The sequence below is a fragment of the Myxococcus sp. CA023 genome (assembly GCF_010998615.1).
GTDB lineage: Bacteria > Myxococcota > Myxococcia > Myxococcales > Myxococcaceae > Myxococcus.
On the sequence record NZ_JAAEAH010000022.1, the window covers coordinates 1 to 56,599 of the forward strand.

Consider the following 56,599-nt stretch of genomic DNA (forward strand, 5'->3'; position numbering starts at 1 on the left):
GGGCGGCGGCCCAGACAGGGGGTGGATCAGCCGGCCGCGAGCGCGACTCCGAGTCGTCCTACACTTAGTGTGAAGGTAACCACGGGTAGTTGCTTACCGGGCACCAAAGGTGGGGTTCACCAGCATCCAGGCGAAGGTCCCGGCTGTCATCGGGATGGGCACCGTGAGGTGGCGCAGGGCCCTCGCTGGCTGCCAGTCGAGGCGGAGTCAAGGCCATCCTTTCTGCAATGCCCTCGAGCGGAGCGCACGCTGGTGAGGGTCGGTCGTCCGGCCGGCACACGCCCGTTTCAATCAGGTATAGAAGAGGAGGTCATGCCCGAATCCCCCCCTTCCGGCATTCTCCGTTCCTGGTGGCCGCGCCTGCTCGTGGGGGCCGTACTGGGCGTGTTGCTGTTCGCCGCCGAGTCGTGGCTGCTGCTGCGCTCGGGTGTCGTGGGCATGGACATCCCGGTGGATGGCCCCTACGCCGCGTTGATGGCGGCCGTGCGGCCTGTCCTCCCTGGCCTGCTGTTGCGAGTAGCCGCCGTGTACGCCGTGGCCGGCATGGTGCTGGCCGTGGCGGGGACCTTGCTGGCGCGTGCCTGGGGACGGGGCGGCGCGTGGGCGACGTTGGGGCAGGGGCTGCTGTTGTTCGTGCTGCTGGCGTGGGACCGGGCCATCGCGCGTCCGGCCCTCTTCGATGACCTGCCCGCGCTCCGGTCGCTGCTGGCCTGGCTGGTGGATCATGGCGAGCCCTGGCATCCCCGCGCGGTGCTGGTGGCCTGGCTGGTGGCGCACGCGGCGGTGTGGGTGGCGCGCACGCGGCAGTGGCGGCGCGCGCGATGGGCAGGCGCGGCGCTGGCAGGCGTGGCGGGGCTGTTGGTGGTGGGGAAGAGGATGGCTGGACGCGGCGCGCCCGAGCATCCGCTGGTGGTCGTCATCGGCATCGACGCGTTCCGGCCGGACCGGCTGAAGTCGCAGGGAGGCTCGGGCGAGGTGGCGCCCCACGTGGAGCGCCTGCTGGAGGAGGCCACGCTCTTCACCCGCGCGTACACGCCCATTGCCCAGACGGAGCCCGCGTGGCGTTCGCTGCTCACCGCGCGGTGGCCGCACGAGACGGGCGTGCGCTACTCGCTGACGTCCGACTCGCGGATGCAGCTCCAGCGAACCTTCGCGGAGTCCTTCTCCCAGGCGGGGTGGCGCACGGTGTTCGCCACCGACTGCTCGCGCTTCCATGCGGAGGGGCCCGCGTCCGGCTTCGAGACGCGCCTGCAGCCGCCGCGCGGGGCGGTGAACTTCCTCCTGGAGAAGCTGCGTTACCGCGCGCTGGGCATGTTCGCCGACCACGCGTTGGGCGCCGCCTGGTTGCCCGAGTTCATCGACAACCGCGCGCTGGCCGGCATCCATGACCCCATGGGCTACGCGGAGCGGCTGGCCTCTCGGCTGGTGGACGAGGCGAGCCAGGGCCCCACGTTGTTCGCCTTCCACGCGACGGCGGCGCACTTCCCGGGCGACCCGGTGCATCCGTTCTATCGCCGCTTCGTGCCAGCCTCGGAGCCGCTGGAGCGCCGGCTGCGCATGCACTTCGCCCCGGTGTCTCCAGGCGCGAAGGGCGGCTGGAACCGGGCGGGCGCGGAGGCGCTCTACGATGAGCTGATTGCACAGGCGGACGCGCAGGTGGGGACGCTGCTGGACGCGCTGCGCCGCTCAGGGCGCTATGACGATGCGCTCATCCTCCTGCTGTCGGACCATGGCGAGAGCTTCCACGCGGACCGCGAGGACCTCGCGGGCGCCACGCCGGTACATGGCGCGCGGCTGTCGGAGGAGGAGAACCGCATCCTCCTGGCGGTGAAGCCACCCAAGGGACGGGGGATGGCGCCAGCCCTGGTGGATTCGCTGGTGCGGTTGGTGGACGTGGGGCCCACGCTGCTGGAGTTGTCCGGGCTGCCGCGCCTGTCGGATGTGGACGGCGTGTCGCTGGCGCCGCTGCTGCGCGGCGAGGACCTGGGGCCGCTGTCGCTGTACGCGGAGACGGGCTTCACCCATGTGTTGCCGGAGGTGTTCGACCCGGGGCACTGGCCGGGGGCGCCTCGCTCCTTCGACGCGTACCGCATCCGTCCGGATGGCGTGGTGGAGATGGGGCCCGCGGCCCACGCCCGCATCCTCCAGGAGAAGGACGTGGGCGCCTTCGACGGCCAGCGCTGGTGGGTGGACCGGCCCCAGGCCAACGGCACGGTGCTGCGCGCCTGCCAGGGCGACTGTGCAGGGCCGGACGCACTCGCGCTGGAGGCGTGGTTCGACGGCGTGCAGGGCCGGACGGCGGCGGGAGGCTGGCGTAAGGTGGCCGGCCATGTCGATGACTCCGGACACCCCGAGCCTTCAGGAACGCTACGCACCCCAAAACAGCTGCTTCGGCTGCGGCCCGGCCAACGCCCAGGGCCTGCGCATCCGCAGCCGCGTGGAGGGTGATTCCGTCGTCGCGGAGTGGACGCCGCAAGAGCACCACCACGCCTTCGAGGGCGTGCTCAGCGGCGGCATCATCGGCACGCTGCTGGACTGTCACTGCAACTGGACAGCGGCGTACCACCTGATGCGCGCGCAGGGCGGGGACGCGCCGCCGTGCACCGTCACCGCCGAGTACGCCATCACCCTCAAGCGTCCCACGCCCATGGCCGGGCCGCTGCGCCTGGAGGCGAAGCCGGTGGAGATCCAGGGTGACCGCGCCGTCATCGAAGGCACGCTCACCGCGGGCGGGAAGGTGACGGCCACCTGCCGGGGCACCTTCGTCGCCGTGAAGCCGGGCCACCCCGCGTACCACCGCTGGTAGTGGCGCCAGAAATACCAAGGCCCCGGCGCTTCCACCGACTGAGGCGGGAAGCGGGCGGGGCCCTGGCGGTACCGCGCGTGGGGCGCGTTACTTGTTCATGGACAGCAGCAGGTTGTGCCGCGCGGCCGTGGGGTTGGCCTCCTCGCGGTCCGCGATGCGGTGGACCTGGTTGCCAATCTTGTCCTGCAGCAGCATCAGGCCGTCGAGCACCTGCTCCGGGCGCGGCGGGCAGCCGGGGATGTAGACGTCCACCGGGATGATGCGGTCGATGCCCTGCAGCACCGCGTAGTTGTCGTAGAAGCCGCCCGAGGACGCGCACACGCCGAAGGCCACGACCCACTTGGGCTCGGCCATCTGCTCGTAGACGCGCTTGAGGATGGGGGCCTGCTTCAGGTTGATGGTGCCCACCACCATCAGCAGGTCCGCCTGGCGCGGCGAGAAGCGGGGGAACTCCGCGCCGAAGCGGGAGATGTCGTGCCGGCTGGCGGCCACGGACATGTACTCCATGCCGCAGCAGGCCGTGGCGTACGGATACGTGAAGAGCGAGTACTTACGCGCCCAACCCAGGCCCTTCGAGACGATGGACTGGAGCCAGCCCATGGACTCGTCACGGCGGGTCGTCACGATGTTTGCGAGGTCAGCGTCAGCCATGATGTCTCAGCTCTCCCAGTCCAGGGCGCCCTTCTTCCAGATGTAGATAAGGCCGACCACCAGCGTCGCCGCGAAAACCAGCATCTCCACGTACCCGAACCAGCCGAGCGCCTGGAAGTTCACCGCCCAGGGGTACAGGAACACCGCTTCCACGTCGAACACGATGAACAGCAGGGCCACGACGTAGAACTTCACCGCGAAGCGCTGCCGTGCCGGGCCGCTCGACTCGGAGCCGGCCTCGAAGCTGGTTGCCTTGATGGCGCTCGGGCGGCGAGGACCCAGCCGCGTGGTGATCTGGGGAATGAGCATCGCCATTCCACCCGCCAGCAGCAGGACGACGGCCAGCGGCAGGTATGGCGTGAGGGGAGTCGGAGTCATCGCGCGGCGAACCTAATGACACCGCGCTCGCCATGTCAAAGGGAAAGTCCAGGGGGTGGCGCGCCAACCCCTTGAGATGACGGCGAAAAGCAGTGTTCATGATACCCCAGGGCGCGCATGGCGTGGATCAGCCGCCCGGACGGCTCCCGTCTAGCTGGCCAGTTTGACGCTCCGCGAAGGGACGCCTACCGTCCGAGAACCGTCGGCATCCATCCGGCGTGAAACTTTCTCACCGGGGAGATGGCAAGCATGTGGGGCCGGCTCGGCTTGCGGACGCAGGTGGCCATCGCGGTGCTCGTGCCGTGCCTGGCGGTGGTGAGCTTCTGCGTCGTGTACTTCCCCATGCACCAACGGGAAGTCACGCTGGAGTTGCTCCAGAAGCGGGTGCGGGTGGTGGCGCGGCTGATATCGCAGCACCCCGCGCTCCTGTCCGCGGACAGCACGCCGGAATCCACGGCCCGGGTGCGGGACGTGTTGTCGATGCTGGAGGCCCCGGAGGCGCTGAACGAGCGCAGTGGCTTCACCCTGCGCTACCAGGGGCTGGTGTCGGCGGAAGGCACCGTGCTCCATGGGCGCGGCCCCATTCCCACGGCCATCCGCTCGCTCGGCGTGGAGGGGCTGGAGGGCTGTACCACGTCCACCCAACACGACGAGGTGTCGGTCCGCTGCGCCAGTGGTGAGCGCATCTACGTGGCGGGCTTCGGCGTCCAGGAAGCGCTCAGCTCGGTGGATGACATGCGGGGCGCGGTGCTGGCCGGACTGGCGGGCGCGCTGGTGCTGGGGCTGGCCCTGTCCTTGTTCATCAGCCGCGCCATCGCCGAACCGGTGGCCCGGGTGACGGAGGTGGTGCGGGACGTGGCCCGGGGCGACATGTCGCGTGGGGAACTGGACGTGCCGGCCACAGGCGAGGTGCGCCTCATGGCGCAGTCCTTCAACAAGATGCTGGGCACGCTGCGCACCTCGGTGACGGAGATGGTTTCGCGCACGGAGCAGCTGTCCGGCGCGTCGCGGGGCCTGTTGGGGGCGTCCGCGGACCAGGAGCACGTCATCAGCCAGCAGGCGGCGTACGCGCAGCAGATTGCCGCCACGTTCGAGGAGCTGAGCCGCACGGCCGAGCAGATCTCCAGCTCCACGGAGGTGGTGGAGTCGAGCGCGCGGCGCACCCACGAGGCCGTGGCGGAGGCCATGGCGGTGGTGGCGCAGGTGGTGGCGGGCATCAACGACATCCGCACCGAGTCCAAGGGCGTGGCGGACGCGATTGTCGGCCTCAACCAGGACCTGCAGCAGGTGTCGAAGATTGCCCAGGTCATCAACCAGGTGGCGGAGCGCTCCGACTTGCTGGCGCTGAACGCGGCGCTGGAGGGCACCAAGGCGGGCGAGGTGGGGCGGGGCTTCTCGCTGGTGGCCGCGGAGATGCGCAAGCTGGCGGAGAACGTGTCCGCATCCGCGCGTGACATCGCCCGCATCGTGGAGAAGGTGCAGGACTCCGGCGAGGAAGCGGCGGCGAAGGCCCGCGTGGGCATGGCCACCAGCGACCGGGGCGTGGAGGTGGCCGAGCAGGCCTCCTCCGTGTTCCAGCGAATCGTCGAGCTGGCGCGCGGCACCAGCGAGGCGGCGCGGCAGATCACCATCGCCACCCGTCAGCAGCGCCAGTCCAGCGAGCAGGCCGTGCAGGGCGCCCGCAACGTCGCGGAGCTGGTGAAGCAGGGCGTGGACGCGACGGGACGCACCACGCGCATCGCCCAGGACCTGCAGGCGGTGGCCGAGGGGCTCACCGCCGTCACCAGCCGCTTCAAGACGACGCGGAACTGAGGCTCACTCCCGCTGCCAGCGCAGCTGGAACTCGACCTCGTCCACGCCGTCCTCGCGCTCGTGCTCGATGTTGAAGAGCGCGTCGGCGGGGATGCGCAGGCGCTCGCCGGCGACCTGGATGCTGAAGGCCTTGCCCTCCTCGATGGCGTCCGCCAACCGCCGCAGCTTCGCGACGAAGTCCTTGCGCGGGTACGTCTTCTCCAGGTCTCGGTTCGCTCGCTTCGCCTTCTTTTGCGCCATCGTCGTGGGCTCTTTCGTCCAGGGTTTCCCCGGATGATGGCATCGCCCGCGATGGATGCGCAGCCTGAATCAGCGCGGCATTCGAGACACGCGTCAGCCCATCAGACGGTGGAGGCTGAGGTCCAGGCGGCTCTGGACCAGGCCCAGGAGGCTCTCCACCTCGCGCCCGTCCAGCTTCAGCCGGGCGGCCAGCTCTCGGTGGGTCTGTTTCAGGAGCCGCTCACGGGCCTGGGCCACGTGGCGTGCCACACTGGAGCGGGGCTCCGCGTACAGCGTGGCGATGCGGTCCATGGTGAGGCCGTGGAGGTGGTGCAGGCGCAAAAGCGCGCGCTCCCGTTCGGACAACGTCGCCAGCGCGGCCTGGAGGGATTCGGACAGGGCTTGCCGGGAGTGGGCTTGGAGCACGTTTCGCTCGGGGTCGTCCCGGGACAGCAGCTGCTCCAAGGCCTCCGGAGGCGTGGAGGACTGTTCGTGGCGGCCGGTCTGCTCCAGCAACTCGCCGCCGATGCGCGAGGCGACGATTCGCACCCAGCCGCCCAGCGAGCCCCGGCCCGAGTACTCCGCGATTTTCGGCGCGCCGCCGTGAACGCCCAGCAGGAGCCGCTGGCGCGTCACCTGGAGCACCTCGTCCACCATCCCCGTGAGGTGCTGGGACAGCCGTGCGGCGGCTTTCTGGAGGACGTGCTTCTCGAAGAGCTGCAACGCCTGGGGCTCTCCCTGGGCACAGGCACACGCCAGGTAGACGTCCGCGGCATGGAGCTGCTTGAGCGCATCCAGGGGTGTGCCTTCCGCGCGCAGGTGCCGGCCCACGTGGTGCAACAGGGCCGCGGGCGCCAGTGCCACGGTGGGCCACGCCGCACGGCCTTGGTCGAGCAGCTCCGTGAGCAGGGCCTCCAGCGCGGGCGCGGAGCGCAGCGTGTCGTGCAGTGACTCGGGTGCCCCCGCGAGCAGCAGTGGCGTCAGCGTTTCCGGAGCCTGGCTCATCGGGTGACCTCGCTCACTCGGGGCAGGTGCCGCGCCTGCCATTCCATGAGTTCGTCGTGCTCGCGCCGGGCGCGCAGACCCTGGGCTTCCAGCCACGCTTTCGCCTCGCGGATGAGGGCCGTGGCCTGCTCGCGTCCATCCGGGGCGGGTCGTTCCCACAGGGCCCGTGCGAGGAGGAAGGACACTCGCCCGGCTTCCTTCCGGTCCAGCCACACGCGAGCATGGATGCGCCGTGCGCGCTCGAGCAGCGGGACGGCTTGCTCCGGCGCGCGCAGGCGCAGGTGGGCCTCTCCGAGGCAGGCGAGGTCGAGCGCGACGTCCGGGCTGTCGTCACCCTGCGCGGCTTCATCCAGCGCCAGGGCGCGCTGGCAGCGGGTCAGTGCCGCCCGGAATGCGCCCGTCTCCAGGTCCACCCGGGCCAGGTCCCGCTCCACGCCACATGCCACCACGCTGTCGGTGCCGTTCGCCTTCTGGAGGAGGCCAAGCGCCTGCGTCAGGTTGCGCCGCGCCACCGCCGGTCGGCCCGCGCGCAGGTGAATGAGGCCCAGGTTGCGCAGCGACATCTCCAGGCGCGGCGAGTCCTGGCCCACGCTGCGTTGGATGCGCTCCAGCGCCTGCTGGTTGTGGGCGAGCGCCTCGTCGAGCCGGTCGGAATCATAGGCCACCATGCCCAGCCCCCCGAGCGCGGTGACGGTGCTGGGGTGGTCGGTCCCCTTGCTGCGCTCGAAGATGGCCAGGGCTCGCGCATAGTGGCTCCGGGCTTCCTCCAGGCGCCCCTCGCGGCGCAGCAGGCCCGCCAGGTTGTTGAGGGGGGCGGCCAGGCTCGCGTGGTCCTTGGAGCGTGCGGCCGCCAGCAGCGCCAGCGAGCGTTGGAAGGTGTCGAGCGCTTCTTGCGTGCGGCCCAGGGCGAGCAGCTCGGTGGCGATGTTGTTGAGGTTGAGCGCGAGCACCGGGTGCTCGGGGCTCCACTGTCGCTCCTGGAACGCGTAGGCCTGCGCCTCCTGGTAGAGCGCCAGGGCCTCCTCCGCGCGAAGCTGCCGCGAGCGGACGCGTCCCAGTCCGGTGAGGAAGTACGTCACGCGAGGCCGCGAGGGGCCCGCGGTCCTCCGCGCCAGCTCCAGTCCCTGGGTGAACTCCGCGTCCGCTTCGTCCAGCTTGCCCTGCATCAGGAGCAAGCCGCCCATTCGCAGGTGCAGGTCGGTGGCGATGTGCGGGAAGCGCTCGCGGCCCAGCCGCTCCACCGCGGCGCGGGCGTGGTGCACCAGCCGGTTCGCCTCGTCCATGCGCGCCATCTGGTCGCCCACCACCCACAGGAGGAGGTTCCAGACACGGGCCACGGTTTCGTCGTCGCGGCCCGCCTCGGCGGCCCAGAGCGCCTTGTAGAGGTGCTCCTCGGCTTCCTTGGGCTTGCCCGCGAGCCCATGGGCATAGCCGTGCAGCGTGAGGACCTCTGCCTCCAGCGGGCGGTAGTCCAGCCCCTGGATGTCCTGGAGCAAGGCCGTCGTCTCCTTCAACGCGCCGGGGTGGTTGCCCGCGTCCATGTGGGCCCGCGCCTCGGCCAGCTTGCGTCGCGCCGCGTCCACGCGAGGCCGCAGGGCATCCGGAGGCTGAGGCCGGTTCGCCAGCTCCGGCGCATCCCGGCAGCCGGAGACGCCCTCCAGGGACGCCACCATCTGCGGCGCGTTCTGCACCGTTCGCGCGTCCGCCTTCTCCAGCACGTCGACGACGGCGGCCAGGTGCCACAGCCGTGTGTCCAGGCACGCGGCCGTCTGCCATGAGTCATAGGTGTCATCGCGCGAGGCCGTGCAGGCGTCGGTGCGCAGCTCGCGCCACGTGTCCGCGTGTCCGTCCAACGTGCTGGCGACGGTTTCCCACGCGGCGGCGGCGAAGGGCTTGCCCGTGGCCAGGAAGGCCGCATGGATTCGCGCGCGACGCTCCGGTCCCCAGATGGTGGTGAGCCGCTCCGCCTCCAACTCGCAGCGGGCCTGCCTCCGATGCGCCGCCACGTAGCCCACGGTGAGCCCTAGAAGACATGCCACGGCGGCGGAGGAGCCCACCCAGGCAAGGCGCCTTCCAGCGCGGGGGGCCAGCTCGGTCAGCAGCGCCTCCATCGATGGGAAGCGCTCTTCCGGCTGGGCTCGCAAACCCCGCAGCACCGCGCGCCGCACACGGGCCGGGATTTTCGATGCGCGCTCTGGCGCGCGGATGCGTCCTTCCCGCGCGGCCTGGCCCAACGCCTCCAGCGTCCGGCCCTCGAAGGGGCGCACGCCGTGGAGCGCTTCGTACAGCGCCACGCAGAAGCTGAACTGGTCCGAGCGCGCGTCCACGCCGTGTCCTTGAAGCTGCTCGGGCGCCATGTACGCGGGCGTGCCCAGCAGCGCGCCCGAATGGGTCAGCGGCGAGTCCACCAGCGAGGCCGGCGCCGTCACCGTGTCCAAGCTCGCTGGCGCGGCGTGGCCCAAGACTCGCCGGTGGGAGGGCCGGGCCAGACCGAAGTCCGTGACCCGCACGCGCCCATCCTTCCCGACCAGCACGTTGCCCGGCTTGAAGTCGCGGTGGACCAGCCCGGCGGCGTGAGCGGCCGCCAGTCCCCGGCCCGCGTCCACGAAGACGCGCACCACGTCCTGCCAGGGCCGCGGCGACTCCAGCCACTCGGCCAGCGACGCGCCCTCCACCAACTCCAGCGCCAGGAAGACACAGTCCTCGCAGACGCCCACGTCGTAGACGGTGACGACGTGCGGGTGGGCCAGCCGAGCCAGGGCCTGAGCCTCGCGCAGCAGCCGCAAGCGCAGCTCCTCCAGGTGTCGGCCCTCGGGGCGCAGCAGTTTCAGCGCGACCCTTCGGTCCAGCTCCGGGTCATGGGCCGCGTACACCTCGCCCATGGCGCCCCGGCCAATGCGCTCCTGCACCACGTAGCGTGAGAGCTGGGTGCCCGTGGTCACCAGCGGGCCATCGACGGGCGGGGGCACGGCCTCCGCCGCACTTGCGCCCAGGGCCAGGTGCTCCTGGCAGCGCTCACATCCTTCCACGTGGGCCAGTACGCGCGTGCGGTGCGCGTCCGGGAGCGCCCCTTCGAGGAAGTCGCTCAGTGTCGTCTCGCTCGGGCACCCCATGGAGGCCCGGAGACTAACAAATTCCTGGACTTTTCACTTTTCCCCGCCTGTGGCGGCTCAGGCCTGGGCGCGTGACTTGAGGCGGGCGAAGAGCTCGGGAGGCATGGACGCGGTGCCCAGCCGGTGGTCGGCGGAGATGGCCTCGCCGTGGAAGTCGCTGCCAGCGGTGGGGACCAGGTCCAGCTCCTTGGCCAGGCTGAGATACTTCTGGCGCACGCTGGGGTTGTGGTCCTCGTGCAGCACCTCAAGGCCCGAAAGTCCCGCCTGGGCGAGCGCGCGAATCTCCAGTCGCTCCATGCGCGATGAACCCGGGTGGGCGAGCGTGGCCGTGCCGCCCGCGTTGCGGATGAGGCGGATGGCGTCCTCGCCCGCCAACTTGAAGCGCTCCACCCAGGCGGCGCCGCGCATGCCCAGGAAGCGGTCGAAGGCTTCCTTCACGTCCACCACCCAGCCGCGGTCCACCAGCACGCGGGCCAGATGGGGTCGTCCCAGCTGCGCGTCGCCGGCCACCGCCCGGACGTGCTCCATGCGCACGGGGTAGCCCAGCTGCCGCATGCGCTCCAGCAGGGCGTCCATGCGCTGCTCGCGCTCCAGTCGGAGCCGGTCGGCGAAGCGGGCGATGTCCTCGTCGTCCGGTCTCAGGAAGTGCCCCAGGATGTGGCACTCGCGTCCATGAATGAACGCGGAGATTTCGATGCCCGGCACCAGCTCCACGCCGTGGGCGCGCGCCGCCACCTCGGCCTCGGCCAACCCCGCGACGGTGTCGTGGTCGGTGATCGCCAACACCGTCACCCCGGCGGCGGCCGCCCGCGCCAGCAGCTCCGTGGGAGCATATTGACCGTCGCTGGCGGTGGTGTGCGAGTGCAGGTCAATCACGGCGGGCTCCAGGGTGTGGGTGAATGTTCCCCATACGCGACCTATGCCGGGTTTCACACCAACTTGCGGCATGGGGGGTGCCGCCGCCACCCAGGGTGTGGCTACTGTCCGAGCCCTATGGGCAAGAAGTCCGATACGACCATCGAGAACCGGGTCTACCTCTTCGAGTCACTGGCGAGCAGCTACGTGGCGTCCGCCACAGAGGTCTTGTCCTCGGAGGACCCCGCGGTGCGGCAGCGCGCGCGCCGGGCCCTGGCGGAGCTGGCCTTCGTGTCCTGTGTCATGGCGGACACTTCTCATCTGCCGGCCGAGCAGGTTCGGGCCCAGGTGCTCGGCGCGCCCGAGCGCGTCCCAGAGGTCCCTTCGAAGGTGGCCGGCGGAGCGGCCCGGAAGCGCAACAAGTAGCGGCCCCTGTCGCGGTTCGGGTGGTATGTCGGCGGAGCCCTTTTGCTTCGAGGAGCGCCGACATGAGCCCGCCGCAGACGCCCGCCACGGGCGTGGTGATGACGCTGGTCAGCCAGCCCCAGTTCAAGACGCAGCTCACCCATGGCCCGTCGGGCACGGTGAATCAGACGGAGGCGCCGCGCGACAACGGCGGCACCGGTGGCAGCTTCTCACCCACGGACCTGGTGGGCGCGGCGCTGATGTCGTGCGCGGTGACGACGATGCACCTGTTCGCCTCGCGTGAAGGCATTGCCCTGGGCGAGGTGAGCGCCCGTGTGGAGAAGCGGATGTCGCCGCCGCCGCGCCGCATCGCCGAGCTGGTGCTGGACATCCAGATGCCGGCCGGCCTGTCCGCCGAGCACCGGGCCACATTGGAGAAGGTGGGCCGCGAGTGCCCGGTGGCCCGCAGCCTCCACCCGGACGTGAAGCTGCCGCTGACGTTCAGCTATCCGGACTGAGGACGCCAGGCTGCTTGCCCTCCTGGGGGCTTGCCCGCGAATGCTGCGGGTGGGCCCCTTCGTGTTCATCCTCCCCGACTGCGGGGCTCGTCCTGGAGGACACGGCATGCATGCGAAGCGGCTGGGCATCTACCTCAATGACCACCTGGCGGGCTCGGTGGGCGGGCTGGAGCTGGCAATCCGCACGGAGGCGGAGAACCACGGCAACCTGCTGGGCCGCTACCTGGCGACGCTCATCCCCGAGCTGAAGGAAGACCAGTCCACGCTGCTATCGGTGATGGACGCCCTGGAGCTGAAGCGAGATGGGCTGAAGACGCGCGCCGCGTGGGCCGTGGAGAAGGTGAGCCGGCTGAAGCTGAACGGCACACTCGTGCGCTATTCGCCCTTGAGCCGGCTGCTGGAATTGGAGGGCCTGTGCGCGGCCACGGAGGGCCGCTTGTCCCTCTGGCGCACGCTGGCGCGCGTGTCGGTGAAAGACGCGCGGCTCGCGGTGTTTCCCTTCGAGTCGCTCGTGCAGCGCGGCGAGGCGCAGCGCTCCGTGCTCCAACGCCTGAGGGCCCAGGCGGCCGACGTGGCCTTCGCGGAGGAGCCGCAGCCTTTCGGCACCGGAGAGCCTCTCGTCGCGGGCCACTGACGGACGCCCGGGCATGAAGAAGCCCCCTGCCGCGGCGAGCGACAGGGGGCGAGGACTTCATTCTGGCGCGGGGCTCAGGTGCCCGACGTTCCCGAAGCGCCGGGGGCCGGCGTCGTGGGCCGGGCGCCCGAGGCGTCTGGCGTGGGCACCAGACGGAGCTGGCTGGCGCTGCTGCCGAAGCTCGCGTCCACCTCGCGCTCCAGGTACGTGTAGCCGGACAGGCCATCCTCGTACATGCGCAGCAGGTTGCGCGATTCGTCCAGGGTGATGCGGCCCTGGCGCAGCGCGGCCTCGGTGAACTTGCGCAGCTTCGCCACCAGGTCGTCCTTGGTGTAGCTGACGTAGTTGAGCACCTCCGTCACCGTGTCGCCGGCCACCACGTGGTCGATGAGGTAGCCCCCGTTGGGCCCCAGCGACACCTGCACGGCGTGCGTGTCGCCGAACAGGTTGTGGAGGTCGCCAAGGATCTCCTGGTAGGCGCCCACCATGAAGATGCCCAGGTAGTAGTCGTCATCGTTGAGCGCGTGCAGCTCGAGGGCGTCCTTCACCTCGCGCTTGTCGATGAAGTGCTCGATCTTCCCGTCCGAGTCGCAGGTGATGTCCGCCAGCGTCGCGCGGCGCGTCGGCTTCTCCGCCAGCCGGTGGATGGGCATCATCGGGAAGAGCTGGTCGATGGCCCACGAGTCCGGCAGCGACTGGAACACGGAGAAGTTGCAGAAGTACGTGTCGTTGAGCGCCTTCTCCAGGGAGTCCAGCTCCTCGGGAATCTCGCCCTGCTCACGCGCGATGCGCATGATCTTGTGGCAGGTGGCCCAGTAGATGTTCTCCGCCGCCACGCGCTGCTCCAGCGACAGGTGGCCCAGCGAGAAGAGGGTGAGGCTCTCCTCCTTGGCGTCCTGCACGTCGTGCCACGCCTCCAGCAGGTTCTTATTGGTGACCTCGCGGTAGGTGGACCAGAGGTTGCGCACCACGGAGGGCGCCTTCTCGTCCACCTTCTCGGGGACCGGCGCCGGGTCGAACTCGCTGGTGCCCAGCACGTCCACCACCAGCACCGCGTGGTGCGCCACCACGGCGCGGCCGGACTCCGACACCAGCGTGGGGTGCGGCACGCCGGCCCGGTCGCAGGCCTCCATGACGCCGAACACCACGTCGTTGGCGTACTCCTCCGTGGTGTAGTTCATGGAAGAGGCGAAGTTCGTCTGGGAGCCGTCGTAGTCCACGCCCAGGCCGCCGCCCACGTCCAGGTACTTCAGCGGCGCGCCCTGACGGGCCACCTCCACGTAGAAGCAGCCCACCTCACGCAGCGCGTTCTTCACGTTGCGGATGTTGGAGATCTGGCTGCCCAGGTGGAAGTGCAGCAGCTCGAAGGAGTTGAGCAGGCCCGCGTCCTTCATGAAGCCGATGCAGTTCATCAGCTCGGAGGAGGTCAGGCCGAACTTGGAGCGGTCGCCGCCGCTGGCCTCCCACTTGCCGGCGCCGCGCGTGGACAGCTTCACGCGAATGCCCAGCCGGGGGGCGATGCCCGTGCGCCGGGCGACCTCCGCGATGAGCGGCAGCTCGCTGGGCTTCTCCACCACCAGGATGACGTTGCGGCCCAGGCGCGAGTAGAAGAGCGCCGTCTCGATGTACTCCTCGTCCTTGTAGCCGTTGCAGATGACGAGCGCGTTCTCGTTCTCCAGAAGCGCCATCACCGCGAGCAGCTCCGGCTTGCTGCCGGCCTCCAGCCCGTAGTTGTAGCCCTTGCCCGCCTCGATGAGGGTCTCCACCACGTAGCGGTGCTGGTTCACCTTGATGGGGTACACGCCGCGGTAGCCGCCCTTGAACCCCTGATCGTTCATGGCCTTGCGGAAGGCCTCGTTCAGGTGGACCACGCGGTGGCGCAGCACGTCCGTGAAGCGGATGAGCAGCGGAAGGCCGATGCCCCGGCGGCGCACTTCGTCGACCAGCTCCTTCAGGTCCATGTTCGGGGCCTGGGGACCGTCCGGGTGGACGATGACATGGCCCTTCTCATTGATGCCGAAGTAGGGGTTGCCCCAGTTCCGGATTCCGTACAGCTCGTGCGCGTCGGCGAGGGTCCAGCGGTGGGGAGGGGCGTTTACGGGCATCGGCGTCTCGAGGCTCCCTGGGGTAGATGGGGGTGGACTCCCGTGAACAACGGAACGATCACAGGAATCGCGCGGGAACTATCGGAAAGCCCCTCGGTATTCAACAGCCGCTTGTGCGGGGGGCAGGCAGGCTGGCGGGGCGGCCGCCCGGTGCTCCTCCTCCCGCGGGCCGACCCTCCATTCAATTCCTACCCTTTTCCCGTGAGTCATGAGGGACGCGTGGAAACAAGGGGAGGGTACATGGAGTCGTCCGCACGCAGGGAAGAAGCGGTGCTGACCCCGCGGGAAATCTACGAGCGGCTGGAGCGCTTCGTCATCGGCCAGGACGGCGCCAAGCGCGCCGTGGCCATTGCGGCCCACAATCACCTCAAGCGTCTGCTGGCGCGAAGGCTGCGCCGGACGTCGCTCATCAAGAAATCCAACATCTTGCTGATGGGACCTACCGGGAGCGGCAAGACGCACATCGCCCGCAATCTGGCGGACATCCTCCACGTGCCGTTCACCACCGTGGACGCCACCGAGTACACGGAGGCCGGCTACTACGGGAAGGACGTGGAGGTGATGATCTCCGACCTCCTCTTCAAGGCGAACCACTCCGTGGAGGACACCCAGCGGGGCATCATCTTCATCGACGAGGTGGACAAGATTGCCCGCCGCTCCCAGGGCGCCCGCAACGGCGCGGGCAGCCGCGACATCGGCGGCGAGGGTGTCCAGCAGTCGCTGCTGAAGCTGCTGGAGGGCCGCGAGGTGTACGTGCCCCTCAACGTCACCCAGGCCTGGAACAAGAGCGACTTCGTGCAGGTGGACACGCGCGACATCCTCTTCATCTGCGCGGGCACGTTCAGCGACTTGCACGACGACGGGGATGAGGGGCGCCGCGCCATGGGCTTTGGCGCGGAGGACGCGGTGAGGCGCAGGCAGAAGCGCATCAGCACCCGGCAGTTGACGGACTTCGGCATGCTGGCGGAGTTCCTCGGCCGCCTGCCGGTGGTGGTGCAGTTGGAGCGGCTGGGCGAGGAGGACCTGCTTCGCGTGCTCACCGAGCCGCCGGACTCCATCGTGCGCGAGTTCCGCGAGCTGCTGTCCATGGACGACCTGGAGGTGGACTTCGCCGACCTGGGCCTGCGCGAGGTGGTGCGCTATTCCGTGGAGCGCGGGCTGGGCGCTCGAGGATTGCGGTCCATCCTGGAGCACGTCATGGCGGACGTCATGTTCGAGGCGCCCGAGCGGCGGCGGCGCCAGGTGACGGTGGACGCGGGCTTCGTGCGAGAGCGGCTGCGGGGGCTGGATTCGACGCAGCTGGACGTGTGAGTCAGGGCTCGCGCTCGGAGGCGCGGGCCGCGGCGCCCAACCGGGCCGCCACGTCCGGGTCCTGGATGAGCTGGAGCACACCGTCGTGGCGCAGCAGCGCGGCGGTGTCTCCTCGCGCCAGGGCCTGCTTCAGCTTCGGGTCCTGCAGCAGGCGCTGGAAGCGAGGGTCCTTGCGCAGGGCCTTGTAGGCCGGGTCGTCCTGGAGCCGACCCGCGCGCTTCGGATCACTGGCGGCCTTGGCGACCTCCACCAGGTTCTTCACCGGGGCGAACTGCGTCATCTCGAAGAGGTTGTAGCGGCGGGCGACCTCGATGGAGAGCGACTCCTTCGGGGACAGGCCCACGCGGCGGCCCGCGATGACGACGTGCTGTTCGAAGAAGGCGATGGCGCTGAGGACGACCCAGGCGATGATGCCCATCTTCGCGCCGCCCAGCACGAAGCCAAGGAAGCGGTCCACGCCCCGGTTCTCATTGTGCTGACCGGTGGAGAGGATGCGCAGCAGCAGCGCGCCCAGGGCGTAGCGCACCGCGAGCCACGTGCAGATGAACAGGAGCACCGTGCCCACGATGGCGCCCAGGAAGAGCGGGCTGCCCAGGGCCTCGGCCAGGTGTGGGGCCGCCACGGGGCCCAGGCGGCCCGAGGCGAAGTAGCCCACCGCCAGGCCCACCACGTTGGCGACCTGGCGCGACGCCCCAGTGATGGCGCCGATCATGGCGAAGAACAGCACCAGTCCGAGGATGATGAGGTCGATGACCATGGGCGCCGCCGTCAGCGGATCTTGAACGAGCCGCCCTTGTCGCGAGCCTCGTCCTGGGACTGCTTCTGGACCTCCGCCAGCCGCTCCTTGTAGCGGGCGTTGGAGGGCTCATAGGTGAGCGCCATCTTCAGGTTCCGCTCGGCGGCGGACCAGTTGCCGGCGTCCGCGTCCTTCTGCGCCTGCTGGAAGAACTGGCGTCCCTTGGGGTGGGTGCCGATCTGCTCTTCCTGCTCCTTCTTGGCGGCGGCCTTGGTCTCCGCTTCGGAGGCTTCGGTGAAGCGCAGCTTCTGGGCGCGCTCGGGGCCCGTCACGTCGACGACGTACTTCTTGCGCTTCGTGTCGTCGCGCAGGACGTAGTAGGCCTCGGTGACGCGCTTGTAGAGCTCGTTGATGCGCTCCTTCAGCTCCTTGGAGTCCATGTGGAAGAAGCGGTCCGGGTGGTAGGTGCGGCTCTCCCGGTAGAAGGCGCGCTTGATGTCCGCGGGGGTGGCGGTCCTCTCCAGCATGAGCACTTCGAAGTAGTCGAGCTGGTCCAGCTTCGCGCAGCGCGATTCCAGGTCGGCGAGCTGCTGGATGTCCAGTCCCAGGTCCGTTGACGCAGCAGGCGCCGGCGGTGGCGTGACCGCCGTGGCCGCAGCCGGGGCGACGGGCGGGACGATGGGCGCCACGGACGGAATCGAGGGCACCGCGCCAGGTGGAGCGTGTGGGGCCGGCGTCAGCGGTGCGATGCCTGGGACGGCGGGCGGCACGGACGGAACGGCGGGCGCCACGGACGGGGGAGGGCGCGGCGGCGTGGCGCCGGCGGGCACCAGCGCTGGGAGGGACATGGTGGGCCGGGCACCGGGCTTCTGCTGTGGGGCCGTGGAGGGCGTCACGGGAGGGACAACCTGTCCCAGCGCGAGTACGGGAGGCGGCCTCGACGCTGGTGCTGTCCCTTGGGAGCGCGCCGGTGCGGAAGGTACGGCGCCTGCCTGCGGCGCGGCTGCGGGGATTGCCGGGGCGACTGTCGGGACCGTCCTCGTCTGGGCCGGAGCGCGGGGCGCTACCGGTGCAACGGAGGGGACGACGCCTGTCGGTGAGGGGGAAGCCGGAGCGCCCAGGGGTGCGATGGAGGGCACTGCGCCCGCGAGTGGAGAGGCGGCCCCCACGGGAGCGATGGGGGGAACGACACCCGCCGCGCTTGGCGACGCTGTTGCACCCACGGGCGCGATGGCAGGGGCAACGGCGGGGATTGCGCCCACGGTGGGACGCTGCGCCGGAGGAACTGCTCCGGCCGGACGCGGAGGAGGCGTGTTTCCTCCAACTGCCGGGCGGGGCGCGGGCGTCGGTGCTCCCGCGGCATTTGGATTCGAGCCCTGGCTCGGGGCGGACGTGTTTGCTCCAGTGGCAGTGGCGCCAGCCGTCGCGACGCGTGGCACGGGCGTACTCGCGCCAGCGGCGGGGGAGGCCGGTGCCGGTCGCGAAGCAGGCGTGGTGGTGCCCGCGGGGGGCACGCGAGGTACAGGTGTGTTGGCGCCTGCGCCCGTCACCTGGCTCGGTACGGGCGTGGCGGCCCCCGCTGCTCCGGTAGGCGGACGCGGTACGGGCGTGGCAGCCCCCGCTGCTCCGGTAGGCGGACGCGCTACGGGCGTGGCAGCCCCCGCTGCTCCGGTAGGCGGACGCGGTACGGGCGTGGCAGCCCCCGCTGCTCCGGCGGCCGGGCGCGGCGCGGGTGTCCGAGCGTCAGCCCCGCTAGTTCCCTGCGGAGCCGTGGGCGCCTGCACGCCAGGGGGCGCGAGCGCCGAACGTGGCACGGGTGTCCGAGCGTCAGCACCAGTTGCACTCGCGCTAGCCGCCGTACCCGGCGCGGACGCCGAGGTCCCTGTGCCAGCTCCCGCCGGGCGCGGCACCGGCGTCGTGGCGACCGCGGCGGATGGCGCATCTCCAGAAGCACTCCGTTGCCCCGGGACTGCGCCAGTTGCCGGCTGCCTCGCGGCAGGGCTCGTCGTGGCACCCATTGCAGGAATCGCAGGCAGCGTCGTGGGCGTGCCTCGCGGCGCAATCCCCGAACCTGGCACGGGCGGCACCGCACCCGACGCCGGACGTGCCGGCGCCGCCGCGGGACTCGCACCCGGTGCCGGCGCACGTCCTGGAGTGGAAGGCGCGCCCTCTCCAGCGCCCGTCCGCACCGTGGGAATCCCCGTCGTCGTGGCCCGGGGCGGCACAGGGGGCGTCACGCCGGTGGGACGTGCGACAGGTGTTCCCTGGGGCCGAGGCGGCGGAGTCGGCGCGCTGGCGGCGGGCGACGACGGAATCGTCGCGGGCGTGACGGGGCCGGGGACGGCGGCCGTCACGCGCGGGACGGCGGGCCGGGCGGGCGTGGCCGGTGTCCCGGGCGTGGCTCCCGGCGGTTTGCCGGCGCTGGGGTCTGAAGGCTCGGACATCGGCGTGGTCGAGTCGCGGCCTTACTGCGCCGCGGCGGGCAGGTCGTCGCTGTTGTGGCCAGCAAGCCGGATGTTCCGGTTGGCCTGGATGGACTGCTGGATATCGGCCTCGCTCATGCCGGAGGACAGGGTGATGGAGGTCGACGTCTTCTGACCCGTCGCCGTGTCGCACGCGGATACGTGCACCAGGCCATCCGTGTTGATTTCGAAGGTGACTTCAATCTTCACCTCGCCGCGATAGCCGATGCGGAAGCCCGCGAACTCGAACTCGCCGAGCATCTCGCACTCGTCGGCGCGGTTGGACTCGCCCTGGTACACGCGAATCTTCACCTTCTCCTGGCCGTCGCGGCTGGTGGTGAACGTCTTCGAGCGGTCGATGGGAACCGGCGTGTTCTTGTCGATGATCTTCTCGGTGTACCCGCCCACCGTGCCGATGCGCAGCGACAGCGGCGTGACGTCCACCAGGAACGTCTGCGTCTTGCTGTCCAGCAGCGCGTGCGACTGGAGCGCCGCGCCCATGGCCACGACCTGGTCCGGGTTGATGCCTTCCAGCGGTTCCTTCTGGAAGTAGTGCTTCACCGAATTGCGGATGATGGGCAGCCGCGTCGGCCCGCCCACGAGGATGACCGCGTCGATGTCGGCGGCCGTCAGGCGCGCGCTCTGCAGCGCCTCGTCGCACACCTTGAAGGTGCGCTGCACCAGGTCCATCACCATTCGGTTGAACTGGTCCTGGTTGAGCTGCCCACGCAGGTCCATGACGTTGCCGTCCGCGTCCTGGCAGATGCCCTGGCAGAGAATCTCCGCGGAGCCCGTCTGGCCCACGTCGATCTTCGCCTTCTCCGCGGCCTCCTTGAGCATCTGCAGGCAGAACTTGTTCTGCCGCACATCCAGGCGCGTGCGGGCCAGGAAGTCATCCGCCAGCCACGTCATGATGCGGTCGTCGAAGTCGTCGCCGCCCAGGTACGTGTCGCCCGCGGTGGCCAGCACCTCGAAGACGTCCTTGCCAATCTCCAGGATGGAGACGTCGAAGGTGCCGCCGCCCAGGTCGTAGACCACCACGCGCTGGTTGACGTCGCGCCCGAAGCCGTACGCGAGCGCCGCGGCGGTGGGCTCGTTGAGGATGCGCAGCACCTCCATGCCGGCGATGCGGCCCGCGTCCTTGGTGGCCTGGCGCTGGTTGTCGTTGAAGTACGCGGGCACGGTGACCACGGCCTTGGTCACCTCCTGGCCCAGGTACGTCTCCGCCACCGCCTTCAGCTCCTTGAGCACCAGCGCGCTGATCTCCGGGAGCGAATAGGAGTGCTCGTTCATCGCGATGCGCACCGAGTTGTTGTCGCCCTCGACGATGCGGTACGGCATCACCGCCTGCGCCTTCTTCACCTCGTCGGAGAAGTAGTAGCGGCCGATGAGGCGCTTGGCGGAATAGACGGTCTGCTCGGGGTTGGTGATGATGTTCTTCTTGGCCGCGTTACCGACCAGGACCGAGCCATCCTCGAGGAACGAGACGCAGGAGGCGTGAGTCGTCTCTCCCCACTCGTTGGGGATGACGATGGGCTGGCCGTCCTGGACCACCGCCACGCACGAGTATGACGTGCCCAGGTCGATGCCGATTGCGATGTCGTCCGCCATTCCGTCTCCGGTGAAGACCTTCAGCAGAGGGCCGTCGGTGAAGGGCACGGAGGTTAGGCACCCTCAGAAGCGGGTGTCAACGTTCCCGTGTCAATAAAGCCCAGCCATTTCAAGGGCTTAGCGAGGGTGCAAGGGAGCATGCCCACTGGCTTGAGGGGGCGCTCCGAGGCCATTATCTCTCATGGCGAAGGGGGTTTACTCATCCATGTCCGTCATCCTCGCCGCTCTGACGTCCGACCCGAACCTGCTGCGCTGTGAGCTGCACCGCCTCCAAGGCCAGGTCCTGCTCCAGGGGGAGCCGAGGGCGAACGCCTTGGGGGTGGGAGCCTACGCCCAGGAGGAGGTCCTGTTGCGGCGCTTCTCCAGCGGCGAGGAACTGACCCTGGATTCGCTCGTGCCCCCGCATGAATCGGAGGCGCTGCTGTTCCACGCCGGCAAGCTGCCCGTGGGCTTGTCGCTGGAGGAGAACACCCAGCCCTTCCGCTTCCGGCGCTGGTTGTTCGCCCTTCATGGCGGCGTACAGGGTTTCGAGCTGCTTCGTGCCCCGTTGCTGGCGTCGCTGCCGGACCACCTGCGGCGTCAGGTGCGCGGCGGAACCGAAGGGGAGCTGCTGTTCGCCGTCTTCCTCAGGCGCCTGCGCGACCTGGGCCGCACGGAGGACCCACGGCTGGAGGCCGAGGTCGCTGGACGCGTGCTGGCGGACACCGCGCGCGAGGTGGTTCAGGCCGCGGCCCAGGCCGGCGTGACACGCACGCCCACGCTCAACCTGGTGGCCACCAACGGCACCCTCCTGGCGGCGACCCGGTACGGCGAGCACCCCTTGTACTGCACGCGGCTGGAGGGGGCGGCCGAATGCGAATTGTGCGAGGTGACGCCCTCGACACCCGACACGCATCCCGCGGTGGGAGCGCACCGCCGCCGTCGCACCGTGGTGGTGGCCAGCGCGCTCAAGCGCACCACGGGATGGGTGGAGCTGGCTCATGGCCACACGCTGACGGTGGGGCCGGATCTGCAGATGCACGAGCTGTCCGGCACGTAGCGACGTGCGCGAGGCAGGCGCCTGGAGGCCGCTCCCGAAGGGGATGCAGACCTCGGCGCCACCTCGTGGAAGTCCCGGCGGTCCCGGCATGAAGCGCTGAACTCCCGAGCGCGCTTCACGAATACCCCTCATTCACACCCAGGCTTTCCCGAGATGGGCGCTCGGGGTCCGGAATGACTGCGGTCCTCTTTACATCCCCGGAGGGGAAGTGCTTCCATAGAGGGCGTTTCATTGAAATATTGAAGATTCACTGGATTCCAGGTGCTCGCGCCTCCCATGCTCTCAGAAGTTGAGCCGATGTTCAGCATCGAGATCCGCTTGAGGTCGGATGCGGCGGTCGCCGCCGCGTTGAGCCGCCGCTACGCCCGTGACCATGGCCTGACGGCGCAAGCCAGCGCCGAGGTGGCGGTGGTGGTGAGCGAACTGGCCACCAACCTGGTGCGCCACGCGGGGGGCCGGGGCTGGGTGGAGCTGTGGCGCGAGGCGGAGTGGCTCTTCATCCGCTCCCGCGACCGCGGCCCCGGCATGGAGGACCCATCCCGGTTCTTCGCTGGCAGGGAAGGGCGTCCGGGCCCGCTGCCTGGAGAAAGCCTGGGCGAAGGCGGGGCCGCGGTGCGACGGCTCACCGACGACGTCCAGGTGGCCAACCGCGAAGGTGGAGGGTTCGAGGTGCTGGCGCGCAAGCGGGTGGTGGTCCAGGCGAAAAGGAGGCGCGGGTGAGCGGTGGTTTGGTGTGCTCGGCGCTGTTGCGCGCCTTGCAGCACTTCATGTCGGAGATGGCGGCGCGGTTGGTGCTGCGAGGCACCGTTGAGTCCCTCCGGCTGTCCCTGGACACGGCGACCGCGGCGGACCTGCCGCGCATCATCGAGGCGCTGGAACCCGCCACTCGCCACTTCGTGGACCCTTCTCGCCGGCCGCAGATGATGGCGCAGCTTCGCGCACAGCTCGCGCCCTCGGCGGGGCCGGAGGGCGCGGCCACTTCCGCCTTGGCGGAGGTTCGGGCCACCACCTATCTGGTGCGCACGGAAGCGGACGCCAGTCACGCGCGGCTCGCCGCCCGGATGCTGTGCGAGTCCCTGGGCGGGCGCGGCTACGAGTGCCAGAAGGTGGCCACGGCGGTGAGTGAGTTGGCGCGCAACCAGATTTCGTATGCGGGGGGCGGCACCATCCAGCTCTCGCCGCAACTGGCGCCCACGCGGCTTCTGCGTGTCAGCGCCGAGGACTCCGGGCAAGGCATCCTGGACCTGGAGCGCGTGCTGTCGGGGACGTACAAGAGCAAGACGGGCATGGGCCTGGGCTTGTTGAGCGTGAAGCGGTTGGCGGACCGCTTCGACGTGCGCACCGGCCCGAAGGGCACGCAGGTGGACTTCGAGGTGTGGCTGTGAGGCTCGCGGTCGCCCACCGCTCCCGTCCCAAGGTGGGGGAGTTGGAGAATGGCGACGGCGTCATGGTGCGCCAGGAATGCGCCCGGACGCTGGTGGCTGTGTGTGCATGCCGCACAGTCGGGGCATTGTACCAAGATGAGGTATGGGAACTACGCTAGGGCTCCGTCCCACGTGGGGGCTGTGTCCACCTCCGCGCAGATGCTCCCCGTTGACGAATCGCCGTGGTGGCATTCCATTGGGTGAGGTCTGATGGTGCGGCTTAATCGGGACCGGATGGAATCAAGGAGCGGGTCGATGGCCGGCAACTCAGGGGAAGACAACGCCAACCCGGGACACGCCCGGGAGGTCGCCCCAGAGCGCCCTGACGAGGGCGAGTCGCCCGTGCTGGATGGCGTGTCGGATGCGGAGCTGGACGCCATCGTGGGCCAGCTGCGCACGGACAAGAGCCTTCGTGTCCGGCCCAGCGCGCAGCCGCGCTACCGCGAGGCCACGCAGTCGGAGCGACTGCACCGGGGCGCGGGCCGTTCACGGGCGTCCAACTTGGGCGAGGAGGAGGCGCCGCCGAAGGAAGCCGCGCCCGTCGTGAAGCATGCCTGGTACTTCGTCACGGGCGGCGCGGCCTACGGACCTCACGACCTCGCGGACCTGAAGGCCCACGTGGATCGGGGTTTTCTGGGCTTTGATTCCCTGTGCTGGCGCGAGGGATTCAGTGAGTGGCTGCCCCTGGGGCGCATCCCGGAACTCGCTTCCGCGCTGCTGCCGCCGTCCGTGCCGGCGGGACCTCCGCCCGTTCCGCCGGAAGCGTCGGGGACCTTCATGCCCCAGGCTGCGCGCGCGGTGGACGTGTCCGAGGCCACCACGGAGCGGGTGATCCTGAACGCACCGGGCACGGTGGTGCCCCCCTTCGCGGCCATTGCGCCTGCCGCCGTTGTGGCCACTCCCGCGGTGAGCGCTGCCGCCATGCCGCAGACGCAGGCGTCCGGCGCATCACTTTCCGTGGATGTCCCAGGGGCTCCGGCCGCGGGCGTTGTCGTCGGGCCTGCTCCGGAAGCTGTTGTCGCGACGCTCGCACCGGAACCTGTCACCGCGCCGGCCGCGAGTGACTTCGCCGCGTACGGAGCCTCGGCGTCGGACCCGATGCCCGTGGCGGAGCCCGTGGGAACCCACGCGGTGCTCGCGTCGCCGTCCCCCGAGGAACGCGCGCGTCGCAAGCGCCGGCTGGGTTTCATCCTGGCGGGCGGTGCCATCGGCGGCGTGTCGGTGGCCCTGGCGCTGAGCGTCTTGGGCGTTGGGGGCGGCCGTGGTGCCGCGAGCCCCGGTGATGCCGTGGACACGACGCGTGGCACCGATGCGCCGCCGCCCGCGGAACAGCCGGTGGCCGCCGCGCCCACGCCGGAAGCGGTCGCGGCTGCGAGCCAGGGCGGCGCGGCGTCTGGTTCCTCCCCGTCAGCGGGCGGCACAGGCAGGGCGAGCCCTGGCCTCAGCGGCGCGGGCGTCGCGACGTCGGCCGCCGAGAGCGCGCGCGACCCGAGCCCGGTGCAGGAGTCCACACGCCCATCGACGCCCTCGCTCTCGGCCGTTTCGGTCGATCGCGGAGGCCGCGTGCCGGAGCTGACCGGCACGGAGAGCACGGCGCGCGCCGCGACCGGCGGCGGACGGCCGTCGCCGGAAGAGCGCGTCTTCGAGCGGCCCACGGGCAGTCTCTCCTCGCGAGACGTCGCCGTGGCCTTCGTCATCGGGAAGCACTCCGTGGCGCCTGCTCCGGATCCGGAGCCCGCCAAGCGGCCCGCGACGACTGTGGCGGAAGCCGCGACGGCTGGTAGCTCGGAGGACGACCTGGGGCCCGACGCGGACTTCGACCGCATGCTCTCCGGCCCAGGGCCCAACGCCACCAAGCACCACAAGCCGACCGTCTATGTTCCGCCCGACCCGACGGCGCCGCGCGAGTCGCTCGACCTGGCCACCGTCTTCGCGGTGGTGCATGCCCGGCGTTCGGAGCTCGCGGCGTGTGCCCGGGAGCAGTCCGCGCCGCCGCAGGAGGGGGACCGGGCGGTGCTGCGCTTGAGCGTCCTTCCGAGCGGGAAGGTGGAGTCCATCACCACCGAGACGCCGTGGCTGCGAGGCACGTCGCTCGTGCGTTGCATGCAGCAGAAGATAGGCGCCTGGACGTTCCCCAGGCATCGAACGCAGGGAGCGCCCGTCGTCTTTCGATACGAGTTCTGAGCCGCCGCGAGGAGCGCCCATGCCTGCTTACGTCCTGATCGAGGTCTCGGTGCACGACGCGCAGACCTACGAGCGGTACAAGCAGCTCGCGCCTCCGTCGCTCAAGCCCTACGGGGGCCGCTACCTCGTCCGGGGCGGCCCCACCCAGGCCCTGGAAGGCACCTGGCAGCCCCCTCGCTTCGTCCTGTTGGAGTTCCCCAGCGTGGAGCTCGCGAGGGCCTGGTGGGCATCCCCGGAATACGCCGCCGCCAAGGCGCTCCGCCACGAAAGCGCGCACTCCATCATGTTGCTGGTGGAGGGCGTGCCGGCCACGACGCCCGTCACCGAAATAGGGGAGTCGCCGGCCTGAGCGGCCGCTGGAAAGCCGAAGCCCGGCGCCAGTCCGCGGTGTGTCGCGGGCCGGGCCGGGCTCGGGTGTCTTCAGTGAAGCGGGAGGGCTAGTTCACGCCGACGGCGGTCCAGCTCTCCTTGACCTTCGCCACTTCAGCGGAGTCCGCGCCGTAGAGGTCCGTCGCCGCGTTGATGGTCGCGGTGCGGGCCTGGGCGAACGTGGTGCTCGGCGTCATGTAGTGAGCCAGGGCGCGGTAGTAGATCTTCAGGCCCTTCTCCATGCCGATGGCGTCCTTCACCTCGATGCCGGACGTGCGGTTGGTTCCGCCGTTGGTCAGCAGGTAGAAGGCGTTGTTCGCGATGCCGCTGGAGCCGTGCACCTCGGTCTGCTTCGGGTAGTTCTTGTAGTTGTCGACCGAGTAGTTGTCCTTCGTCGGATCGTCCATGTAGCGCAGGCCGTCGGTGGGGTCGCCGTCCTTCGGCGTCCAGGCCGTCTCGCCCACCGTCCAGTTGAACTTCACGTCGGGGTTCTTCTGGGACGCGTACCACTCGAGGCCAGCGCCCATGATGTCGCTCATCGCCTCGTTCAGACCACCGGACTCGCCGCGGTAGATGAGGCCGGCGGTGCGCTCGGTGAGGCCGTGGGCAATCTCATGGCCCGCGATGTCCAGCGCGGTGAGCGGACCGGAGTTGCGGCCGTCGCCGTCGCCGTAGCTCATCTTCTCGCCGTCCCAGTACGCGTTCACGTAGTTGTTGCTGACGTGGACGTAGGACACCAGCTTCTCACCCGCGCCGTCGATGGAGTCACGGCCGAGGATGTCCTTCATGTAGTCGTACATCATCTGGCCGCCGTAGTGCGCGTCCACCGCGGCCTTGTTGCGCTCCGGGTCCGTGGCCTCGCCCCAGACGTCGTTGTTGTCCTTGATGGGCGTCTGGCCGCTGGCGCGCTCGCGGTTCATCGCGTCGTAGGTCGCCACGCCCTTGCCGCGCGTGCCGTCCTCGAGCGTGTACGTGCCGTCCGCCTGCTTCTTCGTTTCCAGCGCGACCTTGCCGCTGTACATGGACGTGTCGTCCGCGATCTTCTCGCCGGGACCGGGCTCGTTGGGCTCAACGGCCTTCGGGGTGATGGTCAGGCCCCAGCTGTTCAGCGTGCCCGTGTCGCGGCGCGCGTTGTCCTTCACCGACAGCGTCCACTCGCCCTTCGCGGACTCGCCCGCGAAGCCGCTCAGGTCGAAGCTGCCCTTGATGTGGTCCGCGCTGCCACCCTTGCGGTTGTGCACCGTCTCCGACTTGCCGGAGGGGCTGGTGAGCGTGACCGACAGGTCGCCCTTGAACGTGTGGTCGATGTCCAGGTCCAGCTTCAGCTGGTCCACGGTGCCGTCCTGGGTCACGTTGATCTTCGACGTGACGGTGGCCAGGTCGGCGATCTCCGCCTTCGGCGTGGCCGAGGCCTTGATCTCGGAAGCCGTCGCGGCAGCGCTGTGGGCGTGGTCGGCGTGGTCCGCGCCTTCGGCGTGGGTGTGGCCGTGCGCGGCGCCGTGCTGGCGGGCGAAGCCGTCAATGGTGTTGAACTGCTCGAAGAGCTTCCCGGTGTTGGCGTCCACCAGGTAGTTCATCTTGCGCGGATTGTCGGTGCCATCCACGTTGGTGACTTCCACCCGGTAGGCGGAGTGGTACTCACCGGAGATGTCCTTGTAGATGACGCGCTCGGAGTTCGGCTGGCGGTCCGGCTTGCCGTCGAACGCCTTCATCGCGATGTCCAGGGCCTGGCTGTGCGACACCTTGGGCTTCTCCTTGCCCAGGCCGGCCGGAATCTCAGACTGGTCGCCGGTGGTGCTCTTGACCTTGCCCTCGGCGTCGAGGTGCGTGACGACCTGCTCGCCGAAGACCTTCACGCCCTCGTGCTGGCGGTCCAGACGCACGTGCGTCATGCCCAGCGAGTCACGCTCCACGCTCTTCGGCGTGTACGCCGGGAACTGCACGCCGCCGATGATGCCGGGGTTGCGGATGGAGGTCTGGGTGGAGGGGGCCAGGTGCGCCAGCGACGTCTGGATGGCGGTCTGCGCCTCGCGGCTTTCCAGGGAGAGCCGGCCCACGGGAGGCGGCAGCGGCTTCAGCGTCTTCTCCGCGCGCGCCAGGTCCGACGTCTTGGCCGCGGGGCCGAACCCGTCCTTGATGACGTTCGGGGCGATGGTCGCGGGCTTCGCGGCCGTCTTCGACTGAGCCTCGGAAGCAGCAGTGGAGCGAATCGTGGGCTTCGGACCTTCGGTGCGGCGAATCGTCATTGGGGGTCTCGAACTCAGTGCAAGGGGGTTGAAGAGTTATCGCCGCAGTGTGGCGGGAAGTTTCTTGTGATATTTTCGACGCAATAAGCCATTCTCGAAAGGCAAGTAAAACCTTGTCGCGGTTCCGTTGAAGTCAGGTTACGGGCGTGTAAACACGCCCGTTTTTCACGGGTGGTGTGCGCGGCGCTGCTGCACGGAGTGGGGGGCGCGGCGAAACTCGGCAGAAATCAGCCGAAAAAAGAAACCTCGAGAAACCGCACATAGAGGTTGCAAGCCGCGTGAAACAAGGCGGCGCCGATGACGGTGCCGGTGCGCTCCCGCATCCACCCGAAGATCAGCGCTGGGAAGAACACGGACAGCCGCCACGCCTGGAAGATGGCCAGGTGGCCCAGGGCGAACAGCAGCGCCGTCAGCCAGAAGGCGGGGCCCAGCCGGCCCCCCAGGAACTTGCGGCCCTGGGGCCAGGCGTCGCGCAGCCGCGTCTGGACGTAGCCCCGGTAGAAGAACTCCTCCGGCAGCGCGACGACGAAGAGCTGGTCGATGAACCACTCGCCGAAGCGCGGGGGCAGGCGGGGCTGGAAGCGGGCCTCGCCCATCAGCGGAGTGAGGTGCTTGGCCAGCGCGGGGGGCAGGTGGGGCAGCACCTCCACGAACGCGGCGAAACCCAGGAAGAAGAGGGGGCCCACCACCGCGGACAGCAGCAGGAAGAGGCGCAGGTCCTCGCGCCACGCGCGCAGCGACAGGCCGTAGTCCCCGTAGTCCTCGTCCCGCCAGCGCATGGGGATGAGCGGCAGGTAGAGGAAGCCCACTGTCGCGACCAGCTTGGGGATGCTGGTGCCGCCCAACAGGAGGAAGGCGGCGACGATGGACAGGAAGCCCACCGCCCACAATCCCACCGCTTCCTGCACGGCGTTCGGTCGCCAGGGAGTCGTCACGGCCTGGGTCATGGCATGTCCACCGACGCCAACTCCATCTTCACGGCGCTCAGCGGAAGCACCCGGCAGCCGCGACGGTGCTTCTTCACCACCACCGCTACCAGCCGCCCCTCCGCGTCGAAGACGGGGCTGCCCGCGGGCAGGGCCAGGGGAACGTCATAGAAGGGGGCCTGGGTCGCACGGGCTCGCGCTGGCACGGGGCGCGCGGGCTGGCCCTTCTTGGCGGGGAGGACGCCCACCAGCCAGCGGCCGTCAAGGCTGTCTCCGTCCCGAAGCACCTTCACGGGCGCCGCCGGGTACGCGCCATCCGGAGCGGCGAGCACCGCCACCTGGAGGTCCTGGCTGGCCATCACCACGCGGGCGGGCAGCGTCTTTCCTTCGTGCTCCACCGTGGCGGCATTCAGGCCGGTGAAGCTGGCCCCCACTGGAGTGACGGAGGTGAGGACCTGCCCCGCGGACCCCACGAAGACGCCGGGCCCCGCGTTCCGAGGACCCTTGACGTGCACCACCGAGCGCCCGTGTCGCTCCAGCACCCGTTGGAGGTCGGCGCGCGAGGGCTTGTCGGCCTCCGCTGCAGCGGAGGCAAAGGGGAGGAGGAAGACGAGGAGCAGCGGCGGCAGGCGGGACATCGGCGGGTGCCGCAGCCTATCACCGGCGCTCGCGCAGCGCGGTGACGAAGCGGTCCGCCGGGAGCGTGTTGAGCACGTCCCCCTTCCGGGCCCAGCCCCGGCGCGCGGTGGCCACCGCGAAGGCCAGGTTCCTCAGGTCCTCCTTCTGGTGCGCGTCGCAGCTCACCACCAGGCGGACGCCCCGCTCCACGGCCTGCCGGACATATTCGGCCTTGATGTCCAGGCGCGCGGGCTTGCCGTTGACCTCCACGGCCACGCCGCGTTCGGCGGCCCGCTCCAGGACCTCGTCCATGCGGACGGGGTAGGGCTCCCGGCTATTGATGAGCCGGCCGGTGGGGTGCCCCAGAATCTGGAGGCAGGGGTTGTCCAGCGCGGCCAGCAGCCGGCGCGTCATCTGGTCCTCGTCCATGCCGTGCCGGACGTGGATGGAGCCGATGACGACCTCGAGCTGCTCCAGGACGCTGTCGGCGTAGTCGAGCGCGCCGGACTCCAGGATGTCGACCTCGATGCCCTTGAGCAGCCGCACGCCGGAGACGGCCGCGTTGATGCGGTCGATCTCCTCCCACTGGCGCTTGAGGTCATCCACCTTCAAGCCGCCTGCGTAGATGGCTGCCTCGCTGTGCTCGGTGATGGTCAGGTACTTCAGGCCCAGCGCCCGCGCCGCGAGCGCCATCTCCTCCAGGCTGTTGCGCCCGTCGGACCAGGTGCTGTGCGCGTGGACCGCGCCCTGGACGTCCTCCAGCGTGAGCAGGTCCTTGGGAAGCTGTCCCTCGCGTGCGGCCTCCACCTCGCCGTTGTCCTCCCGCAGCTCGGGGGGCACGTACTGCATGTCCAGCAGGGCGTAGAGCCCGGACTCCTCCGTCACGGGAACCTTGGTTCCGTCGTCCCGGTGGACGCCCCATTCGGAAATCTTGAGGCCGCGCTCCTGCCCCAGGTTGCGCAGGCGGATGTGGTGCGCCTTGGAGCCGGTGAAGTGGTGCAGGGCGGTGGCGAAGTCCTCGTCGGGCAGCACGCGCAGGTCCACCTGGAGGTCACCGGCCTCCAACCGCACGGAGCATTTGCTTTCGCCCTTGCCCAGCACCGCGGCCACGCCGGGTGCGTTCGCCAGGGCATCCAGCACCGGTCCCGCCTCCGGCGCGGAGGCGATGATGTCCACGTCCGCCACGGTCTCCGCCTGCCGGCGCACGCTGCCACCCAGGCTGGCGCGCACCACGCCCGGCGCGGCCTTCACCCGCTCCAGCAGCGCCGTGGCCACCGGCATCACCTCGCCCAGCAGCTTGCGCTCGCCGCGCGCGCGGCGGTACAGGGCGATGCCTTCCAGCATCTTCGCTTCGCTCTTCGCGCCGAAGCCGCGGAGCTGCCGCACGCGGCCCTCTCGGCAGGCCCGCTCCAGCTCCTCGATGCTGCTCACCTGGAGCTCACGCCAGAGCGTGGCCACCTTCTTCGGCCCCACGTCGGGCAGCTGCGTCAGCTCCAGCAGCCCGGGAGGAAACTGCGCCCGCAGCTCCTCCAGGTAGCCGAGCCGGCCGGTGGACACCAGCTCGGAGATCTTCTCGGCGAGCGCGGGGCCGATGCCTGGGAGGCTCTCCAGCCGGCCTTCCGCGACGAGAGGGCCCAGCTCCTGGGGAAGCCCGGCGATGCGGTCCGCTGCCATGTCATAGGCGCGGACGCGGAACCCGCTTTCGCCCTGGATCTGGAGCAGGAGGGAAATGTCACGGAGGACCTGGGCGACGGTGGCCTTGTCGACAGCGGTGGGGATGGTCACGTCGGGAGTCACAAGGAGAAGGTAATGCCCGGGCATCGGGAGTGCAGCCCGTCCCGCGTTGTGGGAAAAGGGGCCGCGATGACGAAGATCAAGCTGGGACCGGCGGACTTCGCCGAGAGGGAAATGCGGGGCTACGAGGTCGGCAAGCGCAACGTGTGTATCGCGAAGATCCACGGGCGCTACAAGGGCCTGGATGACTGGTGCAACCACGCCGGATGTTTGCTGTCCGGCGGACGCATCGAGGACAACATGGTCGTCTGCCCGTGTCATGAGGTCGGTTTCGACATGGACACCGGGCGCAACGCGACCTCGCCGGGGGTCTGTGACGACCAGCCGACGGTGCAGGTCGCGGTCGAAGACGGCGCGCTCGTCATCGATTGGCCCGACACGCCCTGAAGTCCCTCTCGCACTCCGGAGTACCTGTCATGGCACACGACGACGACCACGACCACGACCACGACCACGACCATGGGCCTCACGGGCACCATCATCATGACCACGGGCCTCATGGGCACCACGGTCATGACCACGACCACGCGCATCATCACCACGACCACCATCATCACCCCCCGCACGGCCACGACCACGGCCCGGCGGAGGAGCACAAGGCGCGAGCGCCGGTGCATGTCAGCACCTTCATCGTGACGTGCTCGGACAGCCGCGACGCGGCGCGCGATGACAGTGGCCGGGTCCTTCGCGAGGGCCTGGAGGCGGCGGGCCACGGCATTGCTGGCACCATGGTGGTGAAGGATGACCCGGAAGCCATTCGCGGCGCGCTGGAAGCCGCGCGCGAGGCGGGGGCACGGGCCGTGTTGTTCACCGGAGGCACCGGTATTGGCCGGCGCGACTGCACGGTGGAGACGCTGCGTCCGCTGTTCGAGAAGGAACTGCCAGGGTTTGGTGAACTCTTCCGGATGCTGTCCTTCCGACAGGTGGGGAGCGCGGCGATGATGTCCCGCGCCACGGCGGGCACCTACCAGGGGATGATTCTCTTCGCGCTGCCAGGCTCGCCCAAGGCCGTAAGGCTCGCGCTGGAGGCGCTCATCCTCCCTGAGTTGGGCCACGCGGTGCGTGAGCTGTCGCGTTAGCGTCCGCTCCGCGCCTGTCTCAAGCCATGAGAATGGCTGAGGCCGGCGTGTTTCGTCGCGAGCAATGTCCCCTGTTTTTGCCGGAAGTGTAAGTTGACGGTGAAGGCGGGGATTTCTATCCCTGCCATCTCAACCGCACGTCCCCGCATGGCAGTGGAGAAACGTATGAACATGAAGCGCCTCGCTTCAGTCCTCCTGGTGCTCTGTAGTGTCTCGGCGTTCGCGAAGGCGCCCCCGGCGAAGGCTCCCGACCACGAGGTGTGGATCACCCTCGGGTCCGATGCCCTCGAACACGTCAACGCCGCTTTCGCCAACGCCGGACATGCGGCGCCATCGATGAGAGGGCAGAAGGCGGACGTCACCGCGCTGCGCGTGCGTGAGTCCCAGCTCAACCTCATCTCGCGGATGATGCACGAGAAGCTCAACCGCTGCGGTGGCTTCATCTACCACGACACCGAAGCAGCCGCGCTCGCCGCCCTGGACCCGTCGGTCGCGGCGAAGGCCGCCAAGGCCACCGCCGTCACGTACAGCCTCGACAACGCGTCGACGGTCAACGCGTTGCACGCGGGGGTTCAGGAACTGGCCATCCGAGGAGTCATCGACCACCTGTCCAGCTACGCGACGCGTTACTACACGTCGACGACGGGCGTGACGGCCGCCAACTGGCTGAAGGGCCATTGGGAGTCGCTGGTTCCGCCGACGCGCTCCGACGTCACCGTTGAATTCTTCAACCACGCCTCGTGGGCGCAGCCTTCCGTCATCTTGACGATTACCGGCACCACCATGTCGGAAGAGGTCGTCGTGCTCGGTGGCCACCTGGACTCCACCAGCAACGGCAGCACGGCTCCCGGCGCGGACGACGATGCATCGGGAATCGCCACGCTCACCGAGGTGATTCGCGTGGCCATGCTCCAGAACTACCGCCCGGAGCGCACTGTGAAGTTCATGGCCTACGCGGCCGAGGAAGTGGGCCTGCGCGGCTCTTCGGCAATCGCCACCAAGTACGCGGCGGATGGAGTCGACGTGGTGGGCGTGCTCCAGCTCGACATGACGAACTACAACCAGCGGTCGAACATCGACGTGGCCCTGGTGAGCGACCGGACGAACGCGGCGCAGAACACGTTCGTCACCAACCTCATCGACACGTATCAGCCCGAACTCGAATGGAGCACGACGACGTGTGGCTACGCGTGCTCGGACCATGCGTCATGGACGAGCGCGGGCTTCGCGGCCTCGATGCCCTTCGAGGCGCCGCTGAGCGCGTCCAACCCGTACATCCACACCGTCAATGACACGCTCCACAACAGCGGGGGCGATGCCCGTCACGCGCTCAAGTTCGCGAAGCTGGCCGCCGCGTATGTGGCGGAGCTGGCGAAGGGTGGGGTGACGATTGACGCGACGCCGCCGGAGGTCGCCATCACCGCCCCTGCCGCCGGAAGCACGGTGGCTGGAATTACGACCGTCACGGCCTCGGCCACGGATGCTTCCGGTGTGAACCGCGTGGAGTTCTTCGTGGACGGCGAACTGAAGGCGACGGACACCACGGCGCCGTACGCGTTCGACTGGGACACGGCCGCGGTGCCCAATGGCAGCCACACCGTGACGGCGCGGGCGGTTGACCTCGTGGGCGTCGCGGCGACCAGCGCCGGGGTGTCCGTGACGGTGAGCAACGCGACCAGTACGGCTGGATTCGATTCAGTCCTGAGGGCGCCGCGGTGTGTCTCGGCCTCCAACGCGTGTGATTCCGGCACGCTGCTCAATGGCCGAGGCGGCTTCGTCGGGCCCGAGATGAACGCGCCGAACACCATCAAGAACTCCTGCAAGGACGGTTTGTCGGGTGCGCACCTGGTGGACCAATCGAACGAGCGCATCGTGGTGTCCACGCTGGACGGGACGAACTTCGCGCCGGGCAAGCTGGTGCGCGTCGATGCAACGGTCTTTGCCTACAACAAGCTCAATGACAAGCTGGACCTGTTCTACGCGGCCGACGCCAACAACCCTGTCTGGCAGCTCATCACCACGATGTCCGTTCCGTCCAAGGGCCTCCACACGCTGTCCGCCACCTACACGCTGCCGGAGGGCAGCGCCGCCCAGGCCGTGCGAGCGGTCTTCCGCAACCGTGGAAGCACGGCGCCTTGCATGGAGGGCAACTACAACGACCACGACGACCTCATCTTCGCCGCGCAGCCGTCCTCGTTGCTGCGTTGACGCTCCCGGTGCGTCGGGTCCCCAGGCTTCGTCGCTGTCTGGGCCTGGGGACCTCTGACGGAGCGCGCACCTTGAGTCGCCCCAAACGCGTCGATAGGGTGCGCGCATGCGAACCGTGGATGAGTGGAAGGCGGCACTGCGCGCCGCATTGAAGGAGGCCATGCGCACGCGGAGCCCGCAGGCTTCAGCGGTGCTTCGCGAGATGCTCGCGGCCATCGACAACGCGGAAGCACCGGACGTGCGCGTGGCGCCCACCGCCGTGGGTGACGTGTTCGCCGGAAGCGCTGGTGGGCTGGGGCATGGCGAAGTGCCCCGGCTGGCCTTGACTCCGGAGGCCGTGCAGGCCGTCATCGACCGCGAGCTTCAAGAGCGGCGTGACGCGGTGGCCCTCTACGAGAAGCTCGGCAAGCAGGACGAGGCGCGTGCCGTGAAGGCCCAACTGGATGTGCTCCTGGCGCTATGAGGCGTGAAGGCGCACGAATGCCTGCGGCGAGCATCGGGAAGACGGGCGGGCCGCTTGCCGTTCCTGGACCATGTGGGACCGCCTGACGTGACACCTCGCTCGAAGAGGCGCACCGCCCCGGTTGCTGGACTCTCGCCGCGTGCCGCCGAGCACCTCCGGCCACGCCTGGAGGCCGTGCTGACGTCCACCGACGCGCGCGCCCGCATCGCCTTCGATCCGGTGGAGTTCCCACACCGCTACCAGGACCCACGAGACATCGAGGTCAGCGCGTTGCTGGCGGCCGGGCTGGCGTACGGGCGCGCGGACCTGTTCCGGCCCAAGGTGGACGCGTTGCTGCGCCGCATGGGGCCGTCTCCCGCCGCCTTCGTCACGGCCCTCGACGTGGAGGGCGCGCGGGCGCTGCTCGAAGGCTTCGTGTACCGCTTCAACGTGGGCACGGACGTGGCGGTGCTCCTGCTGGGCATGGGGCGTGTGCTGCGGGAGCTGGGCAGCCTGGAGGCGCTGTTCCTCCAGGGGCTCCAGGCGCGTGACACCCTGCACGGTGCGTTGGACCACTTCACGACGGGCCTGCGCGCCATCCCCATGGACGCCTTGCGAAAGGCCCTGGGGCCGGAGCGCGGCCTGCATCACCTGCTGCCCTCGCCGCTGGGTGGGGGAGCGGCCAAGCGACTCAACCTCTACCTCAGGTGGATGGTGCGGGGCCCGGACACCGTGGACTTCGGCATCTGGAGGCGTGTGCCATCTTCCGCGCTCCTCATTCCTTTGGACACCCACATTGGTCGCATCTCGCGGCACCTGGGACTGACTCACCGCAATGATTTGACGTGGCGCACGGCGGAGGAGGTGACAGCCGCGTTGCGCGTGTTGGACCCGGCAGACCCCGTCCGTTACGACTTCGCACTGTGTCACTACGGTATGAGTGGGGCCTGCCCCGCCCAACCCGTGCCGGAGAATTGCGGTCGCTGCCCGCTGCTGCCGGCGTGCGCCGTGGGGCCACAGGTGGTGGCGACGGCGACCCGCCGGGTCCAAGGAACCACCGCTCGGAAGAGCAGAGAACTGTCGGTGACGCGACGACGTTGACCGTGGAGCGCCCGGGCGCTGCAATGGGCATGTGGCTCCGGCTCCTGCGCGCGGAACCCGGGGCTCTTGGGGCCGGAGGATTGACGCCGTGTTTGTGACGCTGGTGGCATTACCTCCCGAGGTGTCGGAGGAGGTCGAGCGAGGGATTCTCGAGTCCGACGCGGGGCGGAACTGCCAGCTCTTGCGTGTGCCCCTGGCGGGTACCTTGCCCGAGGCCATCCCCGAGGGACTCATCGTCCTGTGGGACGACGGCGGCCCGCTGTCGGAGCTGTGCACGAGCTGTCAGCGGTTGAATGCCCTGCGCGGCGTACCCCGCACGCACCTGGTCGTACTCACGGGCCGCGCGCCCGTGGAAGCCGACGCCCTGGCCGCAGCCGGTGCGGATGAGTGTCTGTCCGCGCCCGGGACACATTGGGGCGTACGGCTCGCGAGCCTGCGTCGGCGCCTGTCGGCGCTGTCGGATGGGGATGCCACGCCCACGCCGAGCCTCCACGAGGCCTCGGACCGCGCGCGGCTGGAGTCGCAGTGGGTGCTGGCGGATCGGATGGCGTCGATTGGCACGCTCGCCGCGGGCGTCGCGCACGAAATCAACAACCCCCTGTCCTACGTCAGCTCCAATCTCTCGTACCTGCGCGAGCTGCTCGCCCAGCCGGAGCTGTCCCACGAACAGCTCATGGAGTTGCGTGAGGTGGTGGCCGAAGCGCAGGAGGGCGCTGGACGCGTCAGCGCGATTGTCCGCGACCTGCGCACCTTCTCCCGCGCGGATGAAGAGCTGCATGGTCCGGTGGACATGGTGCACGTGGTGGACGGCGCGCTGCGGCTGCTCCGCAACCAGATTGGGTTGGTCGCCCGGTTGACGTGCACGTTGGAGCCGGTGCCCCCCGTTCATGGCAACGAAGGGCGCCTCACCCAGATTGTCGTGAACCTGCTGTTGAACGCGCTCCAGGCGCTGCCGGACCGTGCGCCCGAGGAGAACCGGGTGCGGGTGTCCCTGCGCGCCAGCAGCAGCCGGCACGTGGAGCTGGAGGTCTCCGACAACGGACACGGCATGGCGCCGGACGTGCAACGCCGCATCTTCGACCCGTTCTTCTCCACCCGTCCCGTCGGAGAGGGCACGGGGCTGGGGCTGTCCATCAGCCTGACGCTGGTGCAGGCCATGGGGGGACGTATCGAGGTCTCCAGCGCGCCCGGCTGGGGCAGCACCTTCCGCATCGTCCTGCCCACGCAGGCCGCGGGCTGGACGGAGGGCGTGGCGCAAACGCAGGTTGTGGCGCCGGCGCCCGCTCGCATCCGTCGACGTCTGCTGCTCATCGATGACGAGCCCTCCGTGGGCAACTCGGTGAGCCGGCTGGTGCGTGATGTGTATGAGATTCACGTCGTCCAGGACGCGCGCGAGGCCCTGCGCTTGCTCTCCATGGGAGAGCGGTTCGATGCCATCCTGTGCGACGTGATGATGCCGGGCATGAGCGGGCTGGACTTCGTGGTGGAGCTGGAGCGGCTGGCGCCGGACCTCGCGCTGCGCACCGGGCTGATGACGGGGGGCGCCTTCACCGCGCAGGCGCGTGAGTTCGTGGGCCGCCGCACGCGCGGGCTGCTGGAGAAGCCCTTCGAGCGCGAGCGCCTGTGCACCTTCGTGGAGCACCTCTTCCAATGAGCCGGGCGGTGCGGCGGAGTCTGGCGGCGTCGCTGGTGGCGCTGCTGACCGCGGGCTTGTTCGTGGTGCCGGGGTGGCTGCAGGGTTTGTCGCTGGTGGTGCGCGCGGCGGGCATGCAGGGCCGCGTGGAGACGGCGCTCGCGGACTGGCGCACGGGGCCCTTCGACGTGAGCGACGTGCAGGTGCCCACGCGTCACGGCCCGGTGCGTGCCCGGTTGTACCGGCCGGTGACGCAGCGCGGGCGCACGGTGGTGCTGACCTCGGGCGTCCACGCGGATGGCATCGACGAGCCTCGGCTCGTGAATTTGGCGGAGGACCTGGCCATGGGCGGCCAGGCGGTGCTCACCCCAGAGCCGCCGGACCTGCTGCGCTACGAAATCACGCCGCGCCTGCCGGACATCATCGAGGACGCCGCCGTGTGGGCCGCGTCGCAAGCGGACCTGGCGCCCGACGGCAAGGTGAACCTGTTCGGCATCAGCTTCTCCGGCGGCCTATCGGTGGTGGCGGCGGGACGGCCCGCCTTGCAGGACCGGGTGGCGGCCACGCTCTCCTTCGGCGGCCATGGGGACTTGCCGCGCGTGCTCACCTTCCTGTGCTCAGGCGAGCTGCCGGATGGAAGTCACCTGGCCCCGCATGACTATGGCGTGGTCATCATCCTGCTCAACGTGGCGGAGAAGCTGGTTCCTCCCGAACAGGTGGAGCCCCTGCGCGCGGGCATCCGGACCTTCCTGCGCGCATCCCATCAGGCCATGGTGGATGGCCGCCTCGCGGCGGAGACGTTCGCCAAGGCGCGTGACCTCCAGGCGGAGCTGCCGGAGCCTGCGGCCACGTTGATGGGCTACGTGAACACGCGCGACGTGGCGGCGCTGGGCCCACGCTTGCTGCCCTTCGTGAAGACGTTCGCCGCGGACCCGGCGCTGTCACCGGAGCGCTCGTCGCCGCCCACCGCGCCCGTCTTCCTGCTGCATGGCGCGGGGGACACGGTGATTCCCGCCATGGAGTCCAGCAGGCTGGCCGCGGCTCTGCGTCCCTACACCGAGGTCCACGCGCTGGCCACGCCGCTCATCACCCACGCGGAGATGGATGGGCCACAGGCACTGATGGACGTGTTGCGGCTGGTACGCTTCTGGGCGGACCTGCTCGACGCCTGAGTGGCGCCGACCTCCGCTTCGTGAGGCGATGCTCGCGGCGGTGCGCCTCCCTACACCTTCTTGGCCCTGGGCGCGCGCCTGGGCGTGGGGGAGGGCTTGGGAGCAGCACGTGGGGCCGGAGCCGCCGGTTCGGCCGAGGCACCTTGGGCCGGAGCCGCCGCGGGCGCCTGAGCCGCCGAGAGCTGCTGTCGCGCACGGGAGCTGAAGTTGGGGTTGGTCGTCCACCAGTCCAGGCCCATCTCCTGCGCCCGCTCCACCGAGCAGATGATCAGTCGGATCTGGATGGTCAGCAGCTCGACGTTCGTCAGATTGATCTTGATGTCCCCGGTGATGACGATGCCCTTGTCCAGCACCCGCTCGAGGATGTCGGCCACGGAGCTGCTGCGGGTCGAGGTGGGCGGGTAGTGTCGCTGAGGGGGCGTCGTCACGCGATCGTCGATTTGGGCCATGGCTCCTCGCTCTCTGTCCGCTGCTCGGCCAGCCTCACAGCGTCGTGCCCAGCGGCCCGAGGTCCAGATTCAGGTCCTCGTCCGTCAGGTCGAATTGCTTCTTCAGGTCATCCATCTGCTCCTGCAGGCGCAGGAAGGTGACGCCCAGCCTTTCAATCTGCTCCTCGCTCAGTGAGCCGGCGTCGATCCGGCGCAGCGCCTGCCTCTCCAGCAGCTGGCGGATGAGCTCGACGACGGCGAGCACCAGCCGCACCAGCCCGGCCTGGACGTTCTCCTCGTCCAGTTCCAGCTTGGGCGGCTTCGTCGGCTCCAACGCTCGGGCGAGCTCCTCCACCGCCTGTGGTGCGCCCTCGACTGCCATGGTTCACCCCGTCTCCCATCCCGCGCGTGGGCGGGTCCTCCACCCGCCTCACTGCAAGCGCTGCGGATGTTCGGGAAGGGTGCCCACCTCCAGCGCCGTCTCCACCGAGGTCAACAGCAGCCGCAGGCCCAGGTAGATGAGGTCCACGTCGGCCACCGAAATCACCAGGTCACCGCTGATGACCACGCCCTTGTTGAGCACCCGGTCCAGCAACTCCAACACCGAGGCGCGCTCCTGCTGTGCCTCGGGTGTCGTCGCCTGCCCGTTCATCTGTTCTCACCTCCAGGTCCTGTTTCAGGAGTCGCAGGCCCTGCCCCCTCCTGCGCTCCCTTCAACGCGTCCAGGCGGTCGAGCAGCTGCGACTCCTGTTCGTCGAACTGCTCCTCCGTGATCTCGCCGCGCTCGAGCTCCTGGTACAGGTCGCTCAGGCGGGTGCGGAGGTCGGTCTGCTCCTTGGCCTGTTCGTCCTGCACGGCCTTGTGCACCGAGCGGAAGATCCACGCGATGCTCCGGACAGGGGACATCAGGATGTCGTCCAGGATGATCAAGGCGCCCCCTGCGCTGCCTCCTCCACCTCTTCGAAGTGGATTCGCAGCTGGGTGAAGTTGTACGGCGGCCAGGGGCCGGTCACGTCCACCTGGAAGTTCTCGGGCAGCGTCGCGCCCAGCTTCTCCACGGTCGCGTTGAAGGCGTCGACCTTCTTTTGTGGCACCAGCGCGGCCAGATTCACCACCTCCGACTCATTGCGCGGCTCGTTGACCACGGTCTGCCTGGCCACGGACTCGATTCCATCGAGCACCTTGTCGGCGGTCGCCTCACGGAAGCCGTTGAGCAGGTCGACGAAGTACTTCCCCAGCCCGATCTTCTCTTCGCGCGACGGTTCACCCTCGAGGTAGAGGTCGTCCCGCATCGCCTTGAGCTCGGGGAAGGCGTTGACGTAGTACCCGAACGCATTGGGGTCGCTCAGCCGGATCCGAAGGCCCATCTCCACATTTCCTCTCACCGCACGGAGCTGCGTGAGGAAGTCGTTCGCGTGCTCGGCCAGCAGGTTCCGGACCTCCCGCTCGCTGCCGGCAATGATGCCGAACGCGACTGGCAGCATCGGCGCCTGGTCCATCACCTGGCCCAGCACTGCGCTGTGGGTGCTGAGGTGTTTGCGCTCCGGCCGAAGCGTCTGCTGCTCGATATTGCTGACGATGGCCGCCAGCTTTCCGGACGTCACCGGGTGCACGTCTGCACCCTGGATGCCGGGAGTGTCGAGGTTCAGCGAGTCGACCACCTCTATCGGAACCACCGCGTACAGGTAGCGTCCCTCCGGGGTGGACTTCTCGTGTCGAGTCTTGGCGCGTGGCATGACGTTGTCCTGTCCTGTTCAGGTGGAAATTCAGACCGCGACAGGCGCAGCCGCAGCGGCGGTGAGGCCGATGGCGTCGGCGTACTTGAGGTAGGTCTCGATCGAAGCGATCACGACGCGTGCCTCGATAGTGAGCACCTCGATGCCGACCAGCGAGACCTTCACCCAGGCATCGACCACGATTCCCTTGTCCAGGATCCGGTCGATGACGTCGGCCGTCGAGGACGTCCCGGTAGAAGTTGAGACGTTTGCCATGACGTATTCATCCTTTCTCTTGGAGATGCTCCAGCTCGGCGAGGGCCGCGACGGCAGGCTTTGCCAGGTCTGCCACGAAGCCGTAGGGGGGCCACGGGCCGCTGCACATCACATTGCCGGGGCAGTCTTTCTGAAAGCGAAGGAAGGCCCGCCGGAACTCGGCGAGCTTGGGGCGCTCCACCAGGAAGGCCATGGAGAGCAGCTGCCCGTCTGGGCGAGCGGCATGGTCCCAGGTGTAGCGGACGAACTGCCCGGAGAAGGCCGCCTGCGCCCGCTCCGCCATGCGCCGGGCAGCGCGGTCCACACGTGTCTGCTGCGCGTAGAAGCGACGCCGGTTGTCCAGGTAGGCTCGTCCGCGGGTCTGGGCGTCCGCCCCGGTGGGCGCCCCTGCCTGCTCCGGGGGCTCGGCCACGTCCGACTCCTGGAACAGGATGCGCAGACCCATTTCGTCACAGCCCTCCACCTGGGCCAGCGCGTCCGAGAACTGCCGCTCGTAGCGGTGCAGGAACTCCACCACCTGTTCGGGGTGATGGACGAAGCAGCCGTAGCGCATGGGCAACACCGCCAGTCGGCGGTGCAGCTGCTCGACCACCCGGGCGTACTCCAGCGCCTGCTCGATGCCGGCCGAGGAGGCCAGCTCCTCCTCCATCGGCGAGATGGCCGCAGCCAGGTTGCCGTGCTTCACCGCCATCAGCGGCGCCTGGTTCAGCCCCGGCGGCAGCGCCTCCTTCGCTGCCTGCCGTGCGTCCAGGATGCCGTACATGATTGACTTCACGGCTGCTCCTCCAGGCTGGGGCAGAAGCTGTAGGGAGGCCAGGGGCCGGTCGCCTCCACCGTCAACCCCTGCGGCTGGTACCGGGCCGCGAGCTGCTGCAAGCGCTGGGTGAACCGCTGCACCTGCCCGGAGTGCACCAGGAACGCGGAGTTCAGCACCATGTCGTCCTGCCGGCCCGAGATCCCGCGATCTGCCAGGCGCAGGGGTTTCACCGAGATCGCCCCCGGGGCGAGCTCCTCGCGGATGTGGGCCGCCAGGCTCTGTCCCTCGTTGCGGCTGCGCACGTCGAGCTCGCGCTGCAGCTTCTTCTCGTGGAAGTAGCGCGCGCCGGGAGTCTCGGGGAGGTGCTGGAGGCGCTGGCGGAACTCGGGCGCTCGCTCCAGATGAGCGCGCAGGCGCTGGGCGTTGGCGTAGACCTTGACTGCCCATTCCTCCTTGTCGGCGATGTCGTCGAGGAATCTGGAGATCTCCTGCCGGTGGGCGTCGACCGCCTCGGACAGCGCTCGCGGTGAGGAGAAGATCGCCCCGAAGCTCACCGGAAGCACCGGCGAGGACTGCATCACCTCCTCGAGCACGCGCTCGTGCCTGACCGCCCGGGGGGCCACCCACTCCAGGTCCTGGGTGTGGTCCGCACCCTCCGGCCCCAGGAACTCCTCCATCGAGAGAGGACTGTAGATGGCGGCAAGGTTCCCCAGCTTCAGCGTCCGCACGTCGGCGGCGCCGCTGACACCGGGAACGGAGAAGCGCTCCACCGCCCCTGCCCGCGTGAAGCCATAGACGTACAGGGACTGCTGGCCCTTGCGGCGCCCCTGCACATCGGGATTGCCGTGGGCTCTCATGGCCGGCGTGCCTCCTTGTGCCCACGGATCGCCTTGAGCAGGCTCTCGGATGTGATGACGAGGCGCTTTCCCTTGCCGCTGATGACGTGACGCACGGCATCCCAGGCGGCCTGGTTGCACACGGCCTGGATGTCGGCGCCGGAGAAGGACTCGCTGCGTGCAGCGAGCACGTCCAGGCCGAGGTCCTTCTCCACTGGCTTGTCGCGCAGGTGGACCTGGAAGATTTCGCGCCGCGCCTCGCGGTCCGGCAGCGGCACGTCGACGAGCAGGTCGAAGCGTCCCGGGCGCAGCAGCGCAGGGTCGAGCAGGTCCGCGCGGTTGGTGGCCGCGAGCACCAGCACACCGGTCAGCTCCTCGATGCCATCCATCTCGGACAGGAACTGGCTGACGACCCTTTCTGTGACGCGCTCGTCCATCCCCCCGGCAGAGCGCGTCGGCACGAGCGAGTCGAACTCATCGAAGAAGATGATGCAGGGGGCCGCCTGACGGGCCTTCTGGAAGGTCTCGCGCACCCCCCTCTCGGACTCCCCCACGAACTTGCTGAGCAGCGCCGGGCCCTTGACCGAGATGAAGTTGACCTGGCTCTCGTGGGCGGCGGCCTTGGCCATCAGCGTCTTGCCGCAGCCGGGAGGGCCGCTCAGCAGCACGCCCTTGGGGGGGCGGACCTTGGCCCGCGCGAACTCCTCGGGGTACCGGAGCGGCCACTCCACCGCCTCGATGAGCCGCTGCTTGAGCTGCCCCAGTCCGCCCACGTCCTTCCAGCCCACATCCGGGGTCTCCACGAACACCTCGCGGATCGCCGATGGCCCCACCTCGTGCAGCGCCGCCTGGAAGTCGGCCATCGTCACCTGGAGCTGCATCACCTCGTCGTAGGGAATCTCGGCCGAGGCGAAGTCGATGTGGGGAATCAGCCGGCGCAGGCAGGTCATCGCCGCCTCGCGGCACAGGGCCTGGAGGTCTGCGCCTACGAAGCCATGCGTCACGGCCGCCAGATGGTCCAGGTCCACGTCCTCTGCCAGCGGCATGCCCCGGCTGTGGATGGCGAGGATCTCCTTGCGCGACGTGCGGTCGGGGATGGAGATGGCGATCTCGCGGTCGAACCGCCCCGGGCGACGCAGCGCCGGGTCCAGCACGTTGGGGATGTTGGTGGCAGCCAGCACGATGACGTGCCGGCGTTGGGCCAGGCCGTCCATCAGCGACAGCAGCTGCGCCACCACGCGCTTCTCCACCTCGCCCTGCACGTTCTCGCGCCGGGGAGCGATGGCGTCTATCTCGTCCACGAAGATGATGGCCGGGGCCCTGCGCTGGGCCTCGTCGAAGATCTGCCGGAGGTGGGCCTCACTCTCTCCGTAGAACTTGTGCATGATCTCCGGGCCGGTGATGGTGAAGAACGCCGCCGCCGTCTCGTGGGCCACCGCCCGGGCGATCAGCGTCTTGCCGCAGCCCGGCGGGCCATACAGCAGCACCCCCTTGGGGGCGTCGATCCCGAGCCGCTCGAACACCTCCGGATACCGCAGCGGCAGCTCCACGATCTCGCGGATGCGGCCCAGCTCCCGCTTCAGCCCACCCACGTCCTCGTAGCTGACGGCGCGCGCCCGCTCGTGCGTCACCTTCTCCTTCTCCGGCGCCTTGGCGACCTCCAGCATGGTGTTGGGGTGAATCACCACCGCCCCCACAGGAGCGGTCTCGACGACGCGGAAGTCGGCCGTGCGGCTGCCGAACAGCAGCGCCCGGACCCGGTCCCCCTTCACCACCGGCAGTCCGTCCAGCAGCGTGCCGATGTAGGCCAGGTCACGCTGCGCGGGGGTGAACTCCAGGGGCGCCAGCACGACCTTCTCGGCGTGTCGGGCAGGGGCCAGGGTCAGCTTCACCGGCTCGTCCAGCTGCACCCCGGTGTTGGCCCGGGTCACACCGTCAATCTGGAGGATTCCGCGCCCCCGGGCGTCCGGGTAGGAGGGCATCACCTTGGCCGCGCTGCGGCGCTTGCCGGACAGCGTGACGATGTCGCCGATCTGCGCCCCCAGCCGCTGCATGTCGGCGGGGTCCATGCGGGCGAGGCCACGGCCCAGGTCCTTGCCGAGGGACTCGGCGGCACGCAGCGTCTGCGTACGTTCCCGTGTCGCGACGGTCACGAGCGGCTCTCCTCCTGGGCGGTGAGGCGGATCTCGAGGACGCCGTGGCGGCAGCTGGTGTGCATCTGCCGGCGGGTGAAGCGCCTGGGGAGCAGGACCTCCTTGTGGTACTTGAGCGCCCCGTGCTCGGCATGCAGGGTCAGGATGTCTTCACGGAGTTCCAGCGTGATGTCCTTGCGGTCGACACCTGGCAGCTCGGCCACCACCAGCACGTCCGGCCCCTCCTCGAAGACATCCACCAGGGGCTCGCGGATGGGGTGGACGACCGCCTTGCCGGTCTGGTGATCCTGGCGGATGTTCCCGAAGGGCTCCACGCGCGGAATGCCGCTCGGTTGCCCGGGTGCGCCTCCTCCGATCCGCACGTTGAAGCCATAGACGCCCCTGAGCCCCTTGTCGGAGGCTCCGAGCTCTCCGGAGCGTTGGAGCTGTTCGCCCTTCTCCGCGAGCTCCGCCAGTTTCGTGACGAGGGTGGTGATTCCTTCGAGGAACCCTCCACCGCTGATGCCGGTCTTCTCTGCCATTGCTCCACCTGTCGTGATTCAAAGCTCTGGCATCCCCCCCTCCATGCCCAGCGGCAAGACTCGAAGTGGGGATTCCGCCCGCCCCATGCCCAGCTAGGAGCGGCACGGATAGGGGCCGGCTGGTGATGCCTGGTCGGCGGGTATCGGCGCATCGCCTGAGGGGGGCTCGTCAGTCATGTCGCCCCCTGCCCATCGCCCGGGAGGTGGCAGATCGACCTGGGAGGGGCGGGAGGGGCGGGGCCGCCTCACCTCCCTGAACTTCGCCGCCTGTCGTGTCTACGTTCTGCATGGACAGCGCATGCGCGTCCGGCACGCGTGTGCGTCAGCGGTGTGAGCACCCATGGCCTCGGTCAAAGGAATTGCGAACGGGGGGAACACGCGCAAGCGCGTCCAGCAAGAGACGCTCCCCCAGGATGTACAGGCGCAGGAAATGGAACGGTTCCACGCGCAGCGCGAGGCGCTCATCGCCGACGTTGCGCAGTCTGGAGCGAGGCTCCTCACGGTCGCGGCCAGGCGGTTGCCAACCGTGCTGACGCGGCCCGTGCTCGAGGGGGGAATCCGCGTTCTCCAGGACACCACCCTCTACCTCCAAGAAGCGTCGATGGAGGAGTGGCTCCACGCCGCGCAAAAAAAGCTGAAGGCGAGGCCGGGGAGCTCCATCCTCGGGCTGCTGGGCATTGGACTGCTCGCCGGGCGGCTGCTCCGTAAGATGGCGGAGAAGGGGGGCAAGACGGGAGGGGCCGAGGCCTTCCGAGAACGATTGCGCGAGAGCATGTTCCTGGCGACCCATGGTGGAGTGGGGCGGCCCCCAGCCGCGACGCGCCTGCGCCTGCAGAAGGCTGGAGGGCCGAAGCAGGGGGCGCCACGCAAGCGCGACGTGAAGGAGAGAGCGCTGCGAAAGCCCGCGGTGAGGGCGAAGGAAGTGGCGCGAGACGTCGCCGAGGGCGCCCAGGACGCAACACGCGCCTTCGACGAGGTCACCAAGAGCGCCCAGGGTGCAACACGCGCGTTCTCAGAGGCGACCCGGGGCGCAGCGCGCGAGGGCGGTGGGGTTGCGAGCGGCGCGCGCAAGGCGATGAAGGACACAAGGCGCGAGGTCGCTCAAGGGGCAGCGAAGCCAGGGGTGAAGAAGTCGCCGCCCAGCACCGAGGCCACGTCCACGAAGGCGCCCGCACAAGCGCCGAGCGGCTACCTCGGTATGGGGGCCTTCCCCGTCCGGCTCCCGGAGAGGCTTGCGAAGGCCCATGGCACCCAGAGCGGCCTCAAGGTCGCGAGCGTGGAGCCGGATGGCCCGGCCGAGGAGGCGGGGCTGCATCCGGGTGACACGCTGCTCACGCTCGAGGGTCAGCCATTGCGAGAGGTGGATGACCTGGTCGCGCAGATGCCTCCGGAACGTGTGGGCCAGACCGTGCACGCCAAGGTGCTGCGCGCCGGGGCTGCCAGGGTCATCGACCTCACCGTTGGCGCGCACCCCTGAGCCGGGTGTCGCGAGCGCTCATGCGGCTCACGATGACTTGACGGAGCCGGAGGAGGACCTGCGGCGCGAGGAGGACGTGCGGGGCCTGGGCGCTCCCTGCTAACGAAGGCGCGCCAGCCCCGCGAGCCCTTTCAAGCCACTTCCGGAGTGCTTGCCTGGCGGTGGACATCTCCCTGCCGAGGAGGCTCGGGACGTGTCGATGTGTTTCGAGGCTCCGGATGGAGGAACTCCCGGGCATAGACTGGTGGCCGTTGTCCTCGCATCCTTCGAAGGGGCCCTCGCGCGTGCGTCCATTCTTCATCGTCCTCGGCTGTTCCTTGGTCCTCGGGTGCGCGTCCACGCCGAAGCCCGTTCCAGCAGCGCCTCCCGAAGCCGCCGAGACGTCCCAGGCGGAGCACGAGACACCGGCGTACCTCTCACCCTCCGAAATCGTGAAGGTGCTGGAGGATTCCAAGGTCGCTTACCGGGTCGAAGGCAAGGACTCACCCCCGGGCGGGTGGGGCGACCAGCTGTGGCCTCAGCGCGTGGCCCTGATTGACGTCCCCCAGGTGGAGGTGGAGGACGGCCGCCGCACCATCCGCGAGTGGCCCACGCCCGCCGGGCTGAAAGCCCTGCTCGATGAGGCCGAGCCCCACTTCCAGGCGAAGCGCTACGACGAGGCCGCGAAGCTGTACGCCCAGGCCACGGACCTGTGTCCCGAGTGCTACGTGGCGTGGGTCTTCCGGGGTGACGCGGACTACTTCGCCGGAGACGCGGCCACCGCGCTGGAGCACTACGGCCGCGCCACCACCCTCAACCCCTATGACCACCGTGCCTGGTTCTTCCGGGGCAATGCCCTGGCGAAGCTGGGGCGCTTCGAGGAGGCGCTGGATGCCTGGGCGCAGTGCCTGGCGCTGAGCCCGCGCTACCCCGTCATCCGCCAGTTCTTCCGCACCAACGCGCACCTGGGGTTGGTCATCCGCGGTGACACCATTGTTCCGCGCGGGTACGCCGAGCGCGACGCGGAGGGCGTCTCCATCCAGTTCGACCCCAACCACGACCCTGCCTGGCTGGCGTTCGCCAACTGCAAGGCCCTGTGGCTGGGCGAGCCGTCACACCGGGCGAAGATGACGGGCTCCACCGAGGAGCAGTTCACCTCCGTGGAGGAGATGGAGTGCCTGGCATCGGCGCTGGCGGTCCATGAGAGCCAGAAGGCGGAGGGCAAGACGGATGCCTCGGACCCCACGCTGGACCGCCTCTTCGCCATCGCCCAGGAGGGGCTGCTGCTGGAGGCGGTGTTGTTCGAGGTGGGCGCGCGCGTCCACCCTCAAATCGCGCTCACCCTGGAGGATGAGCTCCGCCGGCGCCTCAAGAAGTACGTGCTCACGCACGTCCTGGTACCGGCGGGAGGCCACGGGGGCTGAGCGCCCTAGCGGGGCAGCTTGAGCCGCAGCGTGAACACGTAGGACACGCTCACCGTCCGGCCCTGGTACTGCACCGGGGTGTAGCGGCGGCTGTGCAGCGCATCGAGCACGGCCTCGTTCATGTGCGGCAGGCCCTTGATGATGCGGCAGTCCGTCACGTCGCCGCGCACCGTGATGACGCACTTGGCAATCATGGTGCCCTCCACGCGGGCGGCGAGCGCTTGGTGCGTGTATTCGATGCCCGGGCTTCCCATCAGTCTGGGCGGCGACATGCCCTGACCAAAGGGCATGATGTCGGTGCCCGTGGCTTCCTGCCCAGGGCCCAGGCCGGGCACGTACTGCACGCCAACCACGTTGCTATCCTCGTAGCCCTCCGGATGCCCACCCCGCACGCCAGTCCCCGTGTCCGCCACCTCGTCCGTCGAGGTGCTGGTGTCGGTGCTCGCCACCGCTTCCACCGGCTTGGGCGGCGCATCCACCACCGGCGGCGGCACGCGCGCGGGCACGCGGTCCCGGTTGCGCGGGCGAGGGCGTGACGCGGTGGCTGCCTTCGGCTGCGCCGGGGCGGGGGAGCCCTTCGCCACGCGCGGGGGCTGCGCCACGCGGAGCACCAACTCCTTCGGCTCCGGAGGCTCGCTGGGACCCGGCGGCCTCGCGGAGATGAAGAGCACCGCCCCGAACAGGGCCGCATGCAGGGCGATGGACACCCACACGCCCGTGCCAATACGTCCAGCCCGCTGCCGCTCGATGACCGAATTGAACATTCCGGATGGCCTCCCTCAGCGTCTGGCGCTCCCGGTGACGGCCGTGCAAGACGGACGGCACCGACGGGGACGGGTGGCTGCGGAGCGCCCTGTCCACGCAAGAGTCAACCTACGGAGTCGGCGTCTTCGAATGGCGGTGGGTCGGCCATCGCTTCGTCACGGTTGTGTCATGACGAAGCGACCTCCATGCGGTAGCCCACGCCCCGGATGGTGTGGATGGAGAATCCAGCGGTGCTCGTCCACCCCAGCTTCTTCTTCAGGCTGGAGACGAAGTTGTCCACCGTACGCGGGTCCACCACCACGTCGCGGCCCCAGACGGCGTCCAGGATTTCGCCTCGGGGCAGGGCCCGGTCCTGGTGCCGCAGCAGGAAGGCCAGCAGGTCGAACTCCGTGCGCGTCAGCTCCACCACCGAACCGTCCGCGCGCGACACCTGCCGCCGGCCCAGGTCCAGGGTGAAGCCGCTGAAGCCCATCTGCTCCGGCGGCGCCGTGCCGGAGCGGCGCACCAGGGCGCGTACCCGGGCCAGCAGCTCCCGCAGCCGGTAGGGCTTGGTGAGGTAGTCCTGCGCGCCCACCTCGAAGCCCCTGAGGATGTCGTCCTCCAATGAGCGCGCGGTGAGCATCAGCACCATGCTCTTGTTGCCCTGCGTCCGCAGCCGGCGGCAGAAGCTGTAGCCGTCCTCGCCGGGCAGCATGACGTCCAGGATGAGCAGGTCGAACGCACGCTCTTGCAGCAGCCGCTCCGCGTCGCGGGTGCTGGGGGCCTCGGCGACGAGGTAGCCCTCGTCCAGCAGGTTGTCCCGGAGGCCGACGCGCAGGTGGGCGTCGTCCTCGACGATGAGGATGGCGGGACGGAGGGGCGGGGTGGATGTGGCGGTGTTCATCGAGCCGGCTCGTTGAATATCAGCGCGAAGGTGGTGCCGTCGGGTCCCGAGGAGGCCACCTGGATGTCGCCCCGGTGCAGCTTCATGATTTTGCGGCACAGGGCAAGGCCCAGCCCGCTGCCATGGACCTCCGTCCCGGGCACCGTCAGCCGGTAGAAGTCCAGGAAGGCGTTCTCCCATTCGGACTCGGGGATGCCGATGCCGTTGTCCTGGAAGAGCACCGTGCAGCCGTAGCCAGGAATCATCTGCGCGCGGATGGAGATTTCGACGGGGCTTCTCCGGTTGTAGGCGCACGCATTGCGGCCCAGGTTGGAGAACAACATCCGCAGCAGGCCCGGGTCCGCTTCCAGCTCTACGCCTTCCAGGTCCGAGGTGATGTGGACAGGGACGTTGGTCGCGATGGCCAGGTCGTCGCGCAACGGGTGGATGAGCTCCTCCAACCGCACGCGCGAGGTCCGCAGCGTCCAGCGGCCCTTGTCGATGCGGTTGAACGACAGGATGTTCTCCACCAGGAAGTGCAGCCCGTCCGCGGCCTGGACGATGCGCGCCGGGTAGTCGCGCACCTCCGGTGCCTGCGCCAGCTTCCGCTCCAGCGTCTCACCCAGCAGGCGGATGGAGGCCAGGGGCGTGCGCAGCTCGTGGGAGACGGTGGCCACGAAGTCGCTCTTGAGCTCCAGGAAGCGGTACTTGCGCTGCTGGGCCACCACCGCGAGCGCGACGATGGCCACCGCGAGCCCTCCGCACACGGCCACCAGCAGCGTCTTCAGCCCGTAGCGCGCGTCGATGTCCGCCTCCTGGCGCGCCCACTGTGGCATGTCCACCGCCAGCTTCAGCGTGCTCAGAGGGAGGACGGCGCCGCCCGCGCGCAGCCGCAGGCGCCCCGTCGCGTCGAAGAGGCCGCGCGCCTGCATGTCCTGGGTGATGGGCTGGAGCATCGCCTCCAGGTCCACCGCGATGCCGTACACCGCCTCGCCGCGCAGCGCCACGTACCAGGACTCGCCCAGGAGGGTGGGCTCGTAGATCTCCTCGGGAATCACCAGCATGCCCGCGCCCGCCTCGCCCACTCGGGCCAGGAAGTCGCTCGTGGGCTCGCCCAGCGCGGCGCTCACCCGGACGACGCGCGCCTGGAGGAAGTCGAAGTCCGCCTGCGTGAAGCGTGAACGCTCGCGCAGCACGTCCCGCTGCAGCCCCGACGCCCGGGCGAAGCCGCCCAGGTCCTCTGGAAGGCCCTCGCGCAGCAGGGCCCGCACCAGCGGCGTGGTGGTAGGGCCGCGCTGGAGCCGCTCCACCACCAGCAGCAGGAAGGGCAGCTCCTGCTCCGGTGTCAGCCGGTTCGCCGCGTGGTAGCGCAGCAGCTCCTCCACGCGGGTGGCCGCGCCCCGCGCGTCCCGGGCCGCCAGCGCCGCCTCCACCGCGCGCAGCCGCGTGAGGCGGGGCTCCCATTCCCCCGCGGGGGCGCCATCCTTCAGCCTCGCGCCCAGCAGGGCATGCACGTCCCGCGCGGGCATTCCGGTGCCCGGCATGGGGATGGTGAGGCGCGGCAGGAACTGGTAGCCGCGGAAGTTGATGTAGTAGCCCTCGCCGGGCTCGAGCGGGTCTCCCACGGCGGCGTGGAGGGGGGGGATGCTCTCATCGAGCTTCTTCGCCAGGTTCTGCCGCAGGGCCTCTTCGGCCGCGTGGGCCAGCGCGTCCCGGCGCGAGCGCAGCTGCGCGTGGGCGTCATCACGCTCCTGGCTGAAGATGCGCTGGAGGCTGACCAGCCCCCAGCCAAGGGCCAGGAGGCCACAACCCAGGGCGACGAGCGTAGGAAGGAGCCGGCGCAGCATGTGGAGCCGCCGCTGACTATCGCACAGCCGCCTTCCCCCAGAGGCTTTTCACTTCAGCCTCCTGGCCGGGGCGAGTGTCCTGGGTCGGTGAGCGGGCGGACTTCGGGTCCACGTCCGGACAGCCCCCGTGCCGCGCGGCTGGCGTGGGACGTCCCCACCGGGGAGGTTGGGGATGGAGGTTCACGCATGCGCGTCGTGTTTCCCTTGTCACGGCCCTGGCCGGGGGGGCCGGTGGTGCTCTGGGGTGGAGCGCTTCCGGCGGGCAGTCTGAAGTACCTGACGTTCTCCCATCACCTCCAGTCCGCGCCCGCGGAGACGAAGGGCCTGGTGGAGCTGTCCGGTGCGTCGTCGGCGCTGGCGCTGGATGCGCTGGGCCGCGAGCGCGGGCTGCCGGTGGTGGCCCTCACGGACACGATGGGCACCGCGTACCTGCGCGCCAACGGCTTCGGTGGGGAGGTGCGCACCGTGCACGGCTTCACGCAGGCCTGGGAGCTGGCGCTGGACTACGAGCGCCAGGGCTGGTTCTGGCCCCGGCAACTCGCCAATGGCGCGCTGGTGGAGAGCGTGGAGTCATGGACCACGCGCCTGCTCGACATCGTCCGGGACGTGTATCCCGCCGTGCGCTGCGTGGTGTGTGGCTTCGGCACGGGCGCCACCGTCGCGGGGCTGTACCGGCCCTTCTCCGCCGCGGGCTACGAGGTGGTGGGCTTGCAACCCGCGTCCGGCAGGACGATGCCCGGCTGGCGGCGCTGGGCGGAGCAGAGCCTGGGCTCCAAGGACCTCTTCTATCCGTACCGCGAGGATGTGCCCCTGGAGACGGCGGATGCGAAGGCGGTGGACGCGCTCGCCGCGCTGCTGGCCTGGGCGCGCTCGGAGCGGCGGCCAGAGGAGGTGCTCGTCATCTCCCACAACGCGAGGCCCCCATTCGAATGACGGGGGCCTTCGTCACGGCGCTTCAGCGGCCGCGGCCCTGCCCACCGCGCTGACCGCCCGGGGGGCCACCCACGCTCCGGTCCTCGCGGCGCAGCGACTGGTACTGGGAGCGCTGGGCCTCGTCGAGGATGGCGTTCATCTCCTGGTCGGTCTGCTGGCTCTCCGTGCGCAGCGCCTGGCGCATGTCTCGCATGGTCTTCGTTCCGGCGCGGACCTCTTCCATGAGCGCCTGGCGCTTGGTGGACTCCGCCTCCAGCCGGCGCGTCAGCGTCTGCTCCTGGGTGTAGTTCAGCCGAGCGTCGGTGATGAACTTGCGCACGCGCTCCTTCTGCTGCGCCTGCTGCTGAACCTGCGCCTGCTGCCACTGCTGCTGCCGCTCGGCGCGCTGCTCGTTGCGCATCTCGTCCTGGACGTTGCGCACCGCGTCCTTGAGGTAGTCGCGGCCGCCCTCGGAGTTCAGCGCTTCGCCGGCGACCATGCCGCGCACCTCGGCGCGCAGTTGCTCCACCTCCGCCGCGAGCGCCGCGGGCGGCGGAGAGGCCACCACCTTCCCATCCGCCGTCAACGTGGGGCGCCGCTCCACCTCCATCAGCCGCCGGGACAGGCTGATGGACGTGTCCTCCAGGGCTTTTACCCGGCGCTCCAGGTTGATGACGTCCGCGGCGACGCTGGAGGGCTGCTCGGGCGGAGGGGACGGGGGCGGAGCCTGCACCGTCTCACGTGGACTCCAGAGGGCCACCACGAGCGCCGTGGCGGCAAGGAAGAGGGCGGCGATGCTGGCGAGCTTGTTCACGTCTACTCCGACGGAAGCTGGAACGACTTATTCCATATCAGGTGCTGTCCAGCCCCGTCCGCCCACCTGCCGGGAGGGAAATCGCCCCGGAGAGGCCCCGAAGGGCCGCCCGGATGCCCACTCACCGGCCGCCCCCGGCGCGAGGCCTACTCCGCGCGCAGGGACACCGACGGCGGGACACGGCTTGCCCGCAGCGCGGGCAGCCAGCAGGCGACCAGGGAGATGACCGACAGCGCCACGGCCACGCCCAGGAAGATGTCCGGCGCGAAGGGCTCCACGCCATAGAGGGTTGCCGCCATGAGGCGGGTGCAGCCGAAGGCCGCGATGAGCCCCACGCCCACGCCCGCCGCGGTCAGCCGCAGGCCCTGGCCGAGCACCAGCCCCAGCACCTGTTGGGGATGGGCCCCCAGCGCCATCCGGATGCCCAGCTCCCGCGTCCGTTGGCTCACCGAATACGCCAGCACGCCGTAGACGCCGACACCGGCCAGGAGGACGGCGAGCACGGCGAAGGCCGCCAGCAGCCGTGTCGTGGCCCTGGGGCGGAGCAGGATTTTCTCCACCCGCTCGGTGAAGGGCAGCAAGTCGTAGATGGGCTGCTCGGCGTCCACCGCCTTGACTTCCTCGCGCAGCGCGGCCAGCGCCGATGCAGACGGGCCTTGGGTGCGCACCAGCATTGTCATGGCCCGCAGGGGAAATTGCGCGAAGGGCACGTAGCTCTCGGGTTCCGCGGGCTCCGTGAGCGTCTGGTGACGGACGTCCTCCACCACGCCGACGATTTCCCGGAAGGGCTGCTCTTCAGACCAGCTCAGCTGCACCCGCCGGCCAAGGGCCTCCCCGCCACCGAGGAACTTCCGGACGAAGGCCTCGTTGACGATGATGATGGGCGCGCTCTTCTCCGTGTCCTGGGGCCCGAAGTCGCGGCCCTGTCGCACGCCAATGCGCATCGCGGAGAAGTAGCCGGGCGAGGCCACCCGGTACTCGGTGTAGTACCGCTCGCTGGGCGAGGCCGAGCCACCTTCCAGGAAGAAGTCCCCGCCGGAGCCCGAGCCCCCCAGCGGCGCGTCGTTGATGAAGCCCACCGCCTCCACCCCGGGTCGTGCCATCAGCCGCTCCGCGACGCCTTCGAAGAAGGCCCGCTTGCGCGCGTCCTCCTGGTACGCGTCGGGGGCGAGCGTCAGCTGCGCGGCGACGACCCCCTCCGCGTCGAAGCCAGGGTCCACCGCCTGGATGTTCTGCAGCGAGCGCACGATGAGACCCGTGCCCACCATCAGCACCAGCGCGAGCGCGAGCTGCACCATGACGAGCGCGCTGCGCAGCGGATGCCCGGAGCGCGCGCCCACGGCGCTGCCGGATTGCCGCAGCAGCGGCAGCACGTTCATCCCCGACGCATGCATCGCGGGCGCCAGGCCGAAGAGCAGGCCGGTGCCCACCGATAGCAGCACGCTGAAGCCCAGGACGGTGCCGTTGAGCTCCAGCGGCGCCACGCGCAGCATGCTGGCGGGCAGCAGGGTGCGCACCAGCTCCATGCCCCACAGCATCAGCAAGAGCCCCAGCACGCCGCCGAAGAGGGACAGCAGCACGCTCTCCACCAGGGACTGCTGGAGCCGCCGTCCCTGGCTGGCGCCCAGCGCCGCCCGGATGGCGCCGTCCCGCTGCCGGGACAACGTGCGTACCAGCATGAGGTTGGCCACGTTGGCGCACGCGATGAGCAGCACGAAGCCCACCGCCACCCACAGCATCCACAGCACATCCCGCGTGTTCGTCGTGAGGTGGTCCTGCCAGCCCGTCACCCGCACGGTGTGGCGCTTCTGCCCTGGCTCGGGGTGGCCAATGCCCTGCGCCGCGCGCTCCAGGTCCGCTCGGGCCGCCTCCAGTGAGACGCCCGGTGCCAGCCGCCCCAGCACCGACTGGTAGTGGTTGCCATGCCGCTGCGGGTCCTGCCACTCGGGGACCCACACATCCGTGTCCTCGGCGAACTCGGGGAACGAGAAGTCCTCCGGCAGCACGCCCACCACCGTGTGGCTCCGGCCGTTGAGCACCAGCGTCTGGCCCACCACGTCCGGGACGCCGCCGAGCGCCCGCTGCCAGTAGCCATGGCTCACCAACACCACGGAGGTGTCACCCCCGGGCGGCGCATCCTCTTCACGCAGGTCGCGCCCCTGCGCGGGTTGCACCCCCAGCACGGAGAAGAAGTTGGGGGTGATGCGCGCCGCCCGCACCCGCTCGGGCTCGTCCGTTCCCGTCCGGTTGAGGCTGGTGCGTCCGAAGCCCGCGAGCTGGCTGAAGCCCTTCGAATGCTCCCGCCAGCCGAGCAGCTCCGGTGGCGCCACCGAGGCGTGGCTCACCGACTCCTGCACGCACCAGATACGGACCAGGGATTCGGGGAGGGGAAAGGGCAGGGGCCGCAGCAGCATTGCGTGGATGGCGCTGAACAGGACGGCGTTCGCCCCGATGACCAGCGCCAGCGTGAGGCCCGCGGCCAGCGTGAAGCCGGGGGTTCGTGTCAGGGTGCGTATCGCGTAGCGGAGGTCCTGGCGGAGCGAGTCCATGGCTGCGGCCATGAGCGAAGGACATGCCAACCGCCTTGCGGGCGCAACCACTGGGCATGTGGAGGGTGGCCTCCCTGGCGCACGCCCTGGGAGTGCGCGGATGCGGGAAGTCCTGTCCCGGAAACGAACAGGCCCGGGACGGGACGCCCGCTCACCGGCGCGTCAGTGGACGTCCCACCGGGCGGCGATTTCCTCGCACGCCAGCCGGACGTCGTTCATTCGGCGCTGCTGGGCCTTGGGCGCCTGGAAGAGCCGGCCCGCGAAGACGTCGAACACGCCCACCAGCCGCGGGTCCACCGGGCCGCGCTGCTCCAGTCGCTCCTCGGCGTAACGCTGGAGCACCGTGGCGATGTATTGCCCGGAGCGCTCGTCCAGCGGCGTGTGCTTGGAGAAGTAGAGCTTCAGCAGCCCGGAGCGCATCAGCCCCT

Annotated in this window: 52 protein-coding genes (1 of these 52 cut by a window edge); 22 read left to right on the plus strand and 30 right to left on the minus strand. The window is 69.6% G+C overall.

What is annotated here, in order from left to right:
- The first annotated feature begins 312 nt into the window (after positions 1-312).
- Complete coding sequence (locus tag F8M74_RS11885) at positions 313-2,448, plus strand: sulfatase-like hydrolase/transferase (RefSeq protein WP_141255779.1); 2,136 nt, start codon at positions 313-315, stop codon at positions 2,446-2,448.
- Positions 2,438-2,806 carry a PaaI family thioesterase gene (locus tag F8M74_RS11890; RefSeq protein WP_171410334.1) on the plus strand — a complete coding sequence of 123 codons (369 nt, stop codon included), beginning with the start codon at positions 2,438-2,440 and terminating at the stop codon, positions 2,804-2,806. Before F8M74_RS11885 ends, F8M74_RS11890 begins: the two co-directional genes overlap by 11 nt.
- A gap of 87 nt (positions 2,807-2,893) precedes the next feature.
- Here the strand turns inward: F8M74_RS11890 and F8M74_RS11895 are convergent, their stop codons facing one another.
- A complete protein-coding gene (locus F8M74_RS11895) occupies positions 2,894-3,457 on the minus strand; it encodes an NADH-quinone oxidoreductase subunit B (RefSeq protein ID WP_013939311.1) in 564 nt (187 codons plus the stop codon).
- Positions 3,458-3,463: 6 nt separating this feature from the next.
- Entirely contained in the window at positions 3,464-3,835 is a 372-nt protein-coding gene (locus tag F8M74_RS11900; protein ID WP_141255777.1) for an NADH-quinone oxidoreductase subunit A, read from the minus strand.
- Positions 3,836-4,084: 249 nt separating this feature from the next.
- On the opposite strand from F8M74_RS11900, the gene F8M74_RS11905 reads away from it, so the two are divergent.
- Positions 4,085-5,647, plus strand: coding sequence for a methyl-accepting chemotaxis protein (locus F8M74_RS11905; RefSeq protein WP_171410335.1), 1,563 nt, complete (start codon positions 4,085-4,087; stop codon positions 5,645-5,647).
- A 3-nt stretch (positions 5,648-5,650) separates the two neighbouring features.
- Here the strand turns inward: F8M74_RS11905 and F8M74_RS11910 are convergent, their stop codons facing one another.
- The 4 genes from F8M74_RS11910 to F8M74_RS11925 form a co-directional block, all read right to left on the minus strand.
- Positions 5,651-5,887 carry an amphi-Trp domain-containing protein gene (locus tag F8M74_RS11910; protein WP_140790252.1) on the minus strand — a complete coding sequence of 79 codons (237 nt, stop codon included), beginning with the start codon at positions 5,885-5,887 and terminating at the stop codon, positions 5,651-5,653.
- A 93-nt stretch (positions 5,888-5,980) separates the two neighbouring features.
- Positions 5,981-6,871 carry a sigma-70 family RNA polymerase sigma factor gene (locus F8M74_RS11915; protein WP_141255775.1) on the minus strand — a complete coding sequence of 297 codons (891 nt, stop codon included), beginning with the start codon at positions 6,869-6,871 and terminating at the stop codon, positions 5,981-5,983.
- Positions 6,868-9,984 carry a tetratricopeptide repeat protein gene (locus tag F8M74_RS11920; protein WP_141255774.1) on the minus strand — a complete coding sequence of 1,039 codons (3,117 nt, stop codon included), beginning with the start codon at positions 9,982-9,984 and terminating at the stop codon, positions 6,868-6,870. Before F8M74_RS11920 ends, F8M74_RS11915 begins: the two co-directional genes overlap by 4 nt.
- 57 nt (positions 9,985-10,041) lie before the next feature.
- Positions 10,042-10,860 (minus strand): PHP domain-containing protein, encoded by an 819-nt coding sequence (locus F8M74_RS11925; RefSeq protein WP_141255773.1) that lies wholly within the window; start codon positions 10,858-10,860, stop codon positions 10,042-10,044.
- Between the two features lie 117 nt (positions 10,861-10,977).
- On the opposite strand from F8M74_RS11925, the gene F8M74_RS11930 reads away from it, so the two are divergent.
- From F8M74_RS11930 to F8M74_RS11940, 3 genes are all read left to right on the plus strand, one after another.
- Complete coding sequence (locus tag F8M74_RS11930; RefSeq protein ID WP_141255772.1) at positions 10,978-11,265, plus strand: hypothetical protein; 288 nt, start codon at positions 10,978-10,980, stop codon at positions 11,263-11,265.
- Positions 11,266-11,327: 62 nt separating this feature from the next.
- Entirely contained in the window at positions 11,328-11,762 is a 435-nt protein-coding gene (locus F8M74_RS11935; protein WP_011552807.1) for an OsmC family protein, read from the plus strand.
- A gap of 106 nt (positions 11,763-11,868) precedes the next feature.
- Positions 11,869-12,396 carry a hypothetical protein gene (locus F8M74_RS11940; RefSeq protein ID WP_228560472.1) on the plus strand — a complete coding sequence of 176 codons (528 nt, stop codon included), beginning with the start codon at positions 11,869-11,871 and terminating at the stop codon, positions 12,394-12,396.
- 74 nt (positions 12,397-12,470) lie between these two features.
- On the opposite strand, the gene speA is transcribed toward F8M74_RS11940, so the two are convergent.
- The gene (speA, locus tag F8M74_RS11945) at positions 12,471-14,501 is read right to left on the minus strand and encodes a biosynthetic arginine decarboxylase (RefSeq protein ID WP_141255770.1); all 2,031 of its coding nucleotides are present in this window, start codon (positions 14,499-14,501) and stop codon (positions 12,471-12,473) included.
- Positions 14,502-14,741: 240 nt separating this feature from the next.
- Between speA and clpX the strand changes: the two genes are divergently transcribed.
- Entirely contained in the window at positions 14,742-15,812 is a 1,071-nt protein-coding gene (gene clpX / locus F8M74_RS11950) for an ATP-dependent Clp protease ATP-binding subunit ClpX (protein WP_141255769.1), read from the plus strand.
- 1 nt (position 15,813) lies between these two features.
- On the opposite strand, the gene F8M74_RS11955 is transcribed toward clpX, so the two are convergent.
- The 3 genes from F8M74_RS11955 to dnaK form a co-directional block, all read right to left on the minus strand.
- Positions 15,814-16,569 (minus strand): CvpA family protein, encoded by a 756-nt coding sequence (locus tag F8M74_RS11955; RefSeq protein WP_141255768.1) that lies wholly within the window; start codon positions 16,567-16,569, stop codon positions 15,814-15,816.
- Positions 16,570-16,580: 11 nt separating this feature from the next.
- Positions 16,581-17,444: a J domain-containing protein gene (locus F8M74_RS11960; protein ID WP_228560470.1), complete on the minus strand. Its 864-nt coding sequence runs from the start codon at positions 17,442-17,444 to the stop codon at positions 16,581-16,583.
- Between the two features lie 1,569 nt (positions 17,445-19,013).
- Entirely contained in the window at positions 19,014-20,621 is a 1,608-nt protein-coding gene (gene dnaK, locus F8M74_RS11965) for a molecular chaperone DnaK (RefSeq protein WP_141255783.1), read from the minus strand.
- Between the two features lie 205 nt (positions 20,622-20,826).
- Between dnaK and F8M74_RS11970 the strand changes: the two genes are divergently transcribed.
- The 5 genes from F8M74_RS11970 (at position 20,827) to F8M74_RS11990 (ending at position 25,617) form a co-directional block, all read left to right on the plus strand.
- Positions 20,827-21,660, plus strand: a complete 834-nt coding sequence (locus tag F8M74_RS11970; protein ID WP_171410336.1) for a class II glutamine amidotransferase — start codon at positions 20,827-20,829, stop codon at positions 21,658-21,660.
- 276 nt (positions 21,661-21,936) lie between these two features.
- A complete protein-coding gene (locus F8M74_RS11975; RefSeq protein ID WP_141255766.1) occupies positions 21,937-22,380 on the plus strand; it encodes an ATP-binding protein in 444 nt (147 codons plus the stop codon).
- On the plus strand, positions 22,377-23,045 hold the full coding sequence (locus F8M74_RS11980) for an ATP-binding protein (protein WP_141255765.1): 669 nt from the start codon (positions 22,377-22,379) through the stop codon (positions 23,043-23,045). Before F8M74_RS11975 ends, F8M74_RS11980 begins: the two co-directional genes overlap by 4 nt.
- Positions 23,046-23,339: 294 nt before the next feature.
- Entirely contained in the window at positions 23,340-25,268 is a 1,929-nt protein-coding gene (locus F8M74_RS11985; protein ID WP_228560468.1) for a GYF domain-containing protein, read from the plus strand.
- 19 nt (positions 25,269-25,287) lie between these two features.
- Positions 25,288-25,617, plus strand: coding sequence for a DUF1330 domain-containing protein (locus F8M74_RS11990; RefSeq protein WP_141255763.1), 330 nt, complete (start codon positions 25,288-25,290; stop codon positions 25,615-25,617).
- Between the two features lie 88 nt (positions 25,618-25,705).
- Here F8M74_RS11990 and F8M74_RS11995 read toward each other — a convergent pair whose 3' ends face one another.
- The 4 genes from F8M74_RS11995 to polX form a co-directional block, all read right to left on the minus strand.
- Complete coding sequence (locus F8M74_RS11995) at positions 25,706-27,883, minus strand: M4 family metallopeptidase (protein WP_141255762.1); 2,178 nt, start codon at positions 27,881-27,883, stop codon at positions 25,706-25,708.
- A 227-nt stretch (positions 27,884-28,110) separates the two neighbouring features.
- Complete coding sequence (mrtX, locus tag F8M74_RS12000; RefSeq protein WP_141255761.1) at positions 28,111-28,830, minus strand: myxosortase MrtX; 720 nt, start codon at positions 28,828-28,830, stop codon at positions 28,111-28,113.
- On the minus strand, positions 28,827-29,447 hold the full coding sequence (locus F8M74_RS12005) for a serine protease (RefSeq protein WP_141255760.1): 621 nt from the start codon (positions 29,445-29,447) through the stop codon (positions 28,827-28,829). Before F8M74_RS12005 ends, mrtX begins: the two co-directional genes overlap by 4 nt.
- Before the next feature lie 19 nt (positions 29,448-29,466).
- A complete protein-coding gene (gene polX, locus F8M74_RS12010) occupies positions 29,467-31,212 on the minus strand; it encodes a DNA polymerase/3'-5' exonuclease PolX (RefSeq protein WP_141255782.1) in 1,746 nt (581 codons plus the stop codon).
- Between the two features lie 78 nt (positions 31,213-31,290).
- Between polX and F8M74_RS12015 the strand changes: the two genes are divergently transcribed.
- The 7 genes from F8M74_RS12015 (at position 31,291) to F8M74_RS12045 (ending at position 38,856) form a co-directional block, all read left to right on the plus strand.
- Positions 31,291-31,608, plus strand: a complete 318-nt coding sequence (locus tag F8M74_RS12015; protein WP_140862058.1) for a Rieske 2Fe-2S domain-containing protein — start codon at positions 31,291-31,293, stop codon at positions 31,606-31,608.
- 224 nt (positions 31,609-31,832) lie between these two features.
- Positions 31,833-32,300 carry a molybdenum cofactor biosynthesis protein B gene (locus tag F8M74_RS12020; protein WP_141255759.1) on the plus strand — a complete coding sequence of 156 codons (468 nt, stop codon included), beginning with the start codon at positions 31,833-31,835 and terminating at the stop codon, positions 32,298-32,300.
- Positions 32,301-32,465: 165 nt separating this feature from the next.
- Entirely contained in the window at positions 32,466-34,508 is a 2,043-nt protein-coding gene (locus F8M74_RS12025; RefSeq protein ID WP_141255758.1) for a M20/M25/M40 family metallo-hydrolase, read from the plus strand.
- 106 nt (positions 34,509-34,614) lie between these two features.
- Positions 34,615-34,971 (plus strand): GatB/YqeY domain-containing protein, encoded by a 357-nt coding sequence (locus F8M74_RS12030; RefSeq protein ID WP_141255757.1) that lies wholly within the window; start codon positions 34,615-34,617, stop codon positions 34,969-34,971.
- Between the two features lie 174 nt (positions 34,972-35,145).
- The gene (locus F8M74_RS12035; protein ID WP_141255756.1) at positions 35,146-36,051 is read left to right on the plus strand and encodes a TIGR02757 family protein; all 906 of its coding nucleotides are present in this window, start codon (positions 35,146-35,148) and stop codon (positions 36,049-36,051) included.
- A gap of 88 nt (positions 36,052-36,139) precedes the next feature.
- Positions 36,140-37,705, plus strand: a complete 1,566-nt coding sequence (locus F8M74_RS12040) for an ATP-binding protein (RefSeq protein WP_163884397.1) — start codon at positions 36,140-36,142, stop codon at positions 37,703-37,705.
- Positions 37,702-38,856 (plus strand): hypothetical protein, encoded by a 1,155-nt coding sequence (locus F8M74_RS12045; RefSeq protein ID WP_171410337.1) that lies wholly within the window; start codon positions 37,702-37,704, stop codon positions 38,854-38,856. Before F8M74_RS12040 ends, F8M74_RS12045 begins: the two co-directional genes overlap by 4 nt.
- Positions 38,857-38,906: 50 nt before the next feature.
- Here the strand turns inward: F8M74_RS12045 and F8M74_RS12050 are convergent, their stop codons facing one another.
- The 10 genes from F8M74_RS12050 to F8M74_RS12095 are packed head-to-tail and all read right to left on the minus strand — an operon-like array spanning position 38,907 to position 45,542.
- Positions 38,907-39,305: a gas vesicle protein gene (locus F8M74_RS12050; protein ID WP_141255754.1), complete on the minus strand. Its 399-nt coding sequence runs from the start codon at positions 39,303-39,305 to the stop codon at positions 38,907-38,909.
- 34 nt (positions 39,306-39,339) lie between these two features.
- Entirely contained in the window at positions 39,340-39,666 is a 327-nt protein-coding gene (locus F8M74_RS12055; protein WP_141255753.1) for a gas vesicle protein K, read from the minus strand.
- Between the two features lie 48 nt (positions 39,667-39,714).
- Positions 39,715-39,936, minus strand: coding sequence for a gas vesicle protein (locus F8M74_RS12060; protein ID WP_011552834.1), 222 nt, complete (start codon positions 39,934-39,936; stop codon positions 39,715-39,717).
- Positions 39,933-40,214: a gas vesicle protein GvpG gene (locus F8M74_RS12065; RefSeq protein WP_141255752.1), complete on the minus strand. Its 282-nt coding sequence runs from the start codon at positions 40,212-40,214 to the stop codon at positions 39,933-39,935. The genes F8M74_RS12060 and F8M74_RS12065 overlap by 4 nt, the downstream gene beginning before the upstream one ends.
- Positions 40,211-41,020, minus strand: a complete 810-nt coding sequence (locus F8M74_RS12070) for a GvpL/GvpF family gas vesicle protein (RefSeq protein ID WP_141255751.1) — start codon at positions 41,018-41,020, stop codon at positions 40,211-40,213. Before F8M74_RS12070 ends, F8M74_RS12065 begins: the two co-directional genes overlap by 4 nt.
- 30 nt (positions 41,021-41,050) lie before the next feature.
- Positions 41,051-41,275: a gas vesicle protein GvpJ gene (gvpJ, locus tag F8M74_RS12075; RefSeq protein ID WP_141255750.1), complete on the minus strand. Its 225-nt coding sequence runs from the start codon at positions 41,273-41,275 to the stop codon at positions 41,051-41,053.
- A 7-nt stretch (positions 41,276-41,282) separates the two neighbouring features.
- The gene (locus tag F8M74_RS12080; RefSeq protein WP_141255749.1) at positions 41,283-42,050 is read right to left on the minus strand and encodes a GvpL/GvpF family gas vesicle protein; all 768 of its coding nucleotides are present in this window, start codon (positions 42,048-42,050) and stop codon (positions 41,283-41,285) included.
- Positions 42,047-42,889 carry a GvpL/GvpF family gas vesicle protein gene (locus F8M74_RS12085; protein ID WP_216620317.1) on the minus strand — a complete coding sequence of 281 codons (843 nt, stop codon included), beginning with the start codon at positions 42,887-42,889 and terminating at the stop codon, positions 42,047-42,049. Before F8M74_RS12085 ends, F8M74_RS12080 begins: the two co-directional genes overlap by 4 nt.
- Entirely contained in the window at positions 42,886-45,021 is a 2,136-nt protein-coding gene (locus F8M74_RS12090; RefSeq protein ID WP_141255748.1) for a CDC48 family AAA ATPase, read from the minus strand. Before F8M74_RS12090 ends, F8M74_RS12085 begins: the two co-directional genes overlap by 4 nt.
- Positions 45,018-45,542, minus strand: coding sequence for an Hsp20/alpha crystallin family protein (locus F8M74_RS12095; RefSeq protein WP_141255747.1), 525 nt, complete (start codon positions 45,540-45,542; stop codon positions 45,018-45,020). Before F8M74_RS12095 ends, F8M74_RS12090 begins: the two co-directional genes overlap by 4 nt.
- A gap of 430 nt (positions 45,543-45,972) precedes the next feature.
- Between F8M74_RS12095 and F8M74_RS12100 the strand changes: the two genes are divergently transcribed.
- Together F8M74_RS12100 and F8M74_RS12105 are read left to right on the plus strand one after the other, a co-directional pair.
- Positions 45,973-47,019 carry a PDZ domain-containing protein gene (locus tag F8M74_RS12100; protein WP_228560254.1) on the plus strand — a complete coding sequence of 349 codons (1,047 nt, stop codon included), beginning with the start codon at positions 45,973-45,975 and terminating at the stop codon, positions 47,017-47,019.
- Between the two features lie 284 nt (positions 47,020-47,303).
- Entirely contained in the window at positions 47,304-48,422 is a 1,119-nt protein-coding gene (locus tag F8M74_RS12105) for a tetratricopeptide repeat protein (protein WP_141255215.1), read from the plus strand.
- Between the two features lie 5 nt (positions 48,423-48,427).
- Here the strand turns inward: F8M74_RS12105 and F8M74_RS12110 are convergent, their stop codons facing one another.
- The 3 genes from F8M74_RS12110 to F8M74_RS12120 all read right to left on the minus strand — a co-directional run bounded on the left by F8M74_RS12110 (position 48,428) and on the right by F8M74_RS12120 (position 51,896).
- Complete coding sequence (locus tag F8M74_RS12110; RefSeq protein ID WP_141255216.1) at positions 48,428-49,186, minus strand: energy transducer TonB; 759 nt, start codon at positions 49,184-49,186, stop codon at positions 48,428-48,430.
- 167 nt (positions 49,187-49,353) lie between these two features.
- Positions 49,354-50,070, minus strand: a complete 717-nt coding sequence (locus tag F8M74_RS12115) for a response regulator transcription factor (RefSeq protein WP_141255217.1) — start codon at positions 50,068-50,070, stop codon at positions 49,354-49,356.
- On the minus strand, positions 50,067-51,896 hold the full coding sequence (locus tag F8M74_RS12120; protein WP_141255218.1) for a HAMP domain-containing sensor histidine kinase: 1,830 nt from the start codon (positions 51,894-51,896) through the stop codon (positions 50,067-50,069). Before F8M74_RS12120 ends, F8M74_RS12115 begins: the two co-directional genes overlap by 4 nt.
- Positions 51,897-52,082: 186 nt before the next feature.
- Between F8M74_RS12120 and F8M74_RS12125 the strand changes: the two genes are divergently transcribed.
- The gene (locus F8M74_RS12125; RefSeq protein ID WP_216620194.1) at positions 52,083-52,829 is read left to right on the plus strand and encodes a pyridoxal-phosphate dependent enzyme; all 747 of its coding nucleotides are present in this window, start codon (positions 52,083-52,085) and stop codon (positions 52,827-52,829) included.
- Positions 52,830-52,851: 22 nt separating this feature from the next.
- Here F8M74_RS12125 and F8M74_RS12130 read toward each other — a convergent pair whose 3' ends face one another.
- The 3 genes from F8M74_RS12130 to F8M74_RS12140 form a co-directional block, all read right to left on the minus strand.
- Complete coding sequence (locus F8M74_RS12130) at positions 52,852-53,622, minus strand: hypothetical protein (protein WP_141255220.1); 771 nt, start codon at positions 53,620-53,622, stop codon at positions 52,852-52,854.
- A 146-nt stretch (positions 53,623-53,768) separates the two neighbouring features.
- Positions 53,769-56,183, minus strand: coding sequence for an ABC transporter permease (locus tag F8M74_RS12135; RefSeq protein ID WP_141255221.1), 2,415 nt, complete (start codon positions 56,181-56,183; stop codon positions 53,769-53,771).
- Between the two features lie 150 nt (positions 56,184-56,333).
- A protein-coding gene (locus tag F8M74_RS12140; RefSeq protein WP_141255222.1) for a hypothetical protein crosses the window boundary here: on the minus strand, positions 56,334-56,599 show its end. It continues 415 nt past the right edge of the window; the window shows 266 of its 681 coding nt (coding positions 416-681); the start codon falls outside the window, past its right edge — the gene reads right to left on this strand; it ends in the stop codon at positions 56,334-56,336.

Coding starts and splice junctions, on each gene's coding strand:
- F8M74_RS12030 (WP_141255757.1), top strand. CDS start 34,615: ATGCGAACCGTGGATGAGTGGAAGGCGGCACTGCGCGCCGCATTGAAG.
- F8M74_RS12070 (WP_141255751.1), bottom strand. CDS start 41,020: ATGCCACGCGCCAAGACTCGACACGAGAAGTCCACCCCGGAGGGACGC.
- F8M74_RS12120 (WP_141255218.1), bottom strand. CDS start 51,896: ATGCTGCGCCGGCTCCTTCCTACGCTCGTCGCCCTGGGTTGTGGCCTC.
- F8M74_RS12005 (WP_141255760.1), bottom strand. CDS start 29,447: ATGTCCCGCCTGCCGCCGCTGCTCCTCGTCTTCCTCCTCCCCTTTGCC.
- F8M74_RS12050 (WP_141255754.1), bottom strand. CDS start 39,305: ATGGCCCAAATCGACGATCGCGTGACGACGCCCCCTCAGCGACACTAC.
- F8M74_RS11895 (WP_013939311.1), bottom strand. CDS start 3,457: ATGGCTGACGCTGACCTCGCAAACATCGTGACGACCCGCCGTGACGAG.
- F8M74_RS12095 (WP_141255747.1), bottom strand. CDS start 45,542: ATGGCAGAGAAGACCGGCATCAGCGGTGGAGGGTTCCTCGAAGGAATC.
- F8M74_RS12055 (WP_141255753.1), bottom strand. CDS start 39,666: ATGGCAGTCGAGGGCGCACCACAGGCGGTGGAGGAGCTCGCCCGAGCG.
- F8M74_RS12125 (WP_216620194.1), top strand. CDS start 52,083: ATGCGCGTCGTGTTTCCCTTGTCACGGCCCTGGCCGGGGGGGCCGGTG.
- F8M74_RS12100 (WP_228560254.1), top strand. CDS start 45,973: ATGGAACGGTTCCACGCGCAGCGCGAGGCGCTCATCGCCGACGTTGCG.
- F8M74_RS11885 (WP_141255779.1), top strand. CDS start 313: ATGCCCGAATCCCCCCCTTCCGGCATTCTCCGTTCCTGGTGGCCGCGC.
- F8M74_RS12015 (WP_140862058.1), top strand. CDS start 31,291: ATGACGAAGATCAAGCTGGGACCGGCGGACTTCGCCGAGAGGGAAATG.
- F8M74_RS11975 (WP_141255766.1), top strand. CDS start 21,937: ATGCTCTCAGAAGTTGAGCCGATGTTCAGCATCGAGATCCGCTTGAGG.
- gvpJ (WP_141255750.1), bottom strand. CDS start 41,275: ATGGCAAACGTCTCAACTTCTACCGGGACGTCCTCGACGGCCGACGTC.
- F8M74_RS11985 (WP_228560468.1), top strand. CDS start 23,340: ATGGCCGGCAACTCAGGGGAAGACAACGCCAACCCGGGACACGCCCGG.
- speA (WP_141255770.1), bottom strand. CDS start 14,501: ATGCCCGTAAACGCCCCTCCCCACCGCTGGACCCTCGCCGACGCGCAC.
- F8M74_RS11910 (WP_140790252.1), bottom strand. CDS start 5,887: ATGGCGCAAAAGAAGGCGAAGCGAGCGAACCGAGACCTGGAGAAGACG.
- F8M74_RS11915 (WP_141255775.1), bottom strand. CDS start 6,871: ATGAGCCAGGCTCCGGAAACGCTGACGCCACTGCTGCTCGCGGGGGCA.
- F8M74_RS12110 (WP_141255216.1), bottom strand. CDS start 49,186: ATGTTCAATTCGGTCATCGAGCGGCAGCGGGCTGGACGTATTGGCACG.
- F8M74_RS11935 (WP_011552807.1), top strand. CDS start 11,328: ATGAGCCCGCCGCAGACGCCCGCCACGGGCGTGGTGATGACGCTGGTC.
- F8M74_RS11900 (WP_141255777.1), bottom strand. CDS start 3,835: ATGACTCCGACTCCCCTCACGCCATACCTGCCGCTGGCCGTCGTCCTG.
- F8M74_RS12085 (WP_216620317.1), bottom strand. CDS start 42,889: ATGAGAGCCCACGGCAATCCCGATGTGCAGGGGCGCCGCAAGGGCCAG.
- F8M74_RS11995 (WP_141255762.1), bottom strand. CDS start 27,883: ATGACGATTCGCCGCACCGAAGGTCCGAAGCCCACGATTCGCTCCACT.
- F8M74_RS12060 (WP_011552834.1), bottom strand. CDS start 39,936: ATGAACGGGCAGGCGACGACACCCGAGGCACAGCAGGAGCGCGCCTCG.
- F8M74_RS12045 (WP_171410337.1), top strand. CDS start 37,702: ATGAGCCGGGCGGTGCGGCGGAGTCTGGCGGCGTCGCTGGTGGCGCTG.
- mrtX (WP_141255761.1), bottom strand. CDS start 28,830: ATGACCCAGGCCGTGACGACTCCCTGGCGACCGAACGCCGTGCAGGAA.
- F8M74_RS11970 (WP_171410336.1), top strand. CDS start 20,827: ATGTCCGTCATCCTCGCCGCTCTGACGTCCGACCCGAACCTGCTGCGC.
- F8M74_RS11940 (WP_228560472.1), top strand. CDS start 11,869: ATGCATGCGAAGCGGCTGGGCATCTACCTCAATGACCACCTGGCGGGC.
- F8M74_RS12025 (WP_141255758.1), top strand. CDS start 32,466: ATGAACATGAAGCGCCTCGCTTCAGTCCTCCTGGTGCTCTGTAGTGTC.
- F8M74_RS11930 (WP_141255772.1), top strand. CDS start 10,978: ATGGGCAAGAAGTCCGATACGACCATCGAGAACCGGGTCTACCTCTTC.
- dnaK (WP_141255783.1), bottom strand. CDS start 20,621: ATGGCGGACGACATCGCAATCGGCATCGACCTGGGCACGTCATACTCG.
- F8M74_RS12135 (WP_141255221.1), bottom strand. CDS start 56,183: ATGGCCGCAGCCATGGACTCGCTCCGCCAGGACCTCCGCTACGCGATA.
- F8M74_RS11920 (WP_141255774.1), bottom strand. CDS start 9,984: ATGGGGTGCCCGAGCGAGACGACACTGAGCGACTTCCTCGAAGGGGCG.
- F8M74_RS11955 (WP_141255768.1), bottom strand. CDS start 16,569: ATGGTCATCGACCTCATCATCCTCGGACTGGTGCTGTTCTTCGCCATG.
- F8M74_RS11905 (WP_171410335.1), top strand. CDS start 4,085: ATGTGGGGCCGGCTCGGCTTGCGGACGCAGGTGGCCATCGCGGTGCTC.
- clpX (WP_141255769.1), top strand. CDS start 14,742: ATGGAGTCGTCCGCACGCAGGGAAGAAGCGGTGCTGACCCCGCGGGAA.
- F8M74_RS11990 (WP_141255763.1), top strand. CDS start 25,288: ATGCCTGCTTACGTCCTGATCGAGGTCTCGGTGCACGACGCGCAGACC.
- F8M74_RS12115 (WP_141255217.1), bottom strand. CDS start 50,070: ATGAACACCGCCACATCCACCCCGCCCCTCCGTCCCGCCATCCTCATC.